Origin of the sequence: Streptomyces sindenensis (assembly GCF_014649035.1) — a bacterium.
In the GTDB taxonomy this organism is placed as follows: domain Bacteria; phylum Actinomycetota; class Actinomycetes; order Streptomycetales; family Streptomycetaceae; genus Streptomyces; species Streptomyces sindenensis.
The window spans coordinates 1-57671 of sequence record NZ_BMSG01000040.1 but is presented as its reverse complement, the minus strand read 5'-3'; the positions used below and the strand labels follow the sequence as shown (position 1 = coordinate 57671).

Below are 57671 nucleotides of genomic sequence, written 5' to 3'. Positions count from 1 at the left end.
GCGCTGGTAGGGCTCGTCGGGGGCCCAGGAGTAGACGTCTCCGGACCACCAGTACGTGACCTCCTCGCCGTCGAGGGAGGCACGGGTGCGGGCGAAGGAGCGGAGCAGTTCCGCGGGGGTCGTCATGGGGACCACTGTGCGCGATACGGGCCGCTCCGCGCGATCGGCGGGCAGCGCGGCGGGCACGGTGAGCGCGGCGAGCGCGGCGGGGCTGCGGGGGCTGCGGGGGCTGCGGGGGCGATTCAGCCGGCCGAAGCCGCTGGATCCACCCGATCGGCCGGAGCCACCGGATCAGCCGAAGTCGCCGGACGAGTCACCGGACCCGACGGCTCGTCCGGCGGCTCGTCCGGCAACTCCTGCTCCGTCCACAGCACCTTGCCGTCCGGCCCGTGGCGCGCTCCCCAGTGGGAGGCGAGGCGGGAGACGATGAACAGGCCCCGGCCGCCCTCGTCGACGGTCCGGGCGTGCCGCAGGTGCGGGGCGGCCGTGGAGCCGTCGTGGACCTCGCAGGTGAGCGTGGAGTCCAGCAGGAGGCGCAGCCGCAGCGGTGGGGTGCCGTAGCGGACCGCGTTGGTGACGAGTTCGCTGACGATCAGCTCGGTCGCGTCAACGGTGTCCTCGTCCAGGCCCCAGCCCCGGAGCCGGTCGCGGACGAGCACCCGGGCGGTGGCGGGCGTCGTGGCCTCGTCGGCGAGGTCCCAGGTCGCGACCAGGTGGTCGGAGACCGTACCCGTACGGGCCAGGAGCAGGGCAGCGCCGGCGGCGCGGGTGTCCTCCGGCAGCGCGTACACGATGTCGTCGCCGAGCTGCTGGAGGCTGCGGCCCGGCCGGGCGAGGGCCTGGGTGATGCGTTCGGGGGCGCGGTCGCCGGAGAGCAGGTCGGCCGTGCAGAACGCCAGGAGGCTGCCCTGCTCCAGGGTGACGACGGCGGGGGCGAAGAGGGCGCTGTCGGCGGAGAAGAGCCCGGGCCCCTCCGGTACGTCGAGGGGAACCGCCCGCCCGTCGGGGCCGACGACGAGCGGCGCGGGGTGGCCGGCGCGGGCGACGGTGCAGGTGCGGGTGAACGGGTCGTACACGCCGTAGACGCAGCTCGCGCTGAGGGGTTCGCCGTGGAGGCCGTCGGCGGGCGGCAGCAAGGCGCGTTCGTGGGCGAGGCGGTCGGCGGTGTCCTTGAGCCGGGCGAGGACCTCCTCCGGCTCCAGGTCGAGACCGGCCAGGGCCTGGATGACCGTACGCAACTGGCCCATGGCGATGGCCGACTGGAGGCCCTCGCCCGCGACGCCGCCGACGACGAGCGCGGTCCGGGCGCCGGACAGGGCGATGGTGTCGAACCAGCAGCCGCTGTCCCGGCCGGGCAGCAGGACGTGCGCGGTCTCGACGGCGGCCTGCCGCCGCTCGGCCTGCGGGAGCAGCCGCCGCTGGACCGTGGAGGCGATGACGTGCTCGCGTTCGTAGCGGCGGGCGTTGTCGATGGCGAGGGACGTGCGGGTGGCCGCCGAGACGGCCAGGGAGACATCGTCCTCGTCGAAGGGTTCGGAGGTCCCGCAGCGGTAGAGGCTGACCAGCCCGAGGACGGCTCCCCGCAGCGTGAGGGGCACGGCGATCAGGGAGTGCGCGCCGGTCTCCGCGACGGCGCGCGCCTCGTCCGGGTCGGTGCCGAGCCACGGGGTGTCGGGCCCGAGCGGGACGAGCCGGGCCCGCAGGTCGGCGGCGGCGAGCGCGTAGGGCGTACGGACGGGGAGGGGGCGGGTCGTGCCCGCCGCCCGCCCCCGGGCACCGCTCCCGCCCTCCACCGCCTCCCGGACCGAGTCGCACCGGCCGCTCGCGGCGCGGCGCAGCGGGGTCCCGGGCGGCATCGGGCCCACCGGCGGCTCGACACCGCGCAGGACGTCGTCCACCACCTCCACGACGGCGAGGTCGGCGAAGCCGGGTGCCAGGGCGTCGGCGAAGGCGCGGCAGGTGGTGGCGACGTCGAGGGAGCCGCCGACCGCGTCCCGCACGGTGGCGAGCACGGCTTCCCTGGCCCGGGCCCGTTCCCGCTCGGTGACGTCGGCGAACGCGACCACCAGGCCGAGGGCGGGGGCTTCGGTACCGCCCGGGCCGTCCAGGCGGTACAAGGAGGTCAGGAACTGCCGGTCGCCGGGGATCCGGCGCAGCCGGCCCCGCACGAGGTGGTCGCGCACCGGGCCCTCACCGGCCAGCACCCGCTTCATGAGCTGCTCGGAGCCGTCCGGGTCGTCGAGCCGGACGGCCTCGGTGAAGCGGCTTCCGATGTACTCCCCGGTCTGCACGCCTTCGAGGAGCGAGTTGGCGCGTACCAGGCGGAGCTGCGGGTCGAGCACGACGAGGCCGACGGCGGACTGGGAGAACAGCGTCGCGAGAAGCGCCTCGTCGAACCCGCCCCCCGGGCTCGCGGCCCGGCCCGCCCCGGCCGGGGTCTCGCTGTCCGCCACGGATCCACCCGCCCTCCGCCTCCGGCACGCCGGACTACCGGTTCCGGCACGCGCCGGTCCAGCATCACCCGCCGCGCCGGACCCGGCCACCGGTGGGCGGCAGGGGTGTGACGGCCGGGGTGCCGGGGCGGTGGGTCGGCCTCGTGCCAGGATGACCGGCGTGCACCTTCGTGCACCGGCGTGCCCCGGCTGCCGGGGCGTACCGCGCGGGCGGCACCCGCGCCCACCACGTACATCCCGCCCGGACCCGCAGTCACCTCGTGCCCGTGGGCGGACAGTTCGAGGCGGCCGTCGGGCCCGAGCAGGAACGCGGCCTCCTCGTGCCGCTCCGCCGGCCTCCCCCGGGGCCTCCTCCCGACGGCCTCCCCGGGCCTGCGTCATACTGATCCGCCGGAGCGCGAGGGGGCGTACAGGGTATGGAGCACGGGGCGGCGGGCGGCGTGAATCCGCCGGAACGTATCGGTGGTTACATCGTGGAGCGGGAGTTGGGCGCCGGCGGGATGGGCACCGTCTACCTGGCGCGTTCCCGTGGCGGGCGGGCGGTGGCCGTGAAGGTGGCCCGACCGGAGCTCGCGGGCGACCCGCACTTCCGGGAGCGGTTCCGGGCCGAGGTCGCCGCCGCGCGGAGCGTGGGCGGCTTCCACACGGCCCCCGTGGTGGACGCGGACCCGGACGCGGCGGCGCCCTGGCTGGCCACGGCGTACGTTCCCGGGCCCACCCTCTCCGCGCTCCTGGAGGCCGAGGGGCCGATGGACGAGGCGCGGCTGCGGCAGCTCGGCGCGGCGCTGGCCGAGGCGTTGGCGGCGATCCACGGCTGCGGGCTGGTGCACCGCGATCTGAAGCCCGGCAACATCATCGTCGCGCCGGACGGTCCCCGGGTCCTGGACTTCGGCATCGCCCGGGCGCTGGAGTCGACCCGGCTGACGGCCACCGGTACGGCCTTCGGCACTCCGGGGTTCCTGGCACCGGAGCAGGCCCAGGGGCAGGAGGTCGACGGGGCCGCCGACGTGTTCGCGCTGGGTGCGGTGCTCGTCGCGGCGGCGGGCGGCAGCGCGTTCGGAGCGGGTACGCCGATGGGCCTGATGTACCGGTCGGTGCACGAGCCGCCGGACCTGGACGCCGTGCCGCAGGGGCTACGGCCGGTCCTCGCCGCGTGCCTGGCCAAGGCCCCGGAGGAGCGGCCCACACCGGCGGGCCTGCTGGACCTGTTCGTCCCGGACGCGGTGCCGTCCCCGCCCGCGGCGGCGTACGCCCCGACCGTCGCGGTGGTCACGCCGCCGCCACCGGCGTACGCCCCGTCCAACGCCTTCCCGCCGCCGTACTGGCAGCAGCCCCCGCACCGGGCGCCGTCCGACCACCTCCTGCCGCACCAGGTCCCGACCGGACTCGCCCCGGTCGGCGGCGCACCGGACGACGAGGCCGACCTCACGTTCATGGCGCTCGGCCGGGGCAGCTCCCTCCTGATCGACGCCTCGGGCATCACGCTGGGTCCGGCCGGCACGGAGACGCAGTACACCTGGGCCGAGATCCGCACCGTGACGTATGCGGCCGAGGGCCCCAAGCACCTCCAGGTCGTCGTCCACCCGCACCACGGCACGGCCCACCCGTGCGTCCTCGTCGCGCGCCGGAAGTCCCGCCTCCAGGACTGGCTGCAGGACCTGCCGCTGATCCTGGAGTGCTTCCTGTAGCGCCTCAGTACCCCGGCGCGCGCAGCGACCGCAGGACGTGGTCCACCAGGGTGGCGATCGTCTCCTCGTCCTGGACCGGCTTGCGCAGCACGTGGCGGTAGTAGACGGGGCCGTACAGCATCTCCACGGCCAGCGGGAGGTCCGCGCCGGGCGGGATCTGGCCCTGGTCCTGGGCGCTGCGGAGCCGGCCGATCGCTTCCTCGACGCGCGGGTCGATCAGCTCTTCCCGCAGTTGCTGGGCCAGGCGGTCGTCGTGGTGCAATTCGGACAGGATGCCCGCGTAGGCGGGGCCGAAGGGCGGGACCGAGAGCAGCTTCACCGCGCCGGCGACGTGCGAGCGCAGGTCGGCGCCGATGTCGCCGGTGTCGACGAACGGGGTGGCGTCGATCAGGGCGTCCGTGAACGCCTCCAGCAACACCGCGCCCTTCGAGGGCCACCAGCGGTAGATCGTCTTCTTGCTGACTCCCGCGTCGGCCGCGATGGCCTCTATCGTGACGTGCCCGTACCCCCGCTCCGTACAGAGGTCGAGGGCGGACCGCAGGATCGCGCGGCGTGATCGTTCGCTACGTCGCACACTGCTCGGCGATGTGATCATTCGGTGAGCATAGGGGGGTTCCAGCCAATCTCTTGTTGACATCTCGTCGCCAAAGACCGCACCATACCCAGGCGGAAACGGAACGTACCGTGTCGTGTCGTTCCCATGGTCCGCACCGTTCGTGCCGTTCGTGCCGCGACGAGCCGATCGGGGGACGGCTCGCCCGGCCGACGGCGCGTGCGGACCCGGCGATTCGATCCGGCCAGGCCACCTTGCGCGCCCCTCCGGGGGGCGCCCCCTACGCCGTGATGTCCTTGGCCGTGAAGCGGGCCCAGGCCGCCGAGCCGAACACCGCGACGTACAGCCCCTGCAACTGGAAGTTCTTGCTCAGGTCGTCCCAGTAGACCGGCTCGCGCAGGACGTCGGCGAACGACATCCAGTAGTGCGCGAACAGGTACGGATGCACGCCGCTCAGCTGCGGAATGCTGTCCAGGATCTGCACCGTGATCAGCAGTCCGACCGTGGCCGCCATCGCCCCGATCCCACTGCCGGTCAGCGTCGAGACGAACAGCCCGATCGCGGCGAAACCGGCCAGGGACACCGCCACGACCAGCGCGGTCAGCCCCGCCCGCACCAGCCCCTCGCCGAAGCCGATCCGGGTCCCCGAGATCGTGGTGACATCCCCCACCGGGAACAGCAGCGCGCCCACCGCCAGCGCCGACACCGCCACGACGAGGGTCGCGATCAGGCAGAAGGCGAGGACGGAGGCGTACTTCACGAGCAGCAGTCGGGTCCGGCCCGCCGGGGCGACCAGCAGATAGCGCAGGGTGCCGCTGCTCGCCTCGCCGGCGATCGCGTCGCCCGCGACGACGCCGACGGCCATCGGCAGGAAGACCGGCAGCGTCGCGGCGAGGGCGGCGAAGACCAGGAAGAAGCCGTTGTTGGTGACCTGGGCGAGGAAGGCGGGGCCCGCCCCGCCTTCCGCACCGCCCTCCCCGCCACCACCGCCGCCCGTCTCGATCCGGACCGCGATCCCGATGAGTACGGGTACGGCGGCGAGGACGGCGAGCAGGGCGTAGGTGCGGTGGCGGCGCAGCAGCGTGCTGATCTCGGAGCGGAGGAGACCCAGGGTCCACAGCGGACTGCGGGAGCCCTGCGGACCGGGGTCAATCGCCCGTTCGGCCGGCGACTTCTCAGCCTGCGACATCGAATCCCTCTCCCGTGAGTGCGACGAAGGCGTCCTCCAGCGAACCCCGCTCCACGCCGAAGAACCGCACCCGCACCCCGCCGCCCACCAGCGCCGCGTTGAGGTCGGCCAGGTCCACGGCGGCGGGCGGGGCGTCGGCGGTCAGCCGGTCGCCGTCGGTGCTCAGACCGGTGAGCCCGTGCTCCTTGAGGATGCGGGCGGCGTCCCCGGGGTCGGGGGTGGTGACGGCGAGCCGGCCCCGGGCGCTCGCGGCGAGGTCGGCGACCGGGCCCTGGACGATCAGCCGGCCCCGGGCCATCACCGCCGCGTGCGTGCAGACCTGCTCGATCTCGTCCAGGAGGTGGGAGGAGAGGAACACCGTGGTGCCCTCGGCCGCCAGCTCCCTCACCAGCAGACGGATCTCGCGCATGCCCTGCGGGTCGAGGCCGTTGGTCGGCTCGTCCAGGACCAGCAGCCGGCGCGGCCGGAGCAGGGCGGCGGCCAGGCCCAGGCGCTGCTTCATGCCGAGCGAGTACTGCTTGGCCTTCTTCCCGGAGGCGGCGGCGAGCCCGACCCGGGCCAGGGCTTCGTCGACGCGGGCCCGGCGGGTGCGCGGGTCGGCGGTGGGGTCGGCCCGGTCGTACCGCAGGAGGTTGTCCCGGCCGTTCAGGAAGCCGTACAGCGCGGGCCCCTCGATCAGCGCGCCGACCTCCGGCAGCACCGTACGGGCGGCCTCCGGCATCGGGCGGCCGAGCACTTCGGCGGTGCCGGACGTCGGGTCGATGAGGCCCATCAGCATCCGGATCGTGGTGGTCTTCCCGGAACCGTTGGGGCCGAGGAAGCCGAAGACGCTGCCGGCGGGCACGGTCAGATCGAGGCCGTCCACGGCGGGCCGGCCGCCCCGGTAGCGCTTGGTCAGGCCACGGGTGCGGATGACGGGGGCGGCGGGGGACGCGACGCCCGCACCTGTGGCCCGCACGGCCCGTGCCCGCGCGTCCCGCGCCGCCGCGTCCCCGGCCTCGGCCGCTGTGTCCGTCATGACGGTCGCACCTCTCCGTGAGCGCGGTTCAGTGAGCGGGGTTCAGCGAGCACAGGGGCCGCCGCGCCCTCCACGCGGGTGCGTGGAGGACGCGGCGGCCGGGTCTCCAGGTGCCCCGGACAAGGTTCTACTTCGCGGCGGCGTCGGCCGCACGCACCAGCGCGTCCTTCGTCACCGCTCCGACGTACACCGATCCGTCGTCCGTCAGCAGGGCGTTGACCAGGCGCGTCTTGAAGACCGTGCCCGAGCCGAACTTCCCGGTGACCTTGTCGCCGAGCGCGTCGAGGAAGCCCTGCGCCTCGGCCGGCATGTCGCCCGAGCCCGCTTCGGGGAGGCCCTTGCCGCCGGGGGACCTGAACTCGGCGATCGAGGTCCAGCCCTCCCCGATGACGTTGAAGCCGCCCTCGCCCGCGAGGCCGTCCAGCTCGGCCAGCTGTCCGGGCAGCGCCTTCTGCATCGCGCCGCGCTCGTCCTTGCCGGTCTCCAGCTCGTCGGCCTCGGTCACCTTGGCCCCCTTGGGCGGGGTGAAGGCGAAGGTGGACGCGGCGGGCTGGGCGAAGTCGACCTTGGTGAATCCGGCGTCGACGACGGCCTTGCCGCCGTTCGCCGCGGACAGGGTGAACTTCAGCGGTACGCCGTTCTCGGCGTCCACCGCGATCCGGACCGAGCCGATCGTCGAACCGGACTGCTTCGGCTTGATGAGCAGCTGGTACGCGTCCCGTCCGGCGACCTGCGCCGTGCCGTCCACGGTCACCGAGGTGGTGTCCCCGGCCGCCGCGAGCGCCTGCTCGGCGAAGTCCTTCGGGGTGGCCGGAGCGCCCTCGGGAGCCTTCGGGGCCTTCTCCGCGCGGCCGCCGCCGTCCCGGCCCTCGGGCGCCTCGGCGTGGTAGACCTCGTCGGACTTGCTGTCGTACGCCCAGACCTCGCCCTGGTTGTGGATGAGGCTGTACTCGGACGCGTCCCCGAGGATGGAGAGCTTCTGCCGCTCCGGGCCGTCGGCGGCCACCCGCAGCGTGTGCGTGCCGGACGTCAGCTCCATGAGCTTGTCCTGCGGGGCCGCCGCGCCGCCGTCCTTGTCGCCGCCCCTGCCGCCCGGTACGAGCGAGCCCGCGAGGCCGTCGAGGGGCAGACCCAGGTCCGTGCTGATCTTGAACGTGCCGGAGAGCTGCTCCTCGTCGGAGGCGGCGATCTTCTCGATGAGTTCCTGTGCGCTGATCTTCGGCAGGTCCGGGTCGCCGGAGTCAGCGAGCGCCGGGACGAGTCCGATGGTCGCGGCCGCCACTCCCGCGACCGCGACGGGGACGATGTAGCGCGCCGCCTTCCGGCGGCCCACGACAGTGCTCGTGGCCTCTCCGGTGGTCTCTGCGCTGTCGTTCGGTGCCATGGTGTGCCCTACCTCCGTGGTCGGCGGCTTCCGTTGATAACCATCTGACCAAATCGGACGGTTCGAAGCGTCAGCCCGGGGAATCAACTCCGTCTACTGCTTCGGTATGACAACCGGAGGGAGCCTGTACGCCATCCCGTAGGGGTGGCCCACCCGGTGACACCACGTCAGCCGACGGCGGGCAGGGCCGGGCGCGGCCGGGGCGCGGCCTCAGCCCGCGCGGTGCACCACCGCGTCGCACAGCTCCTCCAGCGCGGCCTTCGCGTACCCCTCGGGCAGCGGCGCCAGCGTGGCGCGCGCCTCCTGGGCGTAGCGCACGGTGTCCTGGCGGGCCTGCTCCAGCGCCGGGTGGGCGCGCAGCCGACGCAGCACCTCGGCCAGGGCGTCGTCGCTGCTCAGGTCCCCGTCGAGCAGCTCGACGAGCTCCAGGTCGCCGGGCTTGCCGTCGGCCGCCGCCTGGGCGCGCAGCCGCAGGACCGGGAGCGTCGAGATGCCCTCGCGCAGGTCGGTGCCGGGGGTCTTGCCGGACTCGTGGGAGTCGGAGGCGATGTCGAGGACGTCGTCGGCGAGCTGGAAGGCGATGCCGAGCCGTTCGCCGTACTGGGTGAGGACGTCCACGGTCCGCTCGTCGGCGCCGGACATCATCGCCCCGAACCGGCCGGAGACGGCGACCAGCGAACCGGTCTTGCCGCTGAGCACGTCCAGGTAGTGGTCGACCGGGTCGCGGCCGTCGCGCGGGCCCGCGGTCTCCAGGATCTGGCCGGTGACGAGCCGCTCGAAGGCCTCCGCCTGGATGCGGACGGCCTCGGGGCCGAGGTCGGCCAGGATGTGGGAGGCGCGGGCGAAGAGGAAGTCTCCGGTGAGGACGGCGACCGAGTTGCCCCAGCGGGTGTTGGCGCTGGGCACCCCGCGCCGCACGTCGGCCTCGTCCATCACGTCGTCGTGGTAGAGGGTGGCCAGGTGGGTCAGCTCGACGACGACGGCCGAGGGGACGACCCCCGGCGCGTCGGGATCCCCGAACTGTGACGCGAGCATGACCAGCAAGGGACGGAACCTCTTGCCCCCCGCACGCACCAGGTGCTGCGCGGCGTCCGTGATGAAGGGGACATCGCTCTTGGTGGCTTCGAGCAGCCCTGCCTCGACAGCGGCCAGGCCCGACTGGACATCGGCCTCAAGAGCCTGGTCCCGCACGTGCAGTCCGAACGGCCCGACGACGGTCACGGGGACATCTCCTGTCTGCTGACGATCACACGCAATGTCGATGTGTCGCTGTCTCTCGAATCAACTTCAGCGTATCCGGTCCGCTATGGATCACCGTGGGCGGCTTCCCATGACCGCCGGTATGTTCGGGATCAGCTCATACGATCAGGAGTCTCCGGTTTGTCCCACAGCACCGCCGCCACCGAGCCGGCCCAGCCCCCGCCCGAGGACGACCACGCCTTTTTCGGGCAGCCGCGGGGCCTGATGACCCTGTCCGGCCTGGAGGTTTGGGAGCGGTTCTCGTTCCTGGGCATGCAGGCCATCCTGGTGCTGTTCTTCGCCGACACGGTGGCGAACGGCGGCATGGACATGGACCCCGGCACCGCCGCCTCCGTCGCCGCCGCCTACGGCACGCTGGTCTATCTGGTCTCCGTGGCGGGCGGCTGGCTGGCCGACCGGATCCTCGGCTCGTACCGGGCCGTGCTGTACGGCGGCATCCTCATCGCCTGCGGCCACTACTCCATGGCCGTCCCCACCGACGCCATGACCTGGGTGGGCCTCGGCCTGATCAGTGCCGGAACGGGCCTGCTCAAGCCCAATGTGGCCGCCATGGTCGGCAAGCTCTACCGCACCGAGGACGAACGGCGCGACGCCGGCTTCGCCCTCTATTACATGGGCATCAACATCGGCGCGTTCGCCGGACCGCTGGTCACCGGCTGGCTCGGCGAGCACTGGAGCTGGCACTGGGGCTTCTCGGCCGCCGCGATCGGTATGACCTTCGGCCTGATCCAGTACGTCGTGGGCCGCCGTCACCTGGCCGGGCGTAAGCACGCGGCCGAGTTCGCGCTGGCCCCCGACGCGATGCGCCGCGCGGTCCTGCTGATCGTCGGCGGGGCGGTCGTGGTCGCCCTCGCCGCCACCGCGCTGGCCCTGGCGGGCCGGCTGACGATGGACCGGTTCGTCGACGTGCTCACCGTCATCTCGGTCATCGCCCCGGTCGTCTACTTCGTGGTGATGTTCCGCTCCCCCCGGGTCACCGCCGAGGAACGCGGCAGACTCCGCCCGTACGTCGTCCTCTTCCTCGGGTCCGTCGTCTTCAACTTCATCCTCTTCCAGGCGTACTCGACGATGATGCTGCTCGCGTCGGCCAACGCCCGGACCGAGATCCTCGGCTTCACCTTCCCGGCCAGCTGGTACGCCTCCGCGCTCGGCGCCTTCGAGGTGGCGCTCGCCCCGGTCGTCGCCGCCGTCTGGGCGAAGATGGGCCCGCGCCAGCCGCACGCCTCCAACAAGATCGCGTTCGGGGTGATCCTCGGCGGGCTCTCCTTCCTCCTCATGGTCCTGCCGACCTCCGGGCACACGAGCGACACGTACCGCATGGCCGCCTGGTGGATCGTCGGCTCGTACCTGCTGCTCGGGCTCGGCGACATCCTGCTGGAGACCTCCGGCATGTCCGCCACCACCAAGCTCGCCCCGAAGGCGTTCGCCAGCCAGACGATGGCCCTGTGGTTCCTCTCCCTCGCCCTGGCCAACGGCGTCCAGGCCCAGATCGTGAAGCTGTACGGCGAGGTCTCCAACCCCGCGTACTTCGGCGTCAACGGGGCGATCGCCGTGGCGGCCGGTGTGGCGATGATCCTGGCCGCGCCCTGGCTGAAGCGCACGATGCACCCCGTCCACTGACCCGTACACCTCACACACCCCCGCTCCCGCCCACCGCCCCGTCCGCCCGCTCGAAGCACCCCGTCCCCCACCGAGGTGATCCCATGAACATCACGACCCGGTTCCCGTACGAGACCACCCACGAGGACGTCCGTATCCCGCTGGCCGACGGCACCCTCCTCTACGCCCGGATCTGGCGGCCGCTGACCGACGAACCGGTCCCCGCCCTGCTGGAGTACCTGCCCTACCGGCTCAGCGACTGGACCGCGCCGCGCGACTGGCAGCGCCACCCCTGGTACGCGGGCCACGGCTACGCCTCCGTACGGGTCGACGTCCGGGGGCACGGGAACAGCGAGGGGCTGCCGGGCGACGAGTACGACGCGCAGGAACTGGAGGACGGGGTCGCCGTCATCCACTGGCTGGCCCAGCAGGAGTGGTGCTCGGGCCGGGTCGGGATGTTCGGGATCTCCTGGGGCGGCTTCAACTCGCTCCAGATCGCCGCGCTCGCCCCCGAACCGCTGAAGGCGATCGTCACCGTCTGCTCGGCCGACGACCGCTACGACAACGACGTGCACTACATGGGCGGCTCGGTCCTCGCCGTGGACATGCACGCCTGGGCGGCCACCATGCTCGCCTTCGTCTGCCGCCCGCCGGACCCGGCGCAGGTCGGCGACGAGTGGAAGGAGATGTGGCTGAAGCGACTGGAGGCCGTCGAGCCCTTCAGCCACACCTGGCTCGCCCACCAGAGCCGCGACGCCTACTGGAAGCACGGAAGCGTCTGCGAGGACTACGGCGCGATCAAGGCCGGCGTCCTCGCGGTGGGCGGCTGGCACGATCCGTACCGCGACACCGTCCTGCGGCTCGTGGAGCACCTCGACCCGGGGCGGGTACGCGGGATCATCGGGCCGTGGTCGCACCAGTACCCGGACCGGGGGCTGCCCCCGGGGCCCGCGATCGGCTTCCTCCAGGAGACGCTGCGCTGGTGGGACCAGCACCTCAAGGGCAAGGAGACGGGCGTGCTGCGGGAGCCGCTGCTGCGGTCCTGGATCAGCGGCTCGCACCCGCCCGCCACGGTCTACGGGACGCTGCCCGGCCGCTGGGTCGGAGACGCTTCCTGGCCCTCGGAGAACGTGACCCCGGTGGCGTACGCCCTCCAGGGCGGCGAGCGGATCGTCGCCTCGCCGCAGCAGACCGGTCTGGACGCGGGCCGCTTCTTCCCGTTCGGCAACGACGCGGATCTGCCCCCGGACCAGCGGGACGAGGACGCCAAGTCGGTGTCGTTCGAATTCCCCGTCACGGAGGCGCCGATCGAGATCCTCGGCCGCCCCCGGGTGAAGCTCCGCCTCCGGATGGACGCCTCCCGCGGCCAGGCGATCGCCCGGCTCTGCGACGTCGCCCCGGACGGCGCCTCGACGCTCGTCACCCGCGGCGTCCTCAACCTCGCCGCCCGCAACGGCCGCGACCGCAACGACGACTGGACGCCCGGCGAGAGTGAGGACGTGGTCTTCGACCTCAACGGCATCGGCCACACCTTCCCGCCCGGCCACCGCATCCGGATCGCGATCTCCTCCGCGTACTGGCCCTGGATCTGGCCGCAGGCCGGCTCGGCGGGCTTCACGCTCGACGCCGACGGAAGCTTCGTCGAGCTGCCGGTGCGCCGCCACACCGAGGACCCGGGGATCACCTTCGGCGAACCGGAACAGTCCGAACCGCTCGGCGTGGTCTACCCGGTCACCCTGGAGGAGCCGCGCCCCGAACGCCTCGTCGTCCGCGATGTCGCCAAGGGCGAGTGGCGCCTGGAGGTCGACCCCCGCTACGGCGGTACGCGGGTCTACCCCGACGGCCTCGAATTCACCGAGGACGCGTCGGAGACGTACACGATCCAGCAGGACGACCCGCTCTCCGCACGGACCCGCAGCGACTGGGCGATCCGGCTGCACCGGCCGGAGATGTCCTGGGACGTCCGCATCGAGACCCGCTCCGAGATCGCGGCCGACGAGAACGACTTCATCACCTCCGACGAGGTGATCTGCAAGGACGGCGAGGAGGTCGTCTTCCACCGCACCTGGGAGAAGCGCATTCCGCGCACGGCGGGCTGAGCGGCTGCCTTGCTGCCCGCTCGTGTTTCCTGCGCGTGTTTCCTGCTCGTGTTTCCGGCTCGGTTCTTCCGGATTTCCGGGGGAACCGACGGTAACCGGTGAACTTTCCGGGCAATACGCACAGTTGGGGATGGTCAGGGCACTGCCGCTGGGTAGGAGCCCCGACGTAACGTGTCCCCCAACGCGACCTGGAAAGCGAGGCAGCACCACATGCCCGAGCAGAGCAGCCCGCTCGATCTGGCCGAGGGCGACCCCTTCGGCCCGCACAACCTTCCGTACGGTGTGTTCTCCACCCCCGACCACCCCGACGTGCGCCGGGTCGGTGTCCGCATCGGCAACCACGTCCTGGACGCCGGGGCCGCCGCCCACGCGCTGGGCTCCCCGTACGCGGGGCTGCTGGCCCAACCGAGCCTGACGCCGCTGCTCGCGGCGGGCCGCACCGCCTGGAGCGATGTGCGCCGCGCGCTCACCGCCTGGCTGACGGTCCCCGCCCACCGCGCCGACATCGAGCCGCTGCTGCACCCGGTGGACGCGGTCACCCTGCACCTGCCGTACGAAGTGGCGGACTACGTCGACTTCTACGCCAGCGAGCACCACGCCACCAACGTCGGCAGGATCTTCCGGCCGGACGGCGACGCGCTCACCCCCAACTGGAAGCACCTGCCGATCGGTTACCACGGTCGCTCCGGCACCGTCGTGGTCTCCGGTACGGACGTCGTACGCCCCAGCGGCCAGCGCAAGGCCCCCACCGACCCGGCGCCCGTCTTCGGGCCCTCGGTGAAGCTCGACATCGAGGCCGAGGTCGGCTTCGTCGTCGGCGTCCCCTCCGCGCACGGCACCCCGGTCCCGCTGGCCGACTTCCGCGAGCACGTCTTCGGGCTCTCCCTTCTCAACGACTGGTCGGCACGCGACCTCCAGGCCTGGGAGTACGTGCCGCTCGGCCCGTTCCTCGGCAAGTCCTTCGCCACCTCCGTCTCCGCCTGGGTCACCCCGCTGGAGGCCCTGGACGCGGCCCGCACCGCGCCCCCGGCGCGCGACTTCCCGCTCCTCCCCTACCTCGACGACGCCGAGGACGAGGAGCCGGGCGGCTTCGACATCCGGATCACCGTCGAGATCAACGGCCAGGTCGTCGCCGAGCCGCCGTTCGCCTCGATGTACTGGACGGCGGCCCAGCAGCTCGCGCACATGACGGTGAACGGCGCGTCGCTGCGAACGGGCGACCTGTACGGCTCCGGCACGGTCAGCGGCCCCGAGCCGGCCCAGCGCGGCTCGCTCCTGGAGCTGACCTGGAACGGCCGCGACGCGCTCGAACTGGCCGAGGGCAAGCGGACGTTCCTGGAGGACGGCGACACGGTCACGCTGACCGCCTGGGCCCCCGGCCCGCACGGCACCCGCGTCGGCCTCGGCGACGTCACCGGAAGGATCGTCACCGCTCCATGACGCACGACGCATCCGACCTGACCCTGCCCGAGGAACTGCTCCTGCTGACGCTGGACCCGGAGCGCGGCAAGCCGCTCTGCGACCGCACACATCTGCGGTACGGCACGGCGGGCGCGGTCCTCGCGGAGCTGGAGCTCCAGGGCCGGATACGTGAGGAGCGCGGCCGGGTCCAGGTGGTCAACCCCCTGGACCCGGCCCACCCGCTGCTCGCGTCGCTGCTGACCACGCTGGACCCGCCGTCCGGCAAGAAGAAGCGCTTCCGCCCGGGGACCAGCGCCAGGGCGTGGATCCGGCTGTACGGCCGCAACGCCGAGGAACGCCACCTGGACCACCTGATCGAACGCGGCCTCCTGCGCCGCGAGACCCGCCGCTTTCTCGGTGTCTTCCGCTACCAGCGCCACTTCCCGGGTGACCCCGACCTGACGGGCGCGACCCGCTGGCGCTTCGGCCAGGCGGAGGCCCGGGGCTTCCCGGACCAGCGCAGCCGCGCCCTGGCGGGCCTCGTCTCGGCGACGGGGCTGGCCGGCACCCTCGCCACGATCGGCCGCGAGGGCCGCTTGGCGATGAAGACCGCGCGCCGCGCCCTCTGGTTCGCCTCGGCGGTCCACCACAACGTCCGCCAGAACCAGTCCAGCGGCGGGAGCGATGACAGCGGCAGCGGGTGGAGCGACGGGGGCGGGGGCGGGGGCTGCGGAGGGGGCGGAGGCGGCGGGGACTGACGGACGTGCCCACGGCGGACGGCCCGGGGCGGGTTCCGCCGCCCGGCCCGTCACCCCGGCGGGAGGCGTTCACACGTTCGGGCCATCCGGATCCGGTTCCCGGCGGATACGCTGGTCGGGATCGCGAGACTCCTCCCCATGGGAGCAATGATGAGCATCGAACCCGAGGCCTCCGAGCCGCGGTGGGCGGTCCCGCCCGAGGGCGGCTGGACCGCCGATGACCTGGACACACTCCCGAATCTGCCTCCGCACACGGAGCTGATCGACGGGAGCCTCGTTTTCGTGAGTCCGCAGACCCTTTTTCATTCGCGAGCGGTCAGCTTCTTCGAATGGCAACTGCAGTCCCTGGCGCCGCCCGAGCTGGAGGTCGTGCGCGAGTTCACCATTGACATCGACCGCTACAACCGGCCCGAGCCCGATGTGATCGTCGTCGACGGTGACGTCATCCAGGACCCGAACCAGACCCGGTTTCCCGCCGAGTCGGTGCGCCTGACCATCGAGGTCGTCTCGCCGGAGTCCCGGTCCCGCGACCGGGAGACCAAGCCCGTGAAGTACGCCCGCGCGACGATCCCCCACTACTGGCGGGTGGAGAACCACGACGGGCGGGCCGTGGTCTACGTCTTCGAGCGGGAGCCGGCCACCGGTGCGTACACCTCGACGGGGATCTTCCACGACCGGATGAAGGTGTCGGTGCCGTTCACCGTGGACCTGGACCTCACGGCGATCACGGCCCGCCGCCGGGCGGCGGACCGAGGATAGGTCCCGCCGCCCCGCCGCCCCGCCGACCGGCCACGCTCCTCACTCGTACTCGGGCGGTTCCTCGTCCCAGCCGAACTCGGGGTCGCTGTGCTGCGGGGCCGCCATCGCCTCGGCGCGGGCCGGCCGCGTCGTCGCACGGGGTGCGGGAGCCGGGGCCGCAGGGGCGGGAGCGGGGGCCGCCGATTTCTCCGGGGCAGCCCCCGGGGACGTCTGGGCCAGGACCTCCAGCACGCCCTCCCCGTACGTCGCGAGTTTCTTCTCGCCGAGGCCGCTGATGCCTCCCAGCTCCCCGATCGTCGTCGGGTGGGCCGACGCGATCTCCCGCAGCGTCGCGTCGTGGAAGATCACGTACGCCGGGACGCCCTGCTCCTTCGCCTGCGCCGCACGCCAGGCGCGCAGCGCCTCGAAGACCGGGACGGCGGACTCGGGAAGATCGGCGGCGGCCTTGGCCTTGCCGCCCCTGCCTCCACCGGACGAGGACGACGACGACCGGGACGTCGGCTTCTTCGGCTCCTTGCGGAGCAGCACCTCCCGCTCCCGGCCGAGCACCGTCGCGCTCTCGTCGGTCAGGACCAGCGTGCCGTACTCCCCCTCGACCGCCAGCAGGCCCTGGGCCAGCAGTTGGCGGACCACGCCGCGCCACTCCGCCTCGGTCAGTTCCTCGCCGATACCGAAGACGGAGAGCTGGTCGTGATCGAACTGGATGACCTTGGCGGTCTTGCGGCCCAGCAGGATGTCGATGATCTGGCCCGCGCCGAACTTCTGGTTCCGCTCGCGCTTCAGCCGTACCACCGTGGAGAGCAGCTTCTGCGCGGCGATCGTGCCGTCCCAGGTCTCCGGCGGGGTGAGGCAGGTGTCGCAGTTGCCGCAGGCGGGGGCCGTGGGCTCCTGGCCGAAGTAGGTCAGCAGCTGGGCCCGGCGGCACTGGACCGTCTCGCACAGGGCCAGCATGGAGTCCAGGTGGGAGGCGGCCCGGCGGCGGAACGCCTCGTCCCCCTCGCCGCCCTGGATGAGCTTGCGCTGCTGGACGACGTCCTGGAGTCCGTACGCCATCCAGGCCGTGGACGGCTCCCCGTCCCGGCCCGCGCGGCCGGTCTCCTGGTAATACCCCTCGACGGACTTGGGCAGGTCGACATGGGCGACGAAGCGGACGTCCGGCTTGTCGATGCCCATGCCGAACGCGATCGTCGCGACGACGACGAGCCCCTCCTCGCGGAGGAACCGCGCCTGGTGGGCGGCGCGCGTGGCCGCGTCCAGGCCCGCGTGGTACGGAACGGCCTCCACCCCGTTGCGGCTCAGATACTCCGCGGTCTTCTCCGTGGAATTGCGCGAGAGGCAGTAGACGATGCCCGCGTCCCCGGGGTGCTCCTCCTTGAGGAAGGAGAGCAGCTGCTTCTTGGGGTCGGACTTCGGCACGATCCGGTACTGGATGTTCGGCCGGTCGAAGCTCGCCACGAAGTGCTTCGCGTCCGGCATGGAGAGCCGGCGGGTGATCTCCTCGTGCGTGGCGTTCGTCGCGGTCGCCGTCAGTGCGATGCGCGGCACGTCCGGCCAGCGCTCGCCGAGCACGGACAGGGCCAGATAGTCCGGGCGGAAGTCGTGGCCCCACTGGGCGACGCAGTGCGCCTCGTCGATCGCGAAGACGGAGACCTCGCCCCGGGCCAGCAGGGAGAGCGTGGAGTCCAGGCGCAGCCGCTCGGGCGCCAGGTAGAGGATGTCCAGCTCGCCCGCGAGGAACTGCGCCTCCATCGAGCGGCGCTCGTCGAAGTCCTGCGTGGAGTTCATGAAGCCGGCCCGGACACCGAGCGCCCGCAGCGCGTCGACCTGGTCCTGCATGAGGGCGATCAGCGGGGAGACGACGACGCCGGTGCCCCGCCGGACCAGGGACGGGATCTGGTAGCAGAGGGACTTTCCGCCGCCGGTGGGCATGAGGACGACCGCGTCGCCGCCCGCCACCACGTGCTCGATGATCGCGCCCTGCTCGCCGCGGAACGACTCGTACCCGAAGACGCGGTGCAGTGTCCGGCGCGCCTCGCTCTCGCCGTCCGCGCCGGTGTCGGTGCCGGTCACCGTCGAGGTGGTCTCATCCATGGTCACGCCCCATGCTCTGTTCCCCCGGGGGCCGCTCGCCCGGCCCCTGCCCGTCCTGCTCTCGTCCCCGTCCACGATAGGCGGAGGGAACGACAACGCCGGACGGTCTGTGGATAACCGACCGTCCGGCGTCGCTGCCGCTCCTGCCGCGGGGCTCCCCGCGCGGGCTACCGCACGAAGACCCCCGCCTGGCTCGCCAGGTCCAGGAAGTACTGCGGGGCCAGGCCCAGCACCAGGGTGACGGCGACACCGACCCCGATCGTCGTCATGGTCAGCGGGGACGGGACGGCGACCGTGGGGCCGTCCGCCTTCGGCTCGCTGAAGAACATCAGGACGATCACCCGGATGTAGAAGAACGCCGCCACGGCCGACGAGATCACACCGACGACGACCAGCGTCCCGGCCCCGCCCTCGGCGGCCGCCTTGAACACCGCGAACTTGCCCGAGAACCCGGAGGTCAGCGGGATCCCCGCGAAGGCCAGCAGGAACACCGCGAAGACGGCTGCGACCAGCGGCGAGCGGCGGCCGAGCCCGGCCCACTTCGACAGGTGGGTGGCCTCGCCGCCCGCGTCCCGCACCAGCGTGACGACGGCGAACGCGCCGACGGTCACGAAGGAGTAGGCGAGCAGGTAGAAGAGGACCGAGGAGATGCCCTCCGGGTTGGCCGCGATGACGCCCGCGAGGATGAAGCCCGCGTGCGCGATCGAGGAGTAGGCCAGGAGGCGCTTGATGTCGGTCTGGGTGATCGCGACGATCGCCCCGCCCAGCATCGTGACGATGGCCACCGCCCACATGACCGGCCGCAGGTCCCAGGTGAGGCCCGGCAGCGCCACGTACAGCAGGCGCAGCAGCGCGCCGAACGCGGCGACCTTCGTGGCCGCGGCCATGAAGCCGGTGACCGGGGTCGGGGCGCCCTGGTAGACGTCCGGGGTCCACATGTGGAACGGGACCGCGCCGACCTTGAAGAGCAGGCCGGTCAGGATCATCGCGCCGCCGATGAGCAGCAGCGCGTCGTTGCCCATGGTGTCGGCGAGGGCGGGGTCGATCTCCAGGACCGAGCCGTCGACGACGTTGGCGATCTCGGCGTACGACAGGGAGCCCGCGTAGCCGTAGATGAGGGCGATCCCGAAGAGCAGGAACGCCGAGGAGAACGCGCCGAGCAGGAAGTACTTCACGGCCGCCTCCTGCGACATCAGCCGCTTGCGGCGGGCGACGGCGCACAGGAGGTAGAGCGGGAGCGAGAAGACTTCCAGCGCGACGAAGAGGGTCAGCAGGTCGTTGGCGGCCGGGAAGACCAGCAGCCCCGCCACCGAGAAGAGGAGCAGCGGGAAGACCTCGGTGGTGGTGAACCCGGCCCGGACCGCGGCCTGCTCGCCCTCGCCGCCCGGTACGGCCCCGGGCTGGGCGGCGAACGAGTCGACGCGGTTGCCGTTGCTGCTGGGATCGAGCCGCCGTTCGGCGAAGGTGAACACCGCGACCATGGCGACCAGGAGAATGGTGCCTTGGAGGAACAGGGTGGGACCGTCGATCGCGATGGCGCCCATGGCCGCGATCTGTGCCTTCGTGGTGCCGTATCCCCCGGCGGCGAGGCCGACGATCGCGGCGAACGAGGCGGCCACCGCCACCACGGTCAGGAAGAGCTGGGTGTGGTAGCGGGCCCGGCGCGGCACGAAGGCCTCGACCAGGATGCCGAGGACGGCCGCGATCACGATGACCAGGACCGGCATCAGCTGGGTGTACTCGATCTTCGGTGCCGAGAACGAGTCGCCCGGCGCCGCCGCTGTCACCCCGCTCGCCGTCGTCCACAGACTGTGGACAGCTGTTGCGCTCACTTGGCGGCCTCCACCTCGGGCTGGGGGTCCTTCTTCTGTACGTCTGACATGGTGTGCTCGACCGCCGGGTTGACGACCTCGGTGAGCGGCTTCGGGAAGACGCCCAGGAAGATCAGCACGGCGATCAGCGGAACCGCGACCGCCAGCTCACGGGCCCGGAGGTCCGGCATCGAGCGGACCGATTCCTGCACCGGGCCGGTCATCGTGCGCTGGTAAAGGACCAGGACGTAGAGCGCGGCGAGCACGATGCCGGAGGTGGCGATGATGCCGGCCACCGGATACGCGCTGAACGTGCCGACCAGGACCAGGAACTCACTGACGAACGGGGCGAGTCCGGGCAGCGACAGGGTGGCGAGCCCGCCGATGAGGAACGTCCCGGCGAGCACCGGCGCGACCTTCTGCACCCCGCCGTAGTCCGCGATGAGCCGCGAACCGCGCCGGGTGATGAGGAAGCCGGCGACCAGCAGCAGCGCGGCCGTGGAGATGCCGTGGTTGACCATGTAGAGCGTGGCGCCCGACTGGCCCTGACTGGTCATCGCGAAGATGCCCAGGATGATGAAGCCGAAGTGCGAGATCGAGGCGTAGGCGATGAGCCGCTTGATGTCGCGCTGGCCGACCGCGAGGAGCGCCCCGTACACGATGGAGATCAGCGCCAGGGTGATGACCACCGGCGTCGCCCACTTGCTGGCCTCCGGGAAGAGCCCGAGGCAGAAGCGGAGCATCGCGAAGGTGCCGACCTTGTCGACGATCGCGGTGATCAGCACGGCGACCGGGGCGGTCGCCTCGCCCATCGCGTTGGGCAGCCAGGTGTGCAGCGGCCACAGCGGGGCCTTCACTGCGAAGGCGAAGAAGAACCCGAGGAACAGCCACCGCTCGGTGCTGGTCGCCATCTCCAGGGAGCCGTTGGCGCGGGCCTCGGCGATCTCGGAGAGCGAGAAGCTGCCCGCGACCACGTAGAGCCCGATGACGGCGGCCAGCATGATCAGCCCGCCGGCCAGGTTGTAGAGGAGGAACTTGACCGCCGCGTACGAGCGCTGGGCCGCGGCGCTCTCGTCGGTGCCCGTGTGGGCCCGGTCGCCGAAGCCGCCGATGAGGAAGTACATCGGGATGAGCATGGCTTCGAACAGGATGTAGAAGAGGAAGACGTCCGTCGCGACGAACGACAGGATCACCATGGCCTCGACCATGAGGATCAGGGCGAAGAAGCCCTGCGTCGGACGCCAGCGCGTGGACGTGGTCTCCAGGGGGTCGGCATCGTGCCAGGCGGCGGCGATGACGAAGGGGATCAGCAGCGCGGTGAGGCCGAGGAGCGCCACCCCGATGCCGTCGACGCCCAGTTCGTACCGGACGCCGAAGTCGGCGATCCAGGCCCGGGACTCGGTGAGCTGGTAGCGGTCGCCGCCCGGTTCGAAGCGGAGGAAGACGACCGCCGCCAGGACGAGCGTGCCGAGCGAGAAGAGCAGCGCGAGCCATTTGGCCGCGGTGCGCCGCGCCGCGGGGACGGCGGCGGTGGCGATCGCGCCGATCGCCGGGAGCGCCGCCGTCGCGGTCAGGAGGGGAAAGGACATGTGATCAGACCGCCCTCATCAGCAGGGTCGCGGCGATGACGACCGCCGCACCGCCGAACATCGAGACCGCGTAGGTGCGGGCATAGCCGTTCTGGAGCTTGCGCATCCGGCCGGAGAGCCCGCCGACCGAAGCGGCCGTGCCGTTGACGACGCCGTCGACCAGGGAGTGGTCCACGTAGACCAGCGAGCGGGTGAGGTGCTCGCCGCCGCGGACCAGGACCACGTGGTTGAAGTCGTCCTGGAGGAGATCGCGGCGGGCGGCCCGGGTGAGGACCGAGCCGCGCGGGGCGACGACGGGGACGGGCTTGCGGCCGTACATCGCCCAGGCGATGCCGACGCCGACGACCAGGGCCACCACGGTGGCTCCGGTGACCGTGGCCGCGCTCAGCGGGGAGTGCCCGTGGTCGTAACCGGTGACCGGCTCCAGCCAGTTGACGAAGCGGTCGCCGATCGCGAAGAACCCGCCCGCGAAGACCGAACCGAAGGCCAGCACGATCATCGGGATGGTCATCGACCTCGGGGACTCGTGCGGGTGCGGTTCGTGACCTTCCGCGTCCGGCTGCCAGCGCTTCTCGCCGAAGAAGGTCATCAGCATCACGCGCGTCATGTAGAACGCGGTGATCGCGGCGCCCAGCAGGGCGACCGAGCCGAGGATCCAGCCCTCGGTGCCGCCCTTGGCGAAGGCCGCCTCGATGATCTTGTCCTTGGAGAAGAAGCCGGACAGGCCGGGGAAGCCGATGATGGCCAGATAGCCGAGCCCGAAGGTGATGAAGGTGACCGGCATGTACTTCCGCAGGCCGCCGTACTTGCGCATGTCGACCTCGTCGTTCATGCCGTGCATGACGGAGCCCGCGCCGAGGAAGAGCCCGGCCTTGAAGAAGCCGTGCGTCACCAGGTGCATGATCGCGAAGATGTAGCCGATCGGGCCGAGCCCCGCGGCGAGGATCATGTACCCGATCTGCGACATCGTGGAGCCGGCGAGGGCCTTCTTGATGTCGTCCTTCGCGCAACCGACGATCGCACCGAAGATCAGCGTGACCGCGCCGACGATGACGACGACCAGCTGGGCGTCCGGGGCGGCGTTGAAGATCGCGCCGGAGCGGACGATCAGATAGACACCGGCGGTGACCATGGTCGCGGCGTGGATGAGGGCGGAGACCGGGGTCGGGCCCTCCATCGCGTCGCCGAGCCAGGACTGGAGCGGCACCTGGGCCGACTTGCCGCAGGCGGCCAGCAGCAGCATCAGGCCGATGGCCGTCAGCTTGCCCTGGCTCGTCTCGCCCGCCGACTCCAGCACCGGCCCGAAGGCGAAGGTGCCGAAGGTGGTGAACATCAGCATGATGGCGATCGAGAGGCCCATGTCGCCGACCCGGTTGACCAGGAAGGCCTTCTTCGCGGCGGTGGCCGCGGTGGGCTTGTGCTGCCAGAAGCCGATGAGCAGGAACGACGCCAGGCCGACGCCCTCCCACCCGAAGTACAGCAGCAGGTAGTTGTCGGCGATGACCAGGATGAGCATCGCCGCGAGGAACAGGTTGAGATAGCCGAAGAAGCGGCGCCTGCGCTCGTCGTGCTCCATGTAGCCGATGGAGTAGATGTGGATCAGCGTGCCCACACCGGTGATGAGCAGGACGAACGTCATCGACAACTGGTCGAGCTGGAAGGCGATGTCGGCCTGGAAGCCTTCCACCGGGATCCAGCTGAACAGGTGCTGGTGCAGGGCCCGGTCCTCGGCGCCCTTCCCCAGCATGTCGGTGAAGAGGATCAGTCCGACGACGAACGAGGCGGCGGCGAGCGCGGTACCGAGCCAGTGGCCGGTCTTGTCGAGCCGGCGGCCGCCGCAGAGCAGGACCGCCGCTCCGAGCAGGGGCGCCGCGACGAGCAGCGCAATCAGGTTCTCCACGTTTCCGACCCCTTACAGCTTCATCAGGCTGGCGTCGTCGACCGAGGCCGAGTGGCGGGAGCGGAACAACGACACGATGATCGCGAGCCCGACGACGACTTCCGCGGCGGCGACGACCATCGTGAAGAACGCCACGATCTGCCCGTCGAGGTTGCCGTGCATCCGGGAGAACGTGACGAGCGCCAGATTGCACGCGTTGAGCATCAGCTCGATGCACATGAACAGCACGATCACGTTCCGCCGGATCAGCACTCCGGAAGCGCCGATCGCGAACAGCAGGGCCGCGAGATACAGGTAGTTGACCGGGTTCACTGAGCGGCCTCCGAATTCTCCGCCGCGGACGCGGGACCTGCCCCGCGCGTCACGGCGTCCGCGTCCTCACGTCCGAGCCGCTCCCCGGAGCGCTGCTCCAGGGCCTTGAGATCGGCGAGGGACTCCTGTGACACGTCCCGGATCTGACCGCGCTTCCGCAGCGTCTGCATGACGGTGAGCTCGGACGGCGTGCCGTCGGGGAGCAGACCGGGGATGTCCACCGCGTTGTGCCGGGCGTAGACGCCGGGTGCGGGGAGCGGCGGGAGGTGCTTGCCCTCGCGCACGCGCTGCTCGGCCAGCTCCCGCTGGTTCTTGGCCCGTTCGGTGCGCTCGCGGTGCGTCAGCACCATCGCCCCCACGGATGCGGTGATCAGCAGGGCGCCGGTGATCTCGAAGGCGAAGACGTACTTGGTGAAGATGAGGTTGGCGAGTCCCTCGACGTTGCCCCCGTGGCGGGCGTTGGCCGCGCCGAGGCCGTTGAACGTGGAGAGCGAGGCGTTGCCGATGCCCGCGATCAGCAGGATGCCGAACCCGAGGGAGCATCCGGCCGCCAGCCAGCGCTGCCCCTTGAGGGTCTCCTTCAGGGAGTCCTCAGCGGTGACACCGACGAGCATGACGACGAAGAGGAACAGCATCATGATCGCGCCGGTGTAGACGATGACCTGGACGACGCCGAGGAAATACGCCCCGTTGGCGAGGTAGAACACCGCGAGGATGATCATGGTTCCGGCGAGGGAGAGCGCGCTGTGCACGGCCTTCTTCAGCAGGACCGTGGAGAGCGCGCCGATCACGGCGACGATGCCCAGGACCCAGAACTGGACGGCCTCGCCGGTGGAGGTGGTGGTGGCTGCGGCCAGCGCGTTCACGCGTCCACCCCCTTGTCCTGCCGGGCGTCGGCGGCCCGGGTCGACTCGATGGGGTCCTCGTCGGCCTTGTCGCTCTCGCCCTTGGACACGGCCGTCTGCCGGACGGTGCCGGGGGCGGCCTCGGTGACCACGCCCCGGTAGTAGTCCTGTTCGTCCATGCCGGGGTAGATCGCGTGCGGGCTGTCGACCATGCCCTCCTGGAGCCCCGCGAGCAGCTCGTCCTTGGTGTAGATGAGGCTCTCGCGGGTGGTGTTGGCCAGTTCGAACTCGTTCGTCATCGTGAGCGCCCGGGTGGGGCAGGCCTCGATGCAGAGTCCGCACAGGATGCAGCGCGCGTAATTGATCTGGTACACGCGGCCGTAGCGCTCGCCCGGGGAGTAGCGCTCCTCCTCGGTGTTGTCCGCGCCCTCCACGTAGATCGCGTCGGCGGGACACGCCCAGGCGCACAACTCGCAGCCGACGCACTTCTCCAGGCCGTCCGGGTGGCGGTTGAGCTGGTGCCGGCCGTGGAAGCGGGGCGCCGTCGTCTTCGGCGTCTCCGGATACTGCTCGGTGAGCCGCTTCTTGAACATGGCCTTGAAGGTCACGCCGAAGCCGGCCACGGGGTTCTGGAACTTCTCCTCCGCCGCTCCCGATTCGCCCGAGGACCCAGCGGACCCCGACGAGCCCGTGAGTTCTGGTTTCTCAGACACCGCCGGCCTCCTTTCCGTCACTCGCGTTTCCGTCACTCTGAGTATCCGACCCACCACTGACAACGAGCTCCCGCTCCCGTCGTGGCCTGCGCCGGGGCACCGGTGGCAGGGTCTGTCCGGGCAGCGGCGGCACCGGATACCCGCCCGCCATCGGGTCGAAGGCGGGCTCGGGTCCGGCCGCTTCCGTCTCGGCCCGCCTCCGCCGGTCGCGGAACATGTCGACGACGAACGAGATCAGCAGGATCGCGATCACGGCCGCGCCGACGTACAGCACGATCCGGGAGAAGTCGTAGCCCTCGTTGCGCAGCGCGCGGACGGTGGCGACGAGCATCAGCCAGACCACGGAGACCGGGATGAGGACCTTCCAGCCGAGCTTCATCAGCTGGTCGTAGCGGACCCGGGGCAGGGTGCCGCGCAGCCAGATGAAGAAGAAGATCAGCGCCTGGAGCTTGAGGAAGAACCAGAGCATCGGCCACCAGCCGTGGTTCGCCCCCTCCCAGAACGCGGAGACCGGGAACGGAGCGCGCCAGCCGCCGAGGAACAGCGTCACCGCGATCATCGACACGGTCACCATGTGGATGTACTCGGCGAGCATGAACATCGCGAACTTGATCGAGCTGTACTCGGTGTTGAAGCCGCCGACCAGGTCGCCCTCGGACTCCGGCATGTCGAACGGCGCCCGGCTGGCCTCACCGACCATGGTCACCATGTAGATGAGGAAGGAGACCGGGAGCAGGATGATGTACCAGCGGTCCGCCTGCGCCTCCACGATCGTCGAGGTCGACATCGACCCGGAGTAGAGGAAGACCGAGGCGAAGGCGGCGCCCATCGCGATCTCGTAGCTGATCATCTGGGCACAGCTGCGGATTCCGCCGAGCAGCGGGTACGTCGAGCCCGACGACCAGCCGCCGAGGACGAATCCGTACACGCCGACCGCGCCGACCGCGAGGATGTACAGCGCGGCGATCGGCAGGTCGGTCAGCTGCATCGTGGTACGGGTGCCGAAGATGGAGATCTCGTTGCCGGCCGGCCCGAAGGGGATGACCGCGATCGCCATGAAGGCGGGGATCGCCGCGAGGATCGGGGCGAGGATGTAGACCGCCTTGTCCGAGCCCTTGACGACCACGTCCTCCTTCAGCATCAGCTTGACGCCGTCGGCGAGCGACTGGAGGAGCCCCCAGGGGCCGTGCCGGTTGGGGCCGATGCGCAGCTGCATCCAGGCGACGACCTTGCGCTCCCAGACGATCGAGAAGAGCACGATCAGCATCAGGAACGCGAAGCAGAAGACCGCCTTGACGGCGATGAGCCACCAGGGGTCGGTGCCGAACATCGAGAGATCCTCGGCGGCGAGGACGACGCCCTCGGGCGCCGTCGTGAGTGCGGCGAGGCCAGTCACGCTCGTACCTCCGATGGTTCGACGGGAGCGCCCGGTGCGGCGGCGGGGCCGATCCGCACGAGGCCGCCCGGGTTGACGCCGGTGTCGGCGGGGATGCCGCGTCCCACCGAGTTCAGCGGCACCCAGACCACCCGGTCCGGCATGTCGGTGACCTGAAGGGGCAGTTCGACGGTGCCGGCGGGGCCGGTGACGGCGAGCAGGTCGCCGTCCTTGACGCCGGTCTCGGCGGCGGTGACCGGCGAGAGCCGGGCGACGGCCGCGTGCCGGGTTCCGGCGAGAGCGGTGTCGCCCTCCTGGAGCCGGCCGAGGTCGAGCAGCATGCGGTGGCCCGCGAGGACGGCCTCGCCGTCGCCGGGCCGGGGCAGCGGCTGCGCGCCCTCGCGCGGGTCGTCCGCGTGGCCGCCCTGCCAGCCGCCGAGCCGGTCCAGCTCGCGGCGGGCGGCGGTCAGGTCCGGGAGCGCGAAGTGCACGTCCATGGCGTCGGCCAGCATGTGCAGGACCCGGGAGTCGGTCGGCGCGAGCGTCCGGGGCATCTGCTCGGGCTTCAGCGCGGCCTGGAACATCCGGACCCGGCCCTCCCAGTTGAGGAAGGTGCCGGACTTCTCGGCGACGGCGGCGACCGGGAAGACCACGTCCGCCCGGGCGGTGACCGCGCTCGGCCGCAGCTCCAGGGAGACCAGGAAGCCGACCTCGTTCAGCGCCTGGATGGCGCGGTTCGGGTCGGGCAGGTCCTCGACGCCGACCCCGGCGACGAGCAGCGCGCCCAGTTCGCCGGTGGCCGCGGCCTCGACGATCTGGCCGGTGTCGCGGCCGTGGCGGGAGGGCAGTTCGGCCAGCCGCCACAGCTCCGCGACCTCCTCACGGGCCCGCGGGTCGGTGGCCGGACGGCCGCCGGGCAGCAGCGAGGGGAGCGCGCCCGCCTCGATCGCACCCCGGTCGCCCGCCCGGCGCGGGATCCACACCAAGCGTGCGCCGGTGGCGGTGGCGGTGCGGATCGCGGCGGACAGTGCGCCGGGCACGCCCGCGAGCCGCTCGCCGACGATGATCAGCGCGTGCTCGGCGCGCAACGCCTCGGCGGCCGCGGCCCCTTCGGCCTCCAGTCCGACGCCGCCCGCGAGCGCGTCCAGCCACTCGGTCTCGGTGCCGGGGGCGGCGGGCAGCAGCGTGCCGCCCGCCTTCACCAGGCCCCGGGTGGCGTGCGAGGCGAGCGCGAACGTCTTCTGGCCGCTCTTGCGGTGGGCCTTGCGCAGCCTGAGGAAGACGCCGGGGGCCTCCTCCTCGGACTCGAACCCGACGAGCAGGACCGCGGGGGCCTTCTCCAGGGCGGTGTACGTGACACCCTCGCCGTCGAGGTCCCGGCCGCGTCCGGCGACGCGGGCGGCCAGGAAGTCGGCCTCCTCGGCGCTGTGGACCCGGGAGCGGAAGTCGATGTCGTTGGTGTCGAGGGCGACCCGGGCGAACTTGCTGTACGCGTAGGCGTCCTCGACGGTCAGCCGGCCGCCGGTCAGGACACCGGTGCGGCCGCGGGCGGCGAGGAGTCCGGCCGCCGCGGCTTCCAGTGCCTCGGGCCAGCTCGCCGGCTCCAGTTCGCCGTCGGCGTTGCGGACCAGCGGGGTGGTGAGGCGGTCGCGCTGCTGGGCGTAGCGGAAGCCGAACCTCCCCTTGTCGCAGAGCCACTCCTCGTTGACCTCGGGCTCGTTGGCCGCGAGACGCCGCATGACCTTGCCGCGCCGGTGGTCGGTCCGGGTCGAGCAGCCCCCCGAGCACTGCTCGCACACCGAGGGGGTGGAGACCAGGTCGAAGGGGCGGGAGCGGAACCGGTACGCCGCCGAGGTCAGCGCGCCGACCGGGCAGATCTGGATGGTGTTGCCGGAGAAGTACGACTCGAAGGGGTCGCCCTCGCCGGTGCCGACCTGCTGGAGCGCGCCGCGCTCGATCAGCTCGATCATCGGGTCGCCCGCCACCTGGTTGGAGAACCGGGTGCAGCGGGCGCAGAGCACGCACCGCTCACGGTCCAGCAGCACCTGGGTGGAGATCGGGACGGGCTTCTCGAAGGTCCGCTTCTTCCCCTCGAACCGGGAGTCGGCGCCGCCGTGCGACATCGCCTGGTTCTGGAGCGGGCACTCGCCGCCCTTGTCGCAGACGGGGCAGTCCAGCGGGTGGTTGATCAGCAGCAGCTCCATCACGCCCTTCTGCGCCTTCTCGGCGACAGGAGAGGTGATCTGCGACTTGACGACCATGCCGTCGGTGCAGGTGATGGTGCAGGAGGCCATCGGCTTGCGCTGGCCCTCGACCTCGACGATGCACTGGCGGCAGGCGCCGGCCGGGTCGAGGAGCGGGTGGTCGCAGAAGCGCGGGATCTCGATGCCGAGGAGTTCGGCGGCCCGGATGACCAGGGTCCCCTTGGGGACGCTGATCTCGATGCCGTCGATGGTCAGCGTGACCAGGTCCTCGGGCGGAACCGCCGCCTCGCCGCCCCCGGAGGGCGCACTCGTGGTGACTGTCATGCGTTCACCCCCCGGTGAGCGTTCTTGCCGTCGGTGTTCTTGTCGTCGGCCCAGGCCGTGGACCGGGCGGGGTCGAACGGGCAGCCCTTGCCGGTGATGTGCTGCTCGTACTCCTCGCGGAAGTACTTGAGCGAGGAGAAGATCGGCGAGGCCGCGCCGTCGCCGAGCGCGCAGAACGACTTGCCGTTGATGTTGTCGGCGATGTCGTTGAGCTTGTCGAGGTCGGCCATCTCGCCCTTGCCGGCCTCGATGTCGCGGAGCAACTGGACCAGCCAGTACGTCCCTTCGCGGCAGGGTGTGCACTTGCCGCAGGACTCGTGGGCGTAGAACTCGGTCCAGCGGGTGACGGCCCGCACGACGCAGGTCGTCTCGTCGAAGCACTGGAGCGCCTTGGTGCCGAGCATGGATCCGGCGGCGCCGACGCCCTCGTAGTCGAGGGGGACGTCGAGGTGCTCCTCGGTGAACATCGGGGTGGAGGAGCCGCCCGGGGTCCAGAACTTGAGGCGGTGACCGGCCCGCATGCCGCCGCTCATGTCGAGGAGCTGGCGGAGCGTGATGCCGAGCGGGGCCTCGTACTGGCCGGGGCTGGTGACATGGCCGCTGAGCGAGTAGAGCGTGAAGCCCGGGGACTTCTCGCTGCCCATCGACTTGAACCAGTCCTTGCCTTTGTTCAGGATCGCGGGAACCGACGCGATGGACTCGACGTTGTTCACCACAGTGGGACAGGCGTACAGACCGGCGACCGCAGGGAAGGGGGGCCGCAGCCGGGGCTGGCCACGCCGTCCTTCGAGAGAGTCGAGCAGCGCGGTTTCCTCACCACAGATGTACGCACCCGCACCCGCGTGCACCGTGAGTTCCAGATCGAGTCCTGAACCCAGGATGTTCGTCCCCAGATAACCCGCCTCGTACGCCTCTCGTACGGCCTCGTGCAGTCGTCGCAGCACGGGGACGACCTCGCCGCGCAGGTAGATGAACGCGTGCGACGAACGGATCGCGTAACAGGCGATCACGATGCCCTCGATGAGGCTGTGCGGGTTCGCGAAGAGGAGCGGGATGTCCTTGCAGGTCCCCGGCTCCGACTCGTCGGCGTTGACGACCAGATAGTGCGGTTTGCCATCGCCCTGCGGGATGAACTGCCACTTCATCCCGGTGGGGAAGCCCGCGCCGCCGCGGCCGCGCAGACCGGAGTCCTTGACGTACGCGATGAGATCGTCGGGCGCCATGGCCAGCGCTTTGCGCAGCCCTTCGTAGCCCTCGTGGCGGCGGTAGGTGTCCAGCGTCCAGGACTCGGGCTGGTCCCAGAAGGAGGAGAGGACGGGGGCGAGCAGCTTCTCGGGGCTCGTCCCGTTGTGGTCGATCTCGGCGGCCAAGGTCATCACTCCCCCTCCTCGGCTGCGGGCCCGGCCGGGTGCTCCGGGTCGGAGGCCGAGGTCTGCTGCGGTGCGTCGTGCGAGCTGAGGCGCTCGGCCGGCGACGGATCGTGGACCTGCGCGTCGTGCCCCTGACCGGTCTGGGGCTGTCCGGCGCGCGGGGAGACCACGCGTGCCTTGGGGAGCGCCTCTCCCTTGGCGAGCTTCAGCCCGATCAGGGAGGCGGGGCCCGCGCCGCCGGTGGCCTCGACGGCGCCGGGGCGCTCGTCGGGGAAGCCGGCGAGGATGCGGGCGGTCTCCTTGTACGAGCAGAGGGGGGCGCCCCGGGTCGGCTCGACGGTCCGTCCGGCGATCAGGTCGTCGACGAGCCGCGTGGCGCTCTCGGGCGTCTGGTTGTCGAAGAACTCCCAGTTGACCATCACGACGGGCGCGAAGTCGCAGGCGGCGTTGCACTCGATGTGTTCGAGGGTGACCTTGCCGTCGTCGGTGGTCTCGTTGTTGCCGACCCCGAGGTGCTCCTTGAGCGTGTCGAAGATGGCGTCGCCGCCCATGACCGCGCACAGGGTGTTGGTGCAGACGCCGACCTGGTAGTCACCGCTCGGCCTGCGCCGGTACATGGAGTAGAAGGTGGAGACGGCGGTGACCTCGGCGGTGGTGAGGTCGAGCGTCTCGGCGCAGAAGGCGATGCCCGTGCGGGAGACGTAGCCCTCCTCGGACTGCACGAGGTGCAGCAGCGGCAGCAGGGCGGAGCGGCTGCCGGGGTAGCGGGCGAGCACCTCCTTGGCGTCCGCGTCGAGCCGGGCGCGTACCTCGGCCGGGTAGGGGGTGGCGGGGAGCTGCGGCATCCCCAGACTGACGTCTTGGCGTGAGGTGGTCACCGGTCGACGCCTCCCATCACGGGGTCGATGGACGCGACGGCGACGATGACGTCGGCGACCTGGCCGCCTTCGCACATCGCCGCCATGGCCTGCAGGTTGGTGAAGGACGGGTCGCGGAAGTGGACCCGGTAGGGGCGGGTGCCGCCGTCGGAGACGACGTGCACGCCGAGTTCGCCCTTGGGGGACTCGACGGCGGTGTACGTCTGTCCGGCGGGGACCCGGAAGCCCTCGGTCACCAGCTTGAAGTGGTGGATCAGGGCTTCCATGGAGGTGCCCATGATGTTGCGGATGTGGTCGAGCGAGTTGCCGAGACCGTCGGGGCCGAGCGCGAGCTGGGCGGGCCAGGCGATCTTCTTGTCGGCGACCATGACCGGCCCGGGCTCCAGGCGCTCGATGCACTGCTCGATGATCCGCAGCGACTGGCGCATCTCCTCCAGCCGGATGAGGAAGCGTCCGTAGGAGTCGCAGGTGTCGGCGGTGGGGACCTCGAAGTCGTAGGTCTCGTAGCCGCAGTACGGGTCGGTCTTGCGCAGGTCGTTCGGGAGGCCGGCGGAGCGCAGCACCGGGCCGGTGGCGCCGAGCGCCATGCAGCCGGCGAGGTCGAGGTAGCCGACGTCCTTCATCCGGGCCTTGAAGATGGGGTTGCCGGTGGCGAGCTTGTCGTACTCCGGCAGGTTCTTCTTCATGGTCTTGATGAACTCGCGCAGCTGGTCGACCGCGCCCGGGGGCAGGTCCTGGGCGAGGCCGCCGGGCCGGACGAACGCGTGGTTCATGCGCAGTCCGGTGAACAGCTCGAAGAGGTCGAGAACCAGTTCACGATCGCGGAAGCCGTAGATCATGATCGTGGTCGCGCCGAGCTCCATGCCGCCGGTGGCGATGCAGACCAGGTGCGAGGAGAGCCGGTTGAGCTCCATCAGCAGCACGCGGATGACGGTGGCCCGGTCGGGGACCTGGTCCTCGATGCCGAGGAGCTTCTCGACGCCCAGGCAGTACGCCGTCTCGTTGAAGAACGGCGTCAGGTAGTCCATGCGCGTGACGAAGGTGGTGCCCTGTGTCCAGTTGCGGAATTCGAGGTTCTTCTCGATGCCGGTGTGGAGATAGCCGATGCCGCAGCGGGCCTCGGTGACGGTCTCGCCGTCGATCTCCAGGATGAGGCGGAGCACGCCGTGCGTGGACGGGTGCTGGGGGCCCATGTTGACGATGATGCGTTCGTCGTCGGACTTCACCGCGGATTCGACGACCTCGTCCCAGTCGCCGCCGGTGACTGTATATACAGTCCCCTCGGTCGTGGCACGGGGCGTTGCGTGGGGAGTGGTCATCAGCTGTACGACCTCCGCTGGTCCGGAGCCGGGATCTGGGCGCCCTTGTACTCGACGGCGATGCCGCCGAGCGGGTAGTCCTTGCGCTGCGGGAAGCCCTGCCAGTCGTCCGGCATCATGATCCGGGTCAGGGCCGGGTGCCCGTCGAAGATGAGCCCGAAGAAGTCGTACGCCTCGCGCTCGTGCCAGTCGTTGGTCGGGTAGACCTCGACGAGCGACGGGATGTGCGGGTCGCTGTCCGGGGCGGACACCTCCAGCCGGATGAGCCGGCCGTGGGTGAGCGAGCGCAGGTGGTAGACGGCGTGCAGCTCGCGGCCCTTGTCGCCCGGGAAGTGGACGCCGCTCACGCCCGTACAGAGTTCGAAGCGCAGGGCGGGGTCGTCGCGCAGGGTGCGGGCGACCTGGAGCAGGTGCTCGCGGGCGATGTGGAAGGTCAGCTCGTCGCGGTCGACGACGGTCTTCTCGATGGCGTTCTCGGGGAGCAGGTCCTGTTCCTCCAGGGCCCCTTCGAGCTCGTCGGCCACCTCGTCGAACCAGCCGCCGTAGGGCCGGGAGGAGGCTCCCGGCAGGGTGACGGTGCGGATGAGGCCGCCGTAGCCGGAGGTGTCGCCGCCGTTGTTCGCGCCGAACATGCCCTTGCGGACGCGGATGACCTCGCCGCCGGTGTCGCGCGGGGCGGGTACGGCGTTGCCGTTCTGTCCCTCGCCGTGGGTGTGGTCGCTCACCGCAGCAGCCCCTTCATCTCGATCAGGGGCAGTGCCTTGAGGGCCGCTTCCTCGGCCTCGCGGGCGGCCTCCTCCGCGTTGACCCCGAGCTTGCCGTCCTGGATCTTCTGGTGGAGCTTGAGGATGGCGTCCAGCAGCATCTCGGGACGGGGCGGACAACCCGGCAAATAAATATCTACCGGGACAATGTGATCAACACCCTGCACAATGGCGTAATTGTTGAACATACCGCCAGATGACGCGCAAACCCCCATGGAGATGACCCACTTGGGATTCGGCATCTGGTCGTAGACCTGCCGCAGGACGGGCGCCATCTTCTGGCTCACCCGACCCGCGACGATCATCAGGTCCGCCTGTCGCGGCGATCCGCGGAAGACCTCCATCCCGAACCGGGCCAGGTCGTAGCGGCCCGCGCCGGTCGTCATCATCTCGATGGCGCAGCAGGCCAGTCCGAACGTGGCCGGGAAGACGGAGGCCTTCCGCACCCAGCCCGCGGCCTGCTCGACCGTGGTCAGAACGAAGCCGCTCGGCAGTTTCTCTTCGAGTCCCATGGTGTGCCCCTCAGCCCCTCAGTCCCATTCCAGGCCGCCGCGACGCCACACATACGCGTAGGCGACGAAGACGGTGAGCACGAAGAGCAGCATCTCCACGAGCCCGAAGATCCCCAGGGCGTCGAAGGAGACCGCCCAGGGATAGAGGAAGACGATCTCGATGTCGAAGACGATGAAAAGCATCGCCGTCAGGTAGTACTTGATGGGAAAGCGGCCGCCACCGGCCGGAGTCGGGGTGGGTTCGATACCGCACTCGTACGCTTCGAGCTTTGCCCGGTTGTAGCGCTTGGGGCCGATAAGCGTGGCCATGACCACGGAGAAGATCGCAAACCCTGCCCCGAGGGCGCCGAGCACGAGGATGGGCGCGTAGGCATTCACGCTCCTCGCTCCTTCCAGTCGTCCTTGACCTTTGGACCGCATCGGGCGACCGGCTCGCCACCTCACCAAGATCGTGCACATGTGAGGCAGTTCACAAGCCCGACTGCCCCGCATCCTATGCCCGGTCCCCTGTGATCTGCGACACGGGGTACGACAACGACTTTGTGATCTCCACCACCTGACGAACGATCATGAAGTCGTATGAGCGGTGATCTTCGTACGCGAAGCGGCCGAGTGATCACGAGACGTGACATTCGGCGGTGTTACCGCTGGTCAAAGGCGTGCAGCGCTATCAATGGACGGGTAGTACAAGCAAATTGGCGGTGGACGGCCCGAGAGTGATAAGGGCGTCGGTCGACTTCGGCGCTCACTCGGACGAGGGGTGAGCGGGACCGAAGGGGACATGTGCACGCATTCACGAACTTCCGGAACGGACGCTTCGGGAGCCTTCGAAGAGGGACCCGGGCCGGGATCCGGAGAACACCCACCGGAGCGCGCGCCCTCGGACCCGCCCACGCGCATCGCGCCCGCGAGGGTTGCCCGTGACGACACACGCACTCTGTGACCTGCGCCACCCTCCGCCTCGCGTCAGGAAACCGGGCTTGGCCATCGGTGTGAACGGATGGTAAGCGACGGGCAATTCGGGCGTATTACCGAAAGGCAGTGATCACGGGCCTGATCACGACTGCCCGATTTGCCCGTTACGGCGTCAATAAAGGGCCTCAGAAAGCGGATTCACAGATTCCGAACGTAACTGTGTCGCAACACACGTTTCTTGATGGGACCCCTACAGCCCTGATAGCGCTAGTACCCATGTCCCACACCGCTCACATACCCAGCCACCGGAAGCCCCGTCAGCGCGCCTCGAAGTCGGCACTGCGGGCCGGAGTTGCCGGTGGCTTCCTCAGCACCATCGCGGTCGCGGGTGCCGCCGGTCCGGCCCAGGCCGAGCCGGTGACCCAGACGATCGAGATGCCCACGATCACGGACGGCCTCTCCACCGCCGTCGCCGCCTCCGCCCAGGCGACGCAGCAGGTCGCCCTCGACCTGGAGATCCAGGCCAGCGAGGACGCCGCCGCCGAGAAGGCCGCGAAGACGGCCAAGAAGGCCCACGCCGAGGCCGTGCGCAAGGCCGAGGCCGAGAAGAAGGCCGAAGCCGCCGCGAAGGCCCGGGCCGAGGCGGAGGCCAAGGAGCGCGCCGAGCGCGCCTCCCGGACCTCCGAGCGCACGACGCTCAGCGCCTCCTCCGGCTCCTCGGACTCCGGAAGCTCCGCCTCCGCCCCGTCCTCGTCCTCCTCCTCGAACGTGAGCGGTTCCGCCGCCTCCATCGTGGCGTTCGCCAAGGCCCAGGTCGGCGACGCGTACGTCTCCGGCGGCACCGGCCCGAACGCGTGGGACTGCTCGGGCCTCGTCCAGGCCGCCTACCGCACGGCGGGCATCGACCTGCCGCGCGTCTCGCAGTCCCAGTCGACCGCCGGCACCCAGGTCTCCCTGGACAACCTCCTGCCCGGCGACATCCTGTACTGGGGCGGCGCGGGCAGCGCGTACCACGTGGCGATCTACGTCGGTGGCGGCGAGTTCGTCGGCGCGCAGAACTCCAGCACCGGCACGGTGCAGCGCTCCCTGGACTACGACCGGCCGACCGGCGCGGTCCGCGTCCTCTGAGTCACCCCCGCCCCCGGGCACCCCTGTTCACCGCTGAGAGCCGCCGCTCCCCCGCTCGGGGGCGGCGGCTCTTCGCCGTCGTCGCGGCGACAAGCAGCGCCGCCACCATCAGCAGGGCGCTCACTCCGGCAGGCGCCCGGTGGCCGAACCCCGCGTCCAGGGCCAGGCCGCCCGCCCACGGGCCCACCGTCGCGCCCAGGTTGAACGCGGTCGTCGAGAAGGCACCGGCCAGCGTCGGGGCTCCGGGGGCGAGCCCCAGGACCCGGGTGATCAGGGCGGTGCCGGTCCCGAAGGCGAGCAGGCCGAGCAACGGGACCAGGGCGAGGGTGAGCACCGGGCTGCCCGCCGCCAGGGCCAGCACCGCCCAGCCGACGGCGAGAGCGGCCATGCCCGTGGCGACGACGGCGACCGGGTGGGCGTCGGCGAACCGGCCGGCCACCGTGACCCCGGCGAACGCCCCCGCCCCGAAGAGCGCCAGGGCCACCGGCACCCATCCCGCACCCAGCCCCGTCTCCCGGGTGAGGAGCGGCTCCAGGTAGGAGAACGCGCAGAAGGTCGCCCCCTGCACCAGGGCCATCGTGAGCAGGACCCGCCGCAGCCGGGGGCCCGTCAGGACGCGCAGTTCGTCGCGTACGGAAACGGCCTCGGACGCTGAAGCGGCCTCGGATACGGGAGCGGCCTCGGATACGGGAGCGGCCTCGCACGCGGGAGCGGCCTCGGATACGGGAGCGGCCTCGCACGCGGAAGTGGCCTCGGATACGGGAGCGGTGCCCGCGTCCGTACCACCCCTCGCGCGCCAGCCGCCCCGGCCACCGCCCGGGATGGCCCGGCCGCCCGGGATGGTCCGCAGGACCGCGAGGAAGGCGGGCAGCGAGACGATCGCGACCGCCCAGAAGGCCGACCGCCACCCCCACCGCTCCCCGAGCACCGCGCCGGCCGGTACGCCCACCACGCAAGCGACCGTCACGCCGCCGACCACCACGGCGGTGGCCCGGCCCTTCAGCCGGTCGGGGACCATCGCGACGGCGGTGCTCAGAGCGACCGCCCAGAATCCGGCGTTGGCGATCGCCCCGACGAAACGGGTCGCGAGGAGCACCCCGTAACCGGGGGTGAGAGCGCCGACGGCATGGACGGCGACGAACACCGCGAGGAAGAGAAGCAGCGCGCGGCGGCGTGGCCAGGCGCGGCTGAACAGCGCCATGAGGGGTGCGCCGACGACCATGCCGACGGCGAACGCGGAGGTCAGAAGGCCGGCGGCGGAGAGGGAGACGTCGAGGTCGGCGGCGATGCCGGAGAGAAGTCCGGACAGCATGAACTCGGAGGTGCCCTGGGCGAAGACCGCGAGCCCGAGGACGTAGACGGCGAATGGCATGGGTGAGTAGCCCCTTGGACGGAACCGTCGGATGGACAGACAGACCGGGTGCGGGGATACGGGCCGCGCGGACGGCCGCGCCGGAGGTCCGGCGGGGCGGCGCGAAGAAGTGCCCGGCGGTGATCGGCCGATGGCACGCATGCCGCGTACGGCGGTGCTCCAGCACATACGCGAGGGGGAACGGCCCGTGCCCGCGGTGATCCGGCGGGCGTGGAACCGTGACGGAGGGGCCGGTGACCCGGGAGGGGTCAGTCGGCGGAGCTCAGCACGGGCACGGCCACCGGCGCACCGGTGGCCGGAGTCTGTCCGACTCGGGGCTCGTCATGGGCGAGATCCTACCGCCGGCGGGGGCGGCGGTTCGGGCGTTCCTGCTCCCGGGCGGAGGTGGTGGGGGCGGGGAGCGCGTCGTAGGCGGCGTCGATGTCCTCGTCGTCGTCCGGCGCGGTCAGGTCCACGGCGAAGCGGGGCTCCAGGAAGAGGTCCTGGTGCTGGGGCAGGGAAGCGGTGGTCATGGCTGTCTGTCCTTCGGGGTCGAGCAGCGCTGTAGCGGCTTGTTCCGTGCCCCGCAGGCCTGCGTTCGATAAAAGGGTGCGCTATATGAGGGTGCGATGTGGGGGAGCGATATGAGGGTGCGTCAAAGACAGTGGCACGCACCGCGCGCCGCCACGGCCGGCCCGGGCCACCGACGGGCCCGGCAGGCGCGCAAATCATCGCACACGATCACCTGGCGGGCCGAGGATTAAGACCTGTGGTCCGGATCAGAGGACGACGCGGAAGTGGGTGGTCAGCCTCCGGTCCTCGCCCAGCACGTGGAATGCCAGGCCGGGCGGCTGGTCCCGGTCGGCGGGCCGGTCCCCCTCCCAGGGCAGGCGCAGGGTCCAGGTGACGGCGGGTCCGACGATCAGGGGGCGGCCCGCGAAGGTCGAGGCCGCGGCCGTGTGGGCGTGCCCGGTGAGAACGGCGACGACCCGCGGGTGGGCGTCGAGCAGGGCGGCGAGCCGCTCGGGCTCCTGGAGCATCCCGGCGTCCGGCAGCGGATGGTGGAGTTCGACGGGCGGCTGGTGGAAGGCGATCAGCGCGGGTACACCGTCCGGGAGCGCGCCGAGCGTGGCGTCGATCCAGGCGAGCGTCTCCGCGTCGAGGCGCCCCTCGTCACGGCCGGGAAGGGTCGCGTCGCACATCAGGACGGCGGTTCCGGCGACGTGGTGGACCCGGTTGACGGGCGCGGTGCCCGGGGCCTCGCCGAGGAACGCCTTGCGGTAGGCGGGGCGGGCGTCGTGGTTTCCGGGGCACGCGAGGACGGGGAACGGCGCGTCCAGCAGGCGTACGGCCTCCTCGTACTCGGCCTCCGCCGCGTGGTCGGCGATGTCCCCGGTGACCAACAACGCGTCGACCGGGCGGGGCAGGGACCGCAGATGGTCCATGACACGGATCGTCCGGTCCCGTGCGCGGTCACTGCCGTCCAGGTGCAGATCGCTGATCTGAGCAAGCAGCATGAGCAGCACTCCCCCGACTAACGGTTGTTCTCCTTCTCGCATTAGGACTCTAGAGTGGGGAGCACGGACCTTCAAGAGGCGGAGGAGGCAAGGAGCGGTGGCACAGCGGCCTGTGATGGAACTGGCGGGCACCATCCGCCACGACGGGGGCGGCGGGGTTCTCGACGACCTGGACACGGTCCGGGGTGCGCAGCGCTGGCTGCAGCAGCAGCCCGGCCTTCTCGCGGCCGCCCCCGGGGACCTGGTCGTGGACGAGGGGGTGAGGGACGCGGTCGTCGGCGTACGGCGGGCCGTCCGGGCCCTGTTCGCGCGGGTGGTCAGCCCGGCCCCGCCCAGCCCGGCCGACGCCCACCGCCTGCTGCCCCTCGACGAGGCTCTGGGACTGCTCAACGCCGCGGCGGCCCGGGAGCCGGTGACACCCCAACTGCACTGGCCCGCCGAAGGGCCGCCCACCTCAGGGCTGCTGTCGGCCGAGGACGACCCGGGCGTACGGCTGGTCGCGGCGCTGGCGCGCGACGCCGTCGACTTCCTGAGCGGGCCGCAGCGCGAGCGGCTGCGCGCCTGCCACGCGCCGCGCTGCGTCCGGTACTTCATCAAGAGCCACGGCCGCCAGGAGTGGTGCAAGCCGTCCTGCGGCAACCGGGCCCGGGTGGCCCGGCACTACGAGCGCACGCGCGAGGCGGCCGGCCGGGACTGAGCCCCAAGGCCGGTCATTGGCCCAGCCACAAGGCCCTCGAATGGCCCACGGACAGGGCCGGCCGCTCCCCTAGATTCGAACCCGGCGCTGGTGGCTGCCCATGCCACGCGTCCGGGACGAATCATGCCGGTGCGCTGGATTCCCGCCGCCGGGCCGGCGCGCGGCCTCGCCGTGGCCCAGTTGGTCAACTCGCTGGGGGACGGCGCCTACTACGTCTGTTCCGCGCTGTACTTCTCGCAGGTCGTCGGTCTCTCGGCGGCGCAGATCGGACTCGGCCTGACGCTCGCCTGGGGGGTGGGAGCGGTCGCGGGGGTGCCGCTCGGCGCCCTGGCCGACCGTCGAGGGCCGCGCGGGACGGCCGTCGCGCTGGCCCTCGCCACCGCGGTCTGCGTGGCGGCCTTCCTCGGGGTGCGGTCGTTCCTCCCGTTCGTGCTCGCGGCCTGCGCCTACGCCACCGCGCAGTGCGGGCTGGCCGCCGCTCGGCAGTCGCTGCTGGCCGGGCTCGTGGGGAAGAGCGAGCGGACCGGCGTACTCGCGCATCTGCAGTCGGCCCTCAACGCCGGACTGGCACTGGGGGCGGCGCTCGGCGGGCTGGCCCTGCACGTCGGTACGGCCGGCGCCTATCTCACGGTCCTGACCCTGGACGCCGTCGCGTTCGCGGGGTGCGCGCTGCTGCTCGCGCGGCTTCCGGAGCCAAGGCGTAGGACGGCCCCGGCACCGGCAGAAGGGGACCCGGCGGAGGGGGGCCCGGCACCGGTCCCGTCCGTCCTGCGGGACGGGCCGTACGCGCTCGTCGCGGCGCTCAACATGGTCATGCTGCTCCGGATGCCGCTGATCAGCGTGGCCGTTCCGCTCTGGATCGCCGGGCACACCACGGCACCCGGCTGGACCGTCTCGGCACTCCTGGTGCTCAACACAGGGGCCGTGATGCTCTTCCAGGTCCGTACGGCCGCCGCCGTACGCGATCTGCCCAGTGCCGTGCGTACGGTCCGCAGCGGTGGGGTCCTGATGCTGCTCTCGTGCGCCGTCTTCGCCGGTTCCGCCCTGGACGCGCCCCTGTGGGCGCTGTTCGCGGTGCTGCTGGTCGCCGCCGGGCTTCAGGTGTGGGGCGAGATGCGGCAGTCGGCGGGGGCGTGGCAGATCAGCTTCGACCTCGCCCCGGCCGGGAGGCAGGGCCAGTACCAGGGGTTCTTCGGGGCGGGGGTGCCGGTCGCCAGGATGCTCGGGCCGCTGCTGCTGACCACGCTGATCGTCACGTGGGGGCCGCCGGGGTGGCTGGTGCTCGGGGCGCTGTTCCTCGGCGCGGGGGCTGCCATGGGCCCGGCGGTGCGGCGGGCGGAACGAAACCGCCCGACCGCACCGGTCGTGGCTTCCGTCGTGCCTTCGGAGCCACCCTCGACAGGCCGTTTCGGGCCTTCGGAGCCACCTTCGACAGGCCGCTTCAGGCCTTCGGAGCCACCTTCGACAGCCCGTTGATGATGCGGTCCATCGCGTCGCCGCCCTGCGGGTCGGTGAGGTTGGCGAGCATCTTGAGCGTGAACTTCATCAGCAGCGGGTGGGTCAGGCCGCGCTGGGTGGCGACCTTCATGACCTTCGGGTTGCCGATCAGCTTCACGAAGGCGCGGCCCATCGTGTAGTAGCCGCCGTAGGTCTCCTTGAGCACCTTCGGGTAGTTGTTCAGGGCCAGTTCACGCTGGGCGGGGGTGGCGCGGGCGTGGGCCTGGACGATGACGTCGGCCGCGATCTGGCCGGACTCCATGGCGTACGCGATGCCCTCGCCGTTGAACGGGTTGACCATGCCGCCCGCGTCGCCGACCAGGAGGAGGCCCTTGGTGTAGTGCGGCTGGCGGTTGAAGGCCATGGGGAGGGCCGCGCCCCGGATGGGCATCGTCATGTTCTCGGGGGTGTAGCCCCAGTCCTCCGGCATCGAGGCGCACCAGGCCTTGAGGACCTCGCGCCAGTCCAGCTCCTTGAAGGCGGAGGAGGAGTTGAGGATGCCGAGGCCGACGTTGGAGGTGCCGTCGCCCATGCCGAAGATCCAGCCGTAGCCGGGCAGCAGCCGGTCCTCGGCGCCGCGCCGGTCCCACAGCTCCAGCCAGGACTCCAGGTAGTCGTCGTCGTGGCGGGGCGAGGTGAAGTACGTACGGACGGCGACGCCCATGGGGCGGTCCTCGCGGCGGTGCAGGCCCATGGCGAGGGAGAGCCGGGTGGAGTTGCCGTCGGCGGCGACGACGAGCGGGGCGTGGAAGGTGACCGGGGTCTTCTCCTCCCCGATCTTCGCCTCGACGCCGGTGATGCGGCCCGTGCGCTCGTCGCGGATGGGGGCGCCCACGTTGCAGCGCTCGTACAGCCGGGCACCGGCCTTCTGCGCCTGGCGGGCCAGTTGCTCGTCGAAGTCGTCGCGCTTGCGGACCAGTCCGTAGTCCGGGTAGGAGGCCAGCTCCGGCCAGTCGAGCTGGAGGCGGACGCCGCCGCCGATGATGCGCAGGCCCTTGTTGCGCAGCCAGCCCGCCTCTTCGGAGATGTCGATCCCCATGGCGACGAGCTGCTTCGTGGCGCGGGGCGTGAGCCCGTCGCCGCAGACCTTCTCGCGGGGGAAGGCGGTCTTCTCCAGCAGCAGGACGTCGAGTCCGGCCTTGGCGAGGTAGTACGCGGTCGTGGACCCGGCGGGGCCCGCTCCGACGACGATGACATCCGCGCTGTGCTCGGAGAGGGGCTCGGTCACGGTCGGATCTCCCGAAGACTCGAATTCGCGTGCCGCGCGGCACATGTCCCGTGCAGTCTATGGGGGCCTGCGAATCAACCCTCCGAAGGGCTCCCTCATGTCGATCGCGCCTGCCACGCCCCACGCTTCGGCCCCCGCCGTACGCCTCCGTGTTCCGACCGACGAGGATGCCCTGACCTGGTACCGGGTCTTCGACGACCCCGAGGTGATGGAGTTCTTCGGCGGCCGCCGGGCGGACTTCTCCGTGTACGAGGAGCTCACCGCCCGCCAGCGCCGCCACGACGCCGAGCTCGGCTACTGCCTGTGGACGCTCACGGACGAGGCGGACACCGTCCTCGGCTTCACCGGGGCGCAGCCGTGGCCGCACACGCATTACGGGCCGGTCGGCGCGGTCGAGATCGGCTGGCGCCTGGGGCGTACGGCATGGGGGCGCGGGTACGCCACCGCCGCCGCCCGCGCCGCGCTGGAGCGGGTGCGGGCGGCCGGGGTGGACGAGGTGGTCGCGATGATCCACTCCCGTAACGCCCGGTCGATGGCGGTCGCGGACCGGCTCGGGATGCAGCGGGCCGAGTCGTACGAGACTCCGCGCGGCGCGGAGGCGGTCTGCTTCCGGCTGGAGCTGTAGGACCCGGAAGCGCGGATCCGAACGAGGGGTCCTGGGCCGACAGGACCTAGGCGCGGGTGGCCCGGTGCAGGGCCACCACGCCGCCGGTCAGGTTGCGCCACGCCACCTTCGACCAGCCCGCCTTCTGGAGCAGTGCGGCGAGGGCGGGCTGGTCGGGCCAGTCGCGGATGGACTCGGCGAGGTAGACGTACGCGTCCGGGTTGGACGACACCGCGCGGGCGGCCGGCGGGATCGCCCGCATCAGGTACTCCGTGTAGACCGTGCGGAACGGGGTCCAGGTCGGCTGGGAGAACTCGCAGATCACCACCCGGCCGCCGGGCTTCGTCACCCGGTACAGCTCGCGCAGGGCGACACCGGTGTCCTGGATGTTGCGCAGCCCGAAGGAGATCGTGACGGTGTCGAACGTCTCGTCCTTGAACGGCAGCCTCATGCCGTCGCCCGCCGTGAACGGCATCCACGGGTGGCGTTCCTTGCCCACCTGGAGCATGCCGAGCGAGAAGTCGCACGGAACGACGTAGGCGCCCGCCTTCACGAAAGGCTGCGAGGAGGTCGCCGTACCGGCCGCCAGGTCGAGGATCTTCTGCGCGGGGCGGGCGTCGACCGCCGCCGCGACCGCCTTGCGCCACAGCCGGGCCTGGCCGAGCGAGATCACATCGTTGGTCAGGTCGTAGTTCGCCGCCACACCGTCGAACATCGAGGCGACTTCGTGCGGCTGCTTTTCCAGGGAGGCTCGGGTCACTCTTCCATTCAAGCAGCCGCGCCACCGGTATCAGTGAGGGCGGTCGCCCGCGACGGCCACGCGCCTGCTGGAACAGCAGGCGCGGGAGCCCCAGCCGGCGGGACGGCTCCGACCGGCACGGCGACGGGGCAGGCGACGGCGCACACCCCGTCTCGAACTGATCTTCACTCCTCTTCAACCTTTTCGGCACACGGGTGCTCTGTAACGGGTGGGGGTCGAGGAGAGAGAGGGGAGGGCGGATGCCGGCAGGGGCTCAGCCCGCCATGGCGGACGGCGAGCGCGCCGCGTTCGAGGCGTACGCCAGGACCGGGCAGCGTCGGCTGTACCGGACGGCCTACCTGCTGTGCGGAGACACCGAGGGTGCGCAGGACCTGACGCAGACGACACTGGCCAAGCTGTTCCAGCACTGGCGCAGGGCGAGCCGGGCGGACAACCTCGACGCCTACGCCAAGACCGTGCTGGTGCGCACCTTCGTGGCCGAACGCCGTCGCTCCGTACGGGATCTGCTCGCCCACAACCGCAACGCGCCCCGCCCGCACCCCAATCCCGCACCGGGCGCCGACCTCCGGGTCACCCTGCTCGCCCTCCTCGCCGAACTCCCGCCCAGAGCGCGGGCGATGGTCGTCCTGCGCTACTGGGACGATCTGAGCGTGGAGACCGTGGCGTCGCTGCTGCGGTGCAGCGAGTCCACGGTGAAGAGCCAGTGCTCGCGTTCACTCGTCCGCCTGCGCGCCCGGATGGGCGACGTCCAGCTCTACTCCACGGGAAGCTGAGGGCCGGTCATGTCACTTGAACCGCACGAGCACCTGCCGCGCCGCAATCGTGACGGAGAGCCGGTCCGGGACGAGAAGCAGGCCCGGGACGAGGAGTTGTTCCGTGACGCCCTGCACCGGACCGTCGGCACCCTGTCCCTCCAGCCCGATCTGGTGTCCGACGCCGTACGGGAGGGCCACCGGCGGCGGTCCAGGAGGCGGGGGTTCGCGGTCGCGGGCGCCTTCGTCGCGGTCACCGCGCTGACCCTGGGACTCTCCGCTCTCGGCCCCCGGCTGCTGCCGGGAGGGGACACGGGGCCCGCCGCGCCCTCGGTGCCGGCCGTCTCCCGCCCCGCCCCGCCCCCCGCCGCCTCATCCACCCCGTCCCCCCGACCTACGGAGCAATCCCCCGACATGCCGAGCCCCACCACCCCCGCGCCGACGGAGTCCGAGGCCGTGCCGCCCGCGCCCCCCGGGCCGCCCACGCCCTCCCTGTCGGCCCCGCCCGGGCCCGGCCCGGAGGAGACCCGGCACCCGGAGGGCCGATCGTGACGCGCCGCCGCACGACCGGGACGCTGCCGCCCGCGTACGGGGAACCGGTCCGCGACGAGGACACGTTCCGGCTGCGCGTGCCGCCGCCCCGGGCCCCGTCGGCTCCCGCTCCCCGGTCCCGGGCGGCGGCGCGGTCACGGATGCGGCGACGGCAGCGGAGCCGGCGGCGGGTGCTCGCGTCGGCCGTGCTGGTGCTCGCGGTGGCGGCGGGCGCGGCGCTCCTCCTCGGCCGCCCCTGGCTCCACGGGGGCGGCCCGGCCGACGCGGCCCCGGCACCCTCCCGTACGGCCCCGGCCGGCGGACCGGACAACGCGTCGAAGCCGCTGGAGGACGCCCCCGAACCCACTCCCCCGCCGGCCCCGACCCCGTCGGCCGAGGCCGACGCGGGTACCGACGCCGACGCCCCCCGGGCCGAGGACATCCCCGCCTCGGGCCCCGGCACGTTCACCGTGGCCCGCGCGGGCGTCACGTCGGGGGGCAGGGGCAGCGCCTACCGGGTGGAGGTGGAGAACGGCATCGGCGTCGACCCCGACCGGGCCGCCGAGGACATCGCCGCGGTCCTGGCCGACCCGCGCGGCTGGAGCCACGGCGGCGAGCACTCGTTCCGCCAGGTCGCCGACGGGCCGGCCGGGCTGGTGATCCGGATCGCGACCCCGGCGACCACGGACCGGATGTGCGGCGCGTACGGCCTGAACACGCGCGGCGAGGTCAACTGCCGGGGCGGCGAGAAGGTGATGGTCAACCTGAAGCGCTGGCAGCTCGGTTCACCGCAGTTCGACGGGCCCGTCTCCGAGTACCGGGCGCTGATCGTGAACCACGAGGTCGGCCACTGGCTGGGGCACGGCCATGAGACCTGCCCGGGGAAGGGGCGTCCCGCGCCCGCGATGATGCAGCAGATCAACGGGCTGAAGGGCTGCGTCGCCAACGCCTGGCCGTACGACGCGAAGGGGCGCTACCTCGGCGGCCCGAAGGTGCCGTGACGCCCGCCGGGGCCGCCTGGAGGCGACGGGCGGCCCCCGGGTGCGTGAGCCGGCCCCGTACGGAAGCGGCCTCAGCGGGCGCGGTGCACCAGCCGCCCCGCGAGCACGGTCGCCACGCAGGGCCGGGGGCCTCCCCCGTACAGCGCCGCCTCGTCGGGCACGTCGAAGACCGCGAGGTCGGCCCGGCCGCCCACGGTCAGCGGTCCGTGCGCCGTACCGGCCAGATCGCCGCCCGCCGCGAAGGGGTCGAGGCCGGGCACGCCGTGCGGTACCGGAACTGGCGGCGGCGCGACCCGGACGACGACCAGCCCCGACCGGGAGACGGCCGTCCGCAGCGCCGGGTCGTCCGCGCCGAACGGGCCCGCCACATGCGTGGTGCCGTGCCGCAGCATCCGCTGGAGCCCGCGCCGTACGCTGCCGGCCCGCCGGGTCGCGTCCATCGTCACCGCGATCCGCTCGAAATCCTCACCCCACAGCGGGAGTTCGCCGAGCTCGTCGGCCTCGCGCGGGTCCGGGTGGTAGCAGCGGGTGAGCAGCTCCCGGGCCCGGTCCTGGCGCAGTCCGGGGGCGAGGAGGCCGGGCCAGCGGCGGACGCGGGCGGCCGGGTGCGCGGCGGCGACCTCCTCGTACGGGCCGAGGGCGGCGATCCGGTCGCCGTCGACCGCGACGGCACCGTCCACCACGGCCGCCGCGCCCACCGGGAGGACCAGGGGCGCGGCATGGATCGTCAGCACGGGGCGAGGGCCTAGTTGGCGTTGAGGAGCTTCAGCTCCGGGTGGGCCGTGCCGCCCTCGATCGCGGTGGACGAGATGTGCGAGACGACGCGCTCGTCGACCGGGTCGTTCGCCGGGTCGTCGTGCACGACGAGGTGCTCGTACGTCGTGGCGCGCTGGGCGGGGACCCGGTCCGCCTTGCGGATCAGGTCGATGATCTCCAGCCGGTTGGAGCGGTGCTTGGCGCCGGCCGAGGAGACGACGTTCTCCTCCAGCATGATCGAGCCGAGGTCGTCCGCGCCGTAGTGCAGCGACAGCTGGCCGACCTCCTTGCCGGTGGTGAGCCAGGAGCCCTGGATGTGGGCGACGTTGTCGAGGAAGAGCCGGGCGATGGCGATCATCCGCAGGTACTCGAAGAGCGTGGCCTGCGTGCGGCCCTTCAGCTTGTTGTTCTCCGGCTGGTAGGTGTACGGGATGAAGGCGCGGAAGCCGCCGGTGCGGTCCTGGACGTCCCGGATCATCCTCAGGTGCTCGATGCGCTCGGCGTTGGTCTCGCCGGTGCCCATCAGCATGGTGGAGGTCGACTCGACGCCGAGGCCGTGCGCGATCTCCATGATCTCCAGCCAGCGCTCGCCGGACTCCTTGAGCGGGGCGATGGCGGTGCGCGGCCGGGCGGGCAGCAGTTCGGCGCCCGCGCCGGCGAAGGAGTCGAGCCCGGCGGCGTGGATGCGGCTGATGGCCTCCTCGGCGGAGACCTTGGAGATCCGGGCCATGTGCTCGATCTCGGAGGCGCCGAGGGAGTGGATGACCAGCTGCGGGTACGCCTTCTTGATCGCGGAGAAGTGCTCCTCGTAATACTCCACACCGAAGTCCGGGTGGTGGCCGCCCTGGAACATGATCTGGGTGCCGCCGAGCTCCACGGTCTCCGCGCAGCGGCGCAGGATGTCGTCGAGGTCACGGGTCCAGCCCTTGTCGGTGGCCTTGGGCGGGGCGTAGAAGGCGCAGAACTTGCAGGCCGTGACGCACACGTTGGTGTAGTTGATGTTGCGCTCGATGATGTACGTCGCGATGTGCTCCGTACCGGCGTAGCGGCGGCGGCGTACGGCGTCGGCGGCGGCGCCCAGCGCGTGCAGCGGCGCGGACCGGTAGAGGTCGAGCGCCTCCTCCGGGGTGATCCGACCGCCTTCGGCGGCTCGGTCGAGGACGGGCTGAAGGTCGGCCTTCTCGGTCACCGGGCTGTCACCTTTCGGCGGGTTTCTGAGGATCCACGGACCGATCCAGCCTACGCCAGCCCCTTGCGCGATCAGTCGCCGGACCGGGTGAGCTTCCCGTACGGGAGACCGGCGGCGCGTTCCTTCGAGCGGTAGCCCAGGGTGCCGTCCTCGGCGAGGCGGAAGACCAGGTCGGCCTCGGTGGTGGTGCACAGGCCGGGGGTGCTGGGGCGGTCCGGATCGGTGGCCTCGCGGATGTTCAGCTCCTTCGCGGTGCCGGAGGTGAGGGTGCCGACGCTGTTGCAGGTGACGGTGAGGCCGAGCTGGGAGATGGTCGTGCTCATCCGGACGACCCGCTCCCCGCGCTTGCCCTCGGTGAAGACGGCGGTGAGCGTGCCGTGGGGCTGGCCGGTGGTCTTCTCGGTGACCGGGCCCTTCCAGGTGCCGACGTACGCCTTCGGCAGGGCGGCGACCGGGGGCTCGCTCGCGCCGCCGTCGGACTCGGCGGGCGTCGGCTTCTCCCCCGCCGGCGGGGGTGCGGTGGAGGTCGCGGCCGACGGGTTCGCCGCGCTGTCGTTGCCCTGGTCGGCGTCGCCGCCCGGGAGGAGGCCGTCGAGCAGCCCCGTGCCGAGGGTGACGGCGGCGAGCGCGCCCGCCACGGCCAGGGCGACGGTGCAGCTGACCCGGCGGCCGCGCCGCTCGCCGGGGGCCTGCCGGTTCTCGGCGCTGACGGTCAGGGAGAGGCGGGGGTCGCCGCCGCGCTGCCCCGGCAGCCCGCCGGTGTCGTGGGTGCCGCGCGTGCCGCCGCCCTGCCGGTAGGTCCCGGCGTGCGCCGGGGGCGGGGGGCCGGCGGGGGCGGACGTGGCCCGCGGAGGCATCGGGGGCGGAGGAGGGGGCGGCGTCCCGTAGTCGTCCTGACCGTCCTGCGGATGCGGCGTCCCGTAGACGTCGTCCTGGGGGTGCGGCGCCCGGAACGGCACGTCCTGCGGCGCCTGCTGGGATGCTTCCCGGGGGGCCTCCTGGGGCACTTCCCGCAGGGCTTCCGCCGGATGGGGTGTCCGGTTCGGCGCTTCCTGTGAGGCTTCCCGCGGACGGGGTGCCCCGTACGGCGCTTCCTGCGGGTTCGCGGCGGGCGGGCCGAATTCGCCGGCCCGGCCCGGCGCCGCCTCCCCCGGCCGGGGCCGGGGGCCGGGCCCCGGCTGCCCCATCCCCGCTCCCAGCGACGCGCTGCTGAACGGCACCGGCCCCGACTGCACCGGCGCGTCCTGCGGCTCCAGGTCCAGCAGCGCCACCGCCGACCGGCTCACCTCGCGCACCAGCCGGCCCGGCAGCCAGCCGCCCGCCACCATCGCCGCCGCCCCGCCGGGGGCGAGCGCCCGGGCGAGGTCGGCCGGGGCGGGCCGGTCCGCCGGGTCCTTGGCGAGGCAGCCCGCGACCACCTCGCGCAGTTCGCCCTCCAGATCGCCCAGCTCGGGTTCCTCGTGGACCACCTTGTAGAGGAGTACGGCGGAGGAGTCGCCCGGGAAGGGGGCGGCGCCCGTCGCCGCGTACGCCAGGACCGCGCCCAGCGAGAAGACGTCGGCCGCGCCGGAGACGTCCCGGCCCCGGATCTGCTCGGGCGCCATGTAGCCGGGCGAGCCGACGGAGACCCCGGTGGAGGTGAGCGAGACGGTGGCGCCGAGGGCACGGGCGATACCGAAGTCGATGAGGCGGGGGCCGTCGAGGGCGAGCAGCACGTTGGAGGGCTTCACATCGCGGTGGACGATCCCCTGCCCGTGGACGACGGCGAGCGCCTCGGCCAGGCCCGCGCCCAGGGTGCGCACCGCGTGTTCGGGCAGCGGACCGTGCTCGGTGATCGCCTGGGAGAGCGGGGGGCCCGCGACGTAACCGGTGGCCACCCACGGCACCGGGGCGTCCGGGTCGGCGTCCAGGACCGGGGCCGTCCACTGGGCGCCGATGCGGCGGGCGGACTCCACCTCGCGCCGGAACCGGGCGCGGAACTGCTCGTCGAGGGCGAAGTGGGGGTGGACCACCTTGACCGCGACCGTACGTCCGCCCGCGCTGCGGCCGAGATAGACCCGGCCCATCCCGCCCGCGCCGAGCCTGCCGAGCAGCCGGTAGGCACCGATGGTGTGCGGTTCGCCCGCTTCCAGCGGCTGCATATGGACTCCCCCTGTGAACCCTGTGATCCCTGCGGATGATCCCTGCGGACGGTGAAACCGTGGACGGTAATCCCTGTGGTCGGTCCGGACCCGGACCGAAGCCTAGGGGGCGCCCCCGGCGTGGTCACCGGGAAACGGCCGGACCATTCCCCCTTCTCCGGTCAGGAGGGGACCATTTCGCCCCGGGGAAAGGCGCGAATGTGTTGTTCCGCGACCCACCATTCACTGCCCCGCGCGCCTATCCGGCAGACCTGTTCCGGGAAGGGGATAAGGGAATTCCTTCCTTTCCGGGAGGGGCTGCCGGCTTCAGACGTCGAGCAGCTCCACCCGGACGTCCGCCGGGTAGCCGGTGTCCGCGCCCGTACGGCGGGCGAACTCGCGGACGCCGGCCAGCTGGTCCGGGCCGAAACGGAAGTCGAGCGTCGTGAAGTACTGCTCCAGCACCTTCGCGTCGAAGGCCTCCCAGCGGGCTGCCTGCTCCGCGACCTTGGTGACCTCCTCCAGCGAGAGGTCCCGGGAGGCCAGGAACGCCTCGTGGACCTGGGCCGCCCGGTCGGGGTGCGCGGCGAGGAAGTCCTTGCGGGCCGCCCAGACGGCGAAGACGAACGGCAGCCCCGTCCACTCCTTCCACATCTGGCCCAGATCGTGGACCTGGAGCCCGAGCCGGGGGGCGTCGTGCAGGTTGGCGCGCAGCGCGGCGTCGCCGATCAGCACGGCCGCGTCCGCCTCCTGCATCATCAGGCCCAGGTCCGGCGGGCAGGTGTAGTAGTCGGGCCGGACGCCGTAGCGCTCGGCCAGCAGCAGCTGGGCCAGCCGCACCGAGGTGCGGGAGGTCGAGCCGAGCGCCACCCGGGCCCGGTCGAGCTGCTCCAGCGGGAGCTGGGAGACGATCACGCAGGACATGACGGGCCCGTCGCAGCCGACCGCGATGTCGGGGAAGGCCACCAGGTCGTCGGCGTTGCGCAGGTACTCCACGAGGGTGACAGGGCCGATGTCCAGGTCTCCCCCGATCAGCTGCTCGCTGAGCCGCTCCGGCGTGTCCTTGGAGAGCTCCAGGTCGAGCAGGGTGCCCGTCCGCGCCAGGCCCCAGTAGAGGGGGAGGCAGTTCAGGAACTGGATGTGGCCGACGCGGGGCCGGCTGCGACGGTCGTCGCCTTCGCGGGGGGAGACGGTTGAATTGTCCACATCGCGAGGCTAGACCCGCATCCGGCCACGAGCACCACCGGGGCCCGTGCGGCCCCTTTTCACGGGCCTCTCGCGGAGCGCCCGGCGGGGCGATCAAACCTTCGGGTGAAGTGATCTTTCCCTCTACCGCTCTCCGGAGACTGCGTGCTAGGCTCGCCCGCAAGTTGCAGTTTGGTTTCCCTTGCAGTACAGAGCCTGCGGAGCATGTAACCCGCAGGCTTTTGTAGTTTTCAGACTTGTTTGCAGGTTCTGGAGCAGGGCAACCCTTTGGCCCAAGGAGGGCTTATGGCTACCGGAACCGTCAAGTGGTTCAACGCTGAAAAGGGCTTCGGCTTCATCGCCCAGGACGGCGGCGGCCCGGATGTCTTCGTTCACTACTCCGCGATCAACGCGTCCGGGTTCCGCTCCCTCGAGGAGAACCAGGTCGTGAACTTCGACGTCACTCAGGGACCCAAGGGTCCGCAGGCTGAGAACGTCACCCCGGCCTAGTTGCCCGGGTCGGTCGATCGCGGCCGCACATAGCAGCACCCAAGGAGCCCCGCTCCCCCGCTTCGGCGGAGGAACGGGGCTCCTGCCTGTAGAGAGCCCGTGCACGGCCCGCAACCCGGTACCGCTTGACCTTGACCCCGTGTGAAGGGGTGCTGTGGAGCCATCATGTTCACCATCGGAGACTTCGCCAGGTACGGGCGGGTGTCGCCCCGGATGCTGCGTCACTACGACGCCATCGGGCTGCTGCGCCCGGACCGTACCGACCCCGCCACCGGCTACCGCTTCTACGGCGCGGCCCAGCTCGCGCGGCTCAACCGGATCATCGCGCTCAAGGACCTCGGCTTCACGCTCCAGCAGGTGGGGGCGGTCCTGGACGAGCAGGTGGGCCCGGAGGAGCTGCGCGGCATGCTGCGGCTGCGCCGGGCGGAGCTGGCGGAGGCGGTGGCCGCCGCTTCGGCGCGGCTGGCCCGGGTCGAGGCGAGGCTCCGGTCGATCGAGAGCGAGGGGCGCATGCCTGCCGACGACATCGTGATCAAGACCGTTTCCGCGGTCCGGGTGGCCGAGCTGACCGGGACGGCCGCGAGCTACCAGCCGCAGGACATCGGGCCGGTGATCGGCCCGCTGTACGAGCGGCTCTTCCCGCTCCTGGAGGGCGCGGGCGTCCGGCCCACCGGCCCCGGGATCGCCCGGTACGAGGACGAGCCCGGGGGTGGCGGCGGGATCGTCGTGCACGCCGGGGTGACCGTGTCGGCGCCGGTGGGCGCGGTCGGGGACACGGGGGTGCGGGTGGTGGAGCTGCCGCCGTTCGAGGCGGCGACGATCGTGCACCGGGGCGCGATGGACGACGTGCTGCCGGCGGTCAACACCCTGGCCCGCTGGCTGGAGGCCAACGGCTACCGCTCCACGGGGTACGCCCGCGAGGTCAGCCTGGAGTGCCCGCCGGACCGGCAGCAGTGGGTGACGGAGCTTCAGGAGCCGGTGGCGAAGGCCTGACGCGGCCGCCGTACGAGGAGGGGCCACGGTCTCGTCCCCGTACGGGGAGGGGCCACGGTCTCGTCCCCGTACGGGAAGGGGCCACGGTCTCGTCCCCGTACGGACCGAGGCTCACGCTCCCGCCCAGAGCCCGTCCTCGGTGAGTCCCAGCAGCTCGATGGCGTTGCCGCGGACGATCCGGTCGACGACGTCCGGGGCCAGGTGGCCCATCTGCTCCTCGCCGACCTCGCGGGAGCGGGGCCAGGTGGAGTCCGAGTGCGGGTAGTCCGTCTCGTACAGGACGTTGCCGACGCCGATCGCGTCGAGGTTCCTCAGCCCGAAGGCGTCGTCGAAGAAGCAGCCGTGGACGTGCTCGGCGAAGAGTTCGGACGGCGGGCGGTGGACCTTCTCGGCGACGCCTCCCCAGGCGCGGTTCTCCTCCCAGACCACGTCGGCGCGTTCCAGGATGTAGGGGATCCAGCCGATCTGGCCCTCCGCATACATGATCCTGAGGTTGGGGAAGCGCTCGAACTTGCCGCTCATCAGCCAGTCGACCATCGAGAAACAGCAGTTGGCGAAGGTGATGGTGGAGCCGACGGCGGGCGGGGCATCGGCGGAGGTGGACGGCATCCGCGACGAGGAGCCGATGTGCATGGCGATGACGGTGCCCGTCTCGTCACAGGCCGCGAGGAACGGATCCCAGTCGTCCGCATGTATGGACGGAAGCCCCAGATGGGGAGGTATCTCGGAGAACGCGACGGCGCGTACGCCCCGCGCGGCATTGCGCCGCACCTCGGCGGCGGCGAGCTCCGCGTCCCACAGCGGGACGAGGGTGAGCGGGATGAGGCGGCCGTGAGCCTCGGGGCCGCACCACTCCTCGACCATCCAGTCGTTGTACGCGCGTACGCCGAGGAGCCCCAGCTCGCGGTCCTTGGCCTCGGTGAACGTCTGCCCGCAGAAGCGCGGGAAGGTCGGGAAACAGAGCGCGGACTGGACGTGGTTGACGTCCATGTCGGCGAGCCGGTCCGGGACCGAGAAGGAGCCCGGACGCATCTGCTCGTAGGTGATGATCTCCAGCTTGATCTCGTCCCTGTCGTGGCCGACGGCGGTGTCCAGGCGGGTGAGCGGGCGGTGCAGGTCCTCGTACACCCACCAGTCGCCGACCGGACCGTCGTCGCCCTTGGCGCCCATGACGGGCGCGAACTTTCCCCCGAGGAAGGTCATTTCCTTCAGGGGCGCGCGGACGACGCGCGGACCGGAGTCGGCGTACCGGGACGGGAGCCGGTCCCGCCAGACGTGAGCGGGCTCCACCGTGTGGTCGTCCACCGAGATGATCTTCGGGAAGGTCTCCATGCGTTCCAAAGTAGCGCCGATCTGACGAACCGTCAGCTATCTGTGCGGGCATGGACGTGGGACCCGGCGGCGCGCGCGCCGGGGAGCATGCGACGGGGCGTGGTTCCCGAATCGTTGTCGAGGGCTTGTGCAGAGCGTCACCCACTGCTGACGAGTCCGCCCGAGACAAGGCAGACTGTTGAGCGCGATACCAGCGGTACCGCGCCATCCGGATGCACACCGCACTTCGGCGCACGGGGGACATTCGGGCGCGGGCACCATCGCAGGATCCGCAGCCGAGCGGGACCGGCAGGCGAGCAGGACAGGGGGCATCAATGGACCGTGACAGCGGGCCACGCGTGCGCGTACCGGAGCAGCGTGCTCCGGAGAAACCGGGTACGGCGGACGCTCTCAGGTTCACCGTGCTCGGCCCCGTACGGGCCTGGCGGGGCTCGGAGCTGCTCTCGTCCGGCTCGCCCCAGCAGCGTGCCCTGCTGACCGCGTTGCTGCTGCGCGAGGGCCGGACGGCCACCGCGGGCGAGCTGATCGACGCGTTCTGGGGCGAGGACCCGCCCTCGCAGGCGCTGGCGACGATCCGGACGTACGCCTCCCGGCTGCGCAAGATCCTCGGCCAGGACACACTGGTGAGCGAGTCGGGCGGGTACGCGATCCGGATCGACCGGGGCGCGCTGGACCTGACTCTGGCGCAGGACCTGTCGGCCGAGGCGGAGAAGGCGCGGGCGGCCGGGGACCGGTGCCAGGCGCGCACCCTGATCAACAAGGTGCTGGGCCTGTGGGACGGTGAGGCGCTGGCCTCCGTGCCCGGCCCGTACGCGGACAACCAGCGGACCCGGCTGGAGGAGTGGCGGCTCCAGCTCACCGAGACGCGGCTCGACCTGGACCTGGAGGTCGGCTGCCACGCGGAGGCGGTCTCCGAGCTGACCGCGCTGACCGCGGCGCACCCGCTGCGGGAGCGGCTGCGCGAGCTGCTGATGGTGGCGCTGTACCGGAGCGGCCGGCAGGCGGAGGCGCTGGCCGTGTACGCGGACACGCGCCGCCTCCTCTCCGAGGAGCTGGGCGTGGACCCGCGCCCCGAGCTGGCCCAGCTCCAGCAGCGGATCCTGCGCGCGGACGAGGAGCTGGCCCGCCCGGCGGACGAACCGGCTCCCGCGCCCGCGCCGTTGAAGCCGGCGCAGCTGCCCGCCACGGTGCCCGACTTCACCGGCCGCTCCGCGTTCGTGTCGGAGCTGGGCGGCCGGCTGGCCACGGCGGAGGGCTCGGTCATGGCGGTCTCCGCGGTGGCGGGGATCGGCGGGGTCGGCAAGACGACCCTGGCCGTGCACGTCGCGCACCAGGCCCGGAAGCACTTCCCGGACGGGCAGCTGTACGTCGACCTCCAGGGCGCGGGGGCGCGGGCGGCGGAGCCGGAGACGGTCCTCGGCTCGTTCCTGCGCGCCCTCGGCACGGCGGACTCGGCGATCCCGGACACGCTGGACGAGCGGGCCGCGCTGTACCGCTCGACGCTGGACGGCCGCCGGATCCTGATCCTGCTGGACAACGCCCATGACGCGGCCCAGATCCGCCCGTTGCTGCCCGGTACGCCGGGGTGCGCGGCGCTGGTGACGAGCCGGGTGCGGATGGTGGACCTGGCCGGGGCGCATCTGGTGGACCTGGACGTGATGTCGCCGGAGGAGGCGCTCCAGCTCTTCACCCGGATCGTGGGCGCGGAGCGGGTGGGCTCGGAGCGGGAGGCTGCCCTGGACGTGGTGGCCGCGTGCGGCTTCCTGCCCCTGGCGATCCGCATCGCCGCCTCCCGCCTAGCGGCGCGCCGCACCTGGACGGTGTCGGTCCTGGCCGCGAAGCTCGCGGACGAGCGGCGCCGGCTGGACGAGCTCCAGGCGGGGGACCTCGCGGTGAAGGCCACGTTCGAGCTCGGCTACGGCCAGCTGGAACCGGCCCAGGCCCGCGCCTTCCGCCTCCTGGGCCTCGCGGACGGCCCGGACATCTCCCTGGCCGCGGCCGCCGCCCTCCTGGACCTGGACCCGCACGCGGCGGAGGACCTCCTGGAGGCCCTGGTGGACACGAGCCTGGTGGAATCGGCCGCCCCGGGCCGCTACCGCTACCACGACCTGGTGCGCCTCTACGCGCGTGCGTGCGCGGAGCGGGACGAGCGGGCGGCGGAGCGGGAGTCGGCGTTGTCGCGGCTGCTGGACTTCTATCTGGCCACGGCCGCGGGGGTGTACGCGCTGGAGCGGCCGGGGGACCGGACCGTGGACCACCTGGAGGCGACGGAGTACGAGGGGCTCTCGTTCACCGACCACAAGCACGCCCTCGACTGGCTCTACGCGGAAGCGGGGTGCCTGCTCTCCTGCGTGCAGCAGAATCGTGACGCTGCGTCGGTCCGGCGGGCTGTGGGCCTTCTGCTGGCTTCGAAGGATCTCGCCGAGTCCGGTGCGAACGCGCGTCAGTTCGAGTCCGCGGCCACCGTGGTCAGGGACGCGGCCGTGGACGTGGGCGACCCGTACGCCGAGGCTCGGGCGCGGACGACGCTGGCGCAGGTGCACAGCATGGCTGGTCGTTTCGACGAGGCGGAGGGCGAGGCCCGCAGGGCCATGCTGCTCGCCCCGTCGGTGGACGATGTGTGGACCCACTGCAATGCGCCGAACGAGCTGGGAATCATCGCCGGTTACCGCAACCAGCAAGGCGAGGCCGAGACCCTGCTGAGGCAGGCGTGCACGGCGTTCCGCGCAGACGGGAACCAAGCGGGCGAGGCCAGCGCTCTGTGCAATCTGTCCCGCGTCCATCTCGCCATGGGCCGGACCGACAGTGCGGTGAAGCTGGCAGAGGAGGGCGTGGCTCTCTACAACCGTATGGGCCTCACCCTGCGGCTGGCGAACGGCCGCTACGCCTTGGGGCTGGCTCTGGCACGTGCGAACCGTCCGGAAGAGGCGGAAGGGCGGCTCACCGAAGCCCTGGCCGTCTTCCGGGAAAGCCGCCAGCGCCTCTGGGAGGGAATGACGCTGTTCCGGCTGGCCGAGGTGCAACTCACCGCAGGGCAACCGGCGCAGGCAGCCGCGCTGGCGGAGCAGGCGCTCACCGTGCTGCTCCACATAGGCGGAGAGTGGCGCCGCGCCAATGTGCTCACCGTGCTGGGCCGGGCTCTGCACGGCATAGGACAGGCCGACCGGGCGCAGGTCTGCTGGCGGGAGGCGCTCTCCGTCTTCGACCAACTGAAGGCCCCCGAGAGCGAGTCGGTCTCCCTCCTGCTCGCCTCGACGAGGTCCCCCAGCGAGGGCTGACAGCACGTTCATCGTTCGTTTATCGGCAGCGTGCAGTCTTGCTCCCGTCGACACGTCGCGTCGGGGGGCAGACGTTTCGGCAGTGGAACCGAGCACTAAGACGTCGTTTCTTATGGCGTGATCGTTCGTTGATCCGTGCATGACGGATCTGGTTGAGCG

Annotated in this window: 48 protein-coding genes (1 of these 48 running past the window's edge); 16 read left to right on the top strand and 32 right to left on the bottom strand. The window is 71.7% G+C overall.

All coding sequences use genetic code 11. The features are described 5' to 3' along the window. Both IE145_RS29775 and IE145_RS29770 read right to left on the bottom strand, forming a co-directional pair. Positions 1 to 126, bottom strand: the 5' end (the start) of a protein-coding gene (locus IE145_RS29775; RefSeq protein WP_189528532.1) for a DUF1838 family protein. The gene continues 624 nt to the left of window position 1, outside the view; 126 of the gene's 750 nt are visible here — the first part of the coding sequence; the start codon lies at positions 124 to 126; its stop codon lies beyond the left edge, outside the window. A gap of 116 nt (positions 127 to 242) precedes the next feature. Further along, positions 243 to 2453 carry a SpoIIE family protein phosphatase gene (locus IE145_RS29770; RefSeq protein WP_229825944.1) on the bottom strand — a complete coding sequence of 737 codons (2211 nt, stop codon included), beginning with the start codon at positions 2451 to 2453 and terminating at the stop codon, positions 243 to 245. 416 nt (positions 2454 to 2869) lie between these two features. On the opposite strand from IE145_RS29770, the gene IE145_RS29765 reads away from it, so the two are divergent. Then, positions 2870 to 4141, top strand: a complete 1272-nt coding sequence (locus tag IE145_RS29765) for a serine/threonine-protein kinase (protein WP_189528531.1) — start codon at positions 2870 to 2872, stop codon at positions 4139 to 4141. A 4-nt stretch (positions 4142 to 4145) separates the two neighbouring features. Here the strand turns inward: IE145_RS29765 and IE145_RS29760 are convergent, their stop codons facing one another. The 5 genes from IE145_RS29760 to IE145_RS29740 form a co-directional block, all read right to left on the bottom strand. After that, entirely contained in the window at positions 4146 to 4736 is a 591-nt protein-coding gene (locus tag IE145_RS29760) for a TetR/AcrR family transcriptional regulator (RefSeq protein ID WP_189528530.1), read from the bottom strand. Between the two features lie 238 nt (positions 4737 to 4974). Next, positions 4975 to 5883, bottom strand: a complete 909-nt coding sequence (locus IE145_RS29755) for an ABC transporter permease (protein ID WP_189528529.1) — start codon at positions 5881 to 5883, stop codon at positions 4975 to 4977. After that, positions 5870 to 6901 (bottom strand): ABC transporter ATP-binding protein, encoded by a 1032-nt coding sequence (locus IE145_RS29750; protein ID WP_189528528.1) that lies wholly within the window; start codon positions 6899 to 6901, stop codon positions 5870 to 5872. The genes IE145_RS29755 and IE145_RS29750 overlap by 14 nt, the downstream gene beginning before the upstream one ends. A gap of 127 nt (positions 6902 to 7028) precedes the next feature. Further along, positions 7029 to 8285, bottom strand: a complete 1257-nt coding sequence (locus IE145_RS29745; RefSeq protein ID WP_189528527.1) for a LolA family protein — start codon at positions 8283 to 8285, stop codon at positions 7029 to 7031. Between the two features lie 210 nt (positions 8286 to 8495). Next, the gene (locus tag IE145_RS29740; protein ID WP_189528526.1) at positions 8496 to 9506 is read right to left on the bottom strand and encodes a polyprenyl synthetase family protein; all 1011 of its coding nucleotides are present in this window, start codon (positions 9504 to 9506) and stop codon (positions 8496 to 8498) included. A gap of 159 nt (positions 9507 to 9665) precedes the next feature. Here IE145_RS29740 and IE145_RS29735 point away from each other — a divergent pair, with 159 nt between their 5' ends. The 5 genes from IE145_RS29735 (at position 9666) to IE145_RS29715 (ending at position 16161) form a co-directional block, all read left to right on the top strand. Next, positions 9666 to 11165 carry a peptide MFS transporter gene (locus IE145_RS29735; protein ID WP_189528525.1) on the top strand — a complete coding sequence of 500 codons (1500 nt, stop codon included), beginning with the start codon at positions 9666 to 9668 and terminating at the stop codon, positions 11163 to 11165. Between the two features lie 83 nt (positions 11166 to 11248). After that, on the top strand, positions 11249 to 13243 hold the full coding sequence (locus IE145_RS29730) for a CocE/NonD family hydrolase (protein ID WP_189528524.1): 1995 nt from the start codon (positions 11249 to 11251) through the stop codon (positions 13241 to 13243). A gap of 210 nt (positions 13244 to 13453) precedes the next feature. After that, the gene (fahA, locus tag IE145_RS29725) at positions 13454 to 14683 is read left to right on the top strand and encodes a fumarylacetoacetase (protein WP_189528523.1); all 1230 of its coding nucleotides are present in this window, start codon (positions 13454 to 13456) and stop codon (positions 14681 to 14683) included. Continuing rightward, positions 14680 to 15402: a GOLPH3/VPS74 family protein gene (locus tag IE145_RS29720; protein ID WP_189528522.1), complete on the top strand. Its 723-nt coding sequence runs from the start codon at positions 14680 to 14682 to the stop codon at positions 15400 to 15402. Before fahA ends, IE145_RS29720 begins: the two co-directional genes overlap by 4 nt. Positions 15403 to 15552: 150 nt before the next feature. After that, positions 15553 to 16161 (top strand): Uma2 family endonuclease, encoded by a 609-nt coding sequence (locus IE145_RS29715; RefSeq protein WP_189528534.1) that lies wholly within the window; start codon positions 15553 to 15555, stop codon positions 16159 to 16161. A gap of 39 nt (positions 16162 to 16200) precedes the next feature. Here the strand turns inward: IE145_RS29715 and recQ are convergent, their stop codons facing one another. The 15 genes from recQ to IE145_RS29640 all read right to left on the bottom strand — a co-directional run bounded on the left by recQ (position 16201) and on the right by IE145_RS29640 (position 34546). Beyond that, positions 16201 to 18252 carry a DNA helicase RecQ gene (gene recQ, locus IE145_RS29710; RefSeq protein WP_189528521.1) on the bottom strand — a complete coding sequence of 684 codons (2052 nt, stop codon included), beginning with the start codon at positions 18250 to 18252 and terminating at the stop codon, positions 16201 to 16203. A 167-nt stretch (positions 18253 to 18419) separates the two neighbouring features. Then, entirely contained in the window at positions 18420 to 20084 is a 1665-nt protein-coding gene (nuoN, locus tag IE145_RS29705) for an NADH-quinone oxidoreductase subunit NuoN (RefSeq protein WP_189528520.1), read from the bottom strand. Next, positions 20081 to 21652 carry an NADH-quinone oxidoreductase subunit M gene (locus IE145_RS29700; RefSeq protein ID WP_189528519.1) on the bottom strand — a complete coding sequence of 524 codons (1572 nt, stop codon included), beginning with the start codon at positions 21650 to 21652 and terminating at the stop codon, positions 20081 to 20083. The genes nuoN and IE145_RS29700 overlap by 4 nt, the downstream gene beginning before the upstream one ends. 4 nt (positions 21653 to 21656) lie before the next feature. Then, a complete protein-coding gene (gene nuoL, locus IE145_RS29695; protein ID WP_189528518.1) occupies positions 21657 to 23552 on the bottom strand; it encodes an NADH-quinone oxidoreductase subunit L in 1896 nt (631 codons plus the stop codon). 12 nt (positions 23553 to 23564) lie between these two features. Then, positions 23565 to 23864, bottom strand: a complete 300-nt coding sequence (nuoK, locus tag IE145_RS29690; RefSeq protein WP_015610624.1) for an NADH-quinone oxidoreductase subunit NuoK — start codon at positions 23862 to 23864, stop codon at positions 23565 to 23567. Continuing rightward, positions 23861 to 24730 (bottom strand): NADH-quinone oxidoreductase subunit J, encoded by an 870-nt coding sequence (locus tag IE145_RS29685; protein ID WP_189528517.1) that lies wholly within the window; start codon positions 24728 to 24730, stop codon positions 23861 to 23863. The genes nuoK and IE145_RS29685 overlap by 4 nt, the downstream gene beginning before the upstream one ends. Next, positions 24727 to 25422, bottom strand: coding sequence for an NADH-quinone oxidoreductase subunit NuoI (nuoI, locus tag IE145_RS29680; protein ID WP_069736391.1), 696 nt, complete (start codon positions 25420 to 25422; stop codon positions 24727 to 24729). The genes IE145_RS29685 and nuoI overlap by 4 nt, the downstream gene beginning before the upstream one ends. Further along, on the bottom strand, positions 25415 to 26818 hold the full coding sequence (gene nuoH / locus IE145_RS29675) for an NADH-quinone oxidoreductase subunit NuoH (protein ID WP_189528516.1): 1404 nt from the start codon (positions 26816 to 26818) through the stop codon (positions 25415 to 25417). Before nuoH ends, nuoI begins: the two co-directional genes overlap by 8 nt. Further along, complete coding sequence (locus tag IE145_RS29670) at positions 26815 to 29325, bottom strand: NADH-quinone oxidoreductase subunit G (RefSeq protein ID WP_189528515.1); 2511 nt, start codon at positions 29323 to 29325, stop codon at positions 26815 to 26817. The genes nuoH and IE145_RS29670 overlap by 4 nt, the downstream gene beginning before the upstream one ends. After that, positions 29322 to 30704 (bottom strand): NADH-quinone oxidoreductase subunit NuoF, encoded by a 1383-nt coding sequence (nuoF, locus tag IE145_RS29665; RefSeq protein ID WP_023608518.1) that lies wholly within the window; start codon positions 30702 to 30704, stop codon positions 29322 to 29324. The genes IE145_RS29670 and nuoF overlap by 4 nt, the downstream gene beginning before the upstream one ends. Beyond that, entirely contained in the window at positions 30701 to 31540 is an 840-nt protein-coding gene (nuoE, locus tag IE145_RS29660) for an NADH-quinone oxidoreductase subunit NuoE (RefSeq protein ID WP_189528514.1), read from the bottom strand. Before nuoE ends, nuoF begins: the two co-directional genes overlap by 4 nt. Before the next feature lie 29 nt (positions 31541 to 31569). Beyond that, the gene (locus tag IE145_RS29655; RefSeq protein ID WP_189528513.1) at positions 31570 to 32892 is read right to left on the bottom strand and encodes an NADH-quinone oxidoreductase subunit D; all 1323 of its coding nucleotides are present in this window, start codon (positions 32890 to 32892) and stop codon (positions 31570 to 31572) included. Further along, positions 32892 to 33617, bottom strand: a complete 726-nt coding sequence (locus IE145_RS29650) for an NADH-quinone oxidoreductase subunit C (RefSeq protein WP_189528512.1) — start codon at positions 33615 to 33617, stop codon at positions 32892 to 32894. The genes IE145_RS29655 and IE145_RS29650 overlap by 1 nt, the downstream gene beginning before the upstream one ends. Further along, on the bottom strand, positions 33614 to 34168 hold the full coding sequence (locus tag IE145_RS29645; RefSeq protein ID WP_006126795.1) for a NuoB/complex I 20 kDa subunit family protein: 555 nt from the start codon (positions 34166 to 34168) through the stop codon (positions 33614 to 33616). Before IE145_RS29645 ends, IE145_RS29650 begins: the two co-directional genes overlap by 4 nt. Positions 34169 to 34186: 18 nt before the next feature. Further along, entirely contained in the window at positions 34187 to 34546 is a 360-nt protein-coding gene (locus tag IE145_RS29640) for an NADH-quinone oxidoreductase subunit A (RefSeq protein ID WP_003967084.1), read from the bottom strand. 813 nt (positions 34547 to 35359) lie between these two features. Here IE145_RS29640 and IE145_RS29635 point away from each other — a divergent pair. Next, positions 35360 to 36211 carry a C40 family peptidase gene (locus IE145_RS29635; RefSeq protein WP_189528511.1) on the top strand — a complete coding sequence of 284 codons (852 nt, stop codon included), beginning with the start codon at positions 35360 to 35362 and terminating at the stop codon, positions 36209 to 36211. A 1-nt stretch (position 36212) separates the two neighbouring features. On the opposite strand, the gene IE145_RS29630 is transcribed toward IE145_RS29635, so the two are convergent. The 3 genes from IE145_RS29630 to IE145_RS29620 form a co-directional block, all read right to left on the bottom strand. Then, complete coding sequence (locus tag IE145_RS29630) at positions 36213 to 37583, bottom strand: MFS transporter (RefSeq protein WP_189528510.1); 1371 nt, start codon at positions 37581 to 37583, stop codon at positions 36213 to 36215. A 335-nt stretch (positions 37584 to 37918) separates the two neighbouring features. Beyond that, on the bottom strand, positions 37919 to 38095 hold the full coding sequence (locus tag IE145_RS29625) for a hypothetical protein (RefSeq protein ID WP_189528509.1): 177 nt from the start codon (positions 38093 to 38095) through the stop codon (positions 37919 to 37921). Positions 38096 to 38341: 246 nt separating this feature from the next. Beyond that, positions 38342 to 39079 carry a metallophosphoesterase gene (locus IE145_RS29620; protein WP_189528508.1) on the bottom strand — a complete coding sequence of 246 codons (738 nt, stop codon included), beginning with the start codon at positions 39077 to 39079 and terminating at the stop codon, positions 38342 to 38344. A 115-nt stretch (positions 39080 to 39194) separates the two neighbouring features. Here IE145_RS29620 and IE145_RS29615 point away from each other — a divergent pair, with 115 nt between their 5' ends. After that, the gene (locus tag IE145_RS29615; protein WP_189528533.1) at positions 39195 to 39776 is read left to right on the top strand and encodes a CGNR zinc finger domain-containing protein; all 582 of its coding nucleotides are present in this window, start codon (positions 39195 to 39197) and stop codon (positions 39774 to 39776) included. A gap of 123 nt (positions 39777 to 39899) precedes the next feature. After that, on the top strand, positions 39900 to 41252 hold the full coding sequence (locus tag IE145_RS29610; RefSeq protein ID WP_189528507.1) for an MFS transporter: 1353 nt from the start codon (positions 39900 to 39902) through the stop codon (positions 41250 to 41252). Here the strand turns inward: IE145_RS29610 and IE145_RS29605 are convergent. Continuing rightward, a complete protein-coding gene (locus IE145_RS29605) occupies positions 41218 to 42501 on the bottom strand; it encodes a geranylgeranyl reductase family protein (protein ID WP_189528506.1) in 1284 nt (427 codons plus the stop codon). The genes IE145_RS29610 and IE145_RS29605 overlap by 35 nt on opposite strands. 97 nt (positions 42502 to 42598) lie before the next feature. Here IE145_RS29605 and IE145_RS29600 point away from each other — a divergent pair, with 97 nt between their 5' ends. Beyond that, the gene (locus IE145_RS29600; protein WP_189528505.1) at positions 42599 to 43126 is read left to right on the top strand and encodes a GNAT family N-acetyltransferase; all 528 of its coding nucleotides are present in this window, start codon (positions 42599 to 42601) and stop codon (positions 43124 to 43126) included. 46 nt (positions 43127 to 43172) lie between these two features. Here the strand turns inward: IE145_RS29600 and IE145_RS29595 are convergent, their stop codons facing one another. Continuing rightward, positions 43173 to 43865 (bottom strand): demethylmenaquinone methyltransferase, encoded by a 693-nt coding sequence (locus tag IE145_RS29595; protein ID WP_189528504.1) that lies wholly within the window; start codon positions 43863 to 43865, stop codon positions 43173 to 43175. 263 nt (positions 43866 to 44128) lie between these two features. Here IE145_RS29595 and IE145_RS29590 point away from each other — a divergent pair, with 263 nt between their 5' ends. Genes IE145_RS29590 through IE145_RS29580 form a run of 3 tightly spaced genes read left to right on the top strand, consistent with a single transcriptional unit; the run spans position 44129 to position 46149 of the window. Then, positions 44129 to 44638, top strand: a complete 510-nt coding sequence (locus tag IE145_RS29590; RefSeq protein WP_093812226.1) for a SigE family RNA polymerase sigma factor — start codon at positions 44129 to 44131, stop codon at positions 44636 to 44638. A 9-nt stretch (positions 44639 to 44647) separates the two neighbouring features. Continuing rightward, a complete protein-coding gene (locus IE145_RS29585; protein ID WP_229825942.1) occupies positions 44648 to 45169 on the top strand; it encodes a hypothetical protein in 522 nt (173 codons plus the stop codon). Continuing rightward, on the top strand, positions 45166 to 46149 hold the full coding sequence (locus IE145_RS29580; protein WP_189528503.1) for a DUF3152 domain-containing protein: 984 nt from the start codon (positions 45166 to 45168) through the stop codon (positions 46147 to 46149). Before IE145_RS29585 ends, IE145_RS29580 begins: the two co-directional genes overlap by 4 nt. Before the next feature lie 71 nt (positions 46150 to 46220). On the opposite strand, the gene IE145_RS29575 is transcribed toward IE145_RS29580, so the two are convergent. From IE145_RS29575 to IE145_RS29560, 4 genes are all read right to left on the bottom strand, one after another. Beyond that, positions 46221 to 46883 carry an imidazolonepropionase-like domain-containing protein gene (locus tag IE145_RS29575; RefSeq protein ID WP_189528502.1) on the bottom strand — a complete coding sequence of 221 codons (663 nt, stop codon included), beginning with the start codon at positions 46881 to 46883 and terminating at the stop codon, positions 46221 to 46223. Between the two features lie 11 nt (positions 46884 to 46894). Continuing rightward, positions 46895 to 48094 carry a cyclic dehypoxanthinyl futalosine synthase gene (gene mqnC, locus IE145_RS29570; RefSeq protein ID WP_010060965.1) on the bottom strand — a complete coding sequence of 400 codons (1200 nt, stop codon included), beginning with the start codon at positions 48092 to 48094 and terminating at the stop codon, positions 46895 to 46897. A 71-nt stretch (positions 48095 to 48165) separates the two neighbouring features. Further along, positions 48166 to 50235, bottom strand: a complete 2070-nt coding sequence (locus IE145_RS29565; RefSeq protein ID WP_189528501.1) for a serine/threonine-protein kinase — start codon at positions 50233 to 50235, stop codon at positions 48166 to 48168. A 306-nt stretch (positions 50236 to 50541) separates the two neighbouring features. Beyond that, complete coding sequence (locus tag IE145_RS29560; RefSeq protein WP_189528500.1) at positions 50542 to 51420, bottom strand: menaquinone biosynthetic enzyme MqnA/MqnD family protein; 879 nt, start codon at positions 51418 to 51420, stop codon at positions 50542 to 50544. Positions 51421 to 51705: 285 nt separating this feature from the next. On the opposite strand from IE145_RS29560, the gene IE145_RS29555 reads away from it, so the two are divergent. Both IE145_RS29555 and IE145_RS29550 read left to right on the top strand, forming a co-directional pair. After that, a complete protein-coding gene (locus IE145_RS29555) occupies positions 51706 to 51909 on the top strand; it encodes a cold-shock protein (protein ID WP_003967102.1) in 204 nt (67 codons plus the stop codon). A 165-nt stretch (positions 51910 to 52074) separates the two neighbouring features. Next, complete coding sequence (locus tag IE145_RS29550; protein WP_189528499.1) at positions 52075 to 52902, top strand: MerR family transcriptional regulator; 828 nt, start codon at positions 52075 to 52077, stop codon at positions 52900 to 52902. Positions 52903 to 53013: 111 nt separating this feature from the next. Here IE145_RS29550 and IE145_RS29545 read toward each other — a convergent pair whose 3' ends face one another. Beyond that, positions 53014 to 54234, bottom strand: a complete 1221-nt coding sequence (locus IE145_RS29545) for an amidohydrolase family protein (RefSeq protein WP_189528498.1) — start codon at positions 54232 to 54234, stop codon at positions 53014 to 53016. A gap of 314 nt (positions 54235 to 54548) precedes the next feature. On the opposite strand from IE145_RS29545, the gene afsR reads away from it, so the two are divergent. Beyond that, entirely contained in the window at positions 54549 to 57512 is a 2964-nt protein-coding gene (gene afsR, locus IE145_RS29540; RefSeq protein ID WP_189528497.1) for an SARP-family global regulator AfsR, read from the top strand. The last annotated feature ends 159 nt before the right edge of the window (positions 57513 to 57671 follow it).

Bases quoted from the DNA above. Each gene is read 5' to 3' on its own strand.
- afsR (WP_189528497.1), top strand. From the start codon at position 54,549: ATGGACCGTGACAGCGGGCCACGCGTGCGCGTACCGGAGCAGCGTGCT.
- IE145_RS29555 (WP_003967102.1), top strand. From the start codon at position 51,706: ATGGCTACCGGAACCGTCAAGTGGTTCAACGCTGAAAAGGGCTTCGGC.
- IE145_RS29545 (WP_189528498.1), bottom strand. From the start codon at position 54,234: ATGGAGACCTTCCCGAAGATCATCTCGGTGGACGACCACACGGTGGAG.
- IE145_RS29620 (WP_189528508.1), bottom strand. From the start codon at position 39,079: ATGCTGCTTGCTCAGATCAGCGATCTGCACCTGGACGGCAGTGACCGC.
- IE145_RS29700 (WP_189528519.1), bottom strand. From the start codon at position 21,652: ATGTCCTTTCCCCTCCTGACCGCGACGGCGGCGCTCCCGGCGATCGGC.
- IE145_RS29720 (WP_189528522.1), top strand. From the start codon at position 14,680: ATGACGCACGACGCATCCGACCTGACCCTGCCCGAGGAACTGCTCCTG.
- IE145_RS29765 (WP_189528531.1), top strand. From the start codon at position 2,870: ATGGAGCACGGGGCGGCGGGCGGCGTGAATCCGCCGGAACGTATCGGT.
- IE145_RS29610 (WP_189528507.1), top strand. From the start codon at position 39,900: ATGCCGGTGCGCTGGATTCCCGCCGCCGGGCCGGCGCGCGGCCTCGCC.
- IE145_RS29590 (WP_093812226.1), top strand. From the start codon at position 44,129: ATGGCGGACGGCGAGCGCGCCGCGTTCGAGGCGTACGCCAGGACCGGG.
- IE145_RS29550 (WP_189528499.1), top strand. From the start codon at position 52,075: ATGTTCACCATCGGAGACTTCGCCAGGTACGGGCGGGTGTCGCCCCGG.
- fahA (WP_189528523.1), top strand. From the start codon at position 13,454: ATGCCCGAGCAGAGCAGCCCGCTCGATCTGGCCGAGGGCGACCCCTTC.
- IE145_RS29645 (WP_006126795.1), bottom strand. From the start codon at position 34,168: ATGGGACTCGAAGAGAAACTGCCGAGCGGCTTCGTTCTGACCACGGTC.
- IE145_RS29655 (WP_189528513.1), bottom strand. From the start codon at position 32,892: ATGACCACTCCCCACGCAACGCCCCGTGCCACGACCGAGGGGACTGTA.
- IE145_RS29755 (WP_189528529.1), bottom strand. From the start codon at position 5,883: ATGTCGCAGGCTGAGAAGTCGCCGGCCGAACGGGCGATTGACCCCGGT.
- IE145_RS29715 (WP_189528534.1), top strand. From the start codon at position 15,553: ATGAGCATCGAACCCGAGGCCTCCGAGCCGCGGTGGGCGGTCCCGCCC.
- IE145_RS29730 (WP_189528524.1), top strand. From the start codon at position 11,249: ATGAACATCACGACCCGGTTCCCGTACGAGACCACCCACGAGGACGTC.
- IE145_RS29585 (WP_229825942.1), top strand. From the start codon at position 44,648: ATGTCACTTGAACCGCACGAGCACCTGCCGCGCCGCAATCGTGACGGA.
- nuoE (WP_189528514.1), bottom strand. From the start codon at position 31,540: ATGCCGCAGCTCCCCGCCACCCCCTACCCGGCCGAGGTACGCGCCCGG.
- recQ (WP_189528521.1), bottom strand. From the start codon at position 18,252: ATGGATGAGACCACCTCGACGGTGACCGGCACCGACACCGGCGCGGAC.
- IE145_RS29630 (WP_189528510.1), bottom strand. From the start codon at position 37,583: ATGCCATTCGCCGTCTACGTCCTCGGGCTCGCGGTCTTCGCCCAGGGC.
- IE145_RS29750 (WP_189528528.1), bottom strand. From the start codon at position 6,901: ATGACGGACACAGCGGCCGAGGCCGGGGACGCGGCGGCGCGGGACGCG.
- IE145_RS29635 (WP_189528511.1), top strand. From the start codon at position 35,360: ATGTCCCACACCGCTCACATACCCAGCCACCGGAAGCCCCGTCAGCGC.
- IE145_RS29670 (WP_189528515.1), bottom strand. From the start codon at position 29,325: ATGACAGTCACCACGAGTGCGCCCTCCGGGGGCGGCGAGGCGGCGGTT.
- IE145_RS29625 (WP_189528509.1), bottom strand. From the start codon at position 38,095: ATGACCACCGCTTCCCTGCCCCAGCACCAGGACCTCTTCCTGGAGCCC.
- IE145_RS29615 (WP_189528533.1), top strand. From the start codon at position 39,195: ATGGAACTGGCGGGCACCATCCGCCACGACGGGGGCGGCGGGGTTCTC.
- IE145_RS29745 (WP_189528527.1), bottom strand. From the start codon at position 8,285: ATGGCACCGAACGACAGCGCAGAGACCACCGGAGAGGCCACGAGCACT.
- IE145_RS29760 (WP_189528530.1), bottom strand. From the start codon at position 4,736: ATGATCACATCGCCGAGCAGTGTGCGACGTAGCGAACGATCACGCCGC.
- IE145_RS29565 (WP_189528501.1), bottom strand. From the start codon at position 50,235: ATGCAGCCGCTGGAAGCGGGCGAACCGCACACCATCGGTGCCTACCGG.
- IE145_RS29600 (WP_189528505.1), top strand. From the start codon at position 42,599: ATGTCGATCGCGCCTGCCACGCCCCACGCTTCGGCCCCCGCCGTACGC.